General features: G+C 70.8%; 40 protein-coding genes, 1 tRNA gene and 3 pseudogenes (1 of these 44 running past the window's edge). 29 read left to right on the top strand and 15 right to left on the bottom strand.

Translation table 11 applies throughout. From position 1 onward, the window contains the following. From ABZS71_RS20155 to ABZS71_RS20140, 4 genes and pseudogenes are all read left to right on the top strand, one after another. A protein-coding gene (locus ABZS71_RS20155) for a type II secretion system F family protein (RefSeq protein ID WP_356211893.1) crosses the window boundary here: on the top strand, positions 1 to 354 show its final stretch. Its footprint begins 462 nt before the window's first position; the window shows 354 of its 816 coding nt (coding positions 463-816); its start codon lies off the left edge, out of view; the stop codon is at positions 352 to 354. 58 nt (positions 355 to 412) lie between these two features. After that, a complete protein-coding gene (locus ABZS71_RS20150) occupies positions 413 to 610 on the top strand; it encodes a DUF4244 domain-containing protein (protein ID WP_355841581.1) in 198 nt (65 codons plus the stop codon). Next, positions 597 to 1,106: a TadE family type IV pilus minor pilin gene (locus ABZS71_RS20145; RefSeq protein ID WP_356211890.1), complete on the top strand. Its 510-nt coding sequence runs from the start codon at positions 597 to 599 to the stop codon at positions 1,104 to 1,106. The genes ABZS71_RS20150 and ABZS71_RS20145 overlap by 14 nt, the downstream gene beginning before the upstream one ends. A gap of 29 nt (positions 1,107 to 1,135) precedes the next feature. Next, positions 1,136 to 1,369 (top strand): annotated as a pseudogene (locus ABZS71_RS20140) (Rv3654c family TadE-like protein); the annotation flags it as partial. A gap of 351 nt (positions 1,370 to 1,720) precedes the next feature. Here the strand turns inward: ABZS71_RS20140 and ABZS71_RS20135 are convergent. Further along, positions 1,721 to 4,177, bottom strand: a complete 2,457-nt coding sequence (locus ABZS71_RS20135) for a DEAD/DEAH box helicase (RefSeq protein WP_356211887.1) — start codon at positions 4,175 to 4,177, stop codon at positions 1,721 to 1,723. A gap of 54 nt (positions 4,178 to 4,231) precedes the next feature. Here ABZS71_RS20135 and bldG point away from each other — a divergent pair, with 54 nt between their 5' ends. The 11 genes from bldG to ABZS71_RS20080 all read left to right on the top strand — a co-directional run bounded on the left by bldG (position 4,232) and on the right by ABZS71_RS20080 (position 20,677). Next, positions 4,232 to 4,573, top strand: a complete 342-nt coding sequence (bldG, locus tag ABZS71_RS20130) for an anti-sigma factor antagonist BldG (RefSeq protein WP_014061729.1) — start codon at positions 4,232 to 4,234, stop codon at positions 4,571 to 4,573. Between the two features lie 90 nt (positions 4,574 to 4,663). Further along, positions 4,664 to 5,104 carry an ATP-binding protein gene (locus tag ABZS71_RS20125; protein WP_356211884.1) on the top strand — a complete coding sequence of 147 codons (441 nt, stop codon included), beginning with the start codon at positions 4,664 to 4,666 and terminating at the stop codon, positions 5,102 to 5,104. A gap of 454 nt (positions 5,105 to 5,558) precedes the next feature. Beyond that, the gene (locus ABZS71_RS20120; RefSeq protein ID WP_356211880.1) at positions 5,559 to 7,997 is read left to right on the top strand and encodes a sodium-translocating pyrophosphatase; all 2,439 of its coding nucleotides are present in this window, start codon (positions 5,559 to 5,561) and stop codon (positions 7,995 to 7,997) included. Between the two features lie 239 nt (positions 7,998 to 8,236). Continuing rightward, positions 8,237 to 8,815, top strand: coding sequence for a small secreted protein (locus ABZS71_RS20115; RefSeq protein ID WP_355841597.1), 579 nt, complete (start codon positions 8,237 to 8,239; stop codon positions 8,813 to 8,815). Between the two features lie 122 nt (positions 8,816 to 8,937). Then, positions 8,938 to 10,509 (top strand): class I SAM-dependent methyltransferase, encoded by a 1,572-nt coding sequence (locus tag ABZS71_RS20110; RefSeq protein ID WP_356211877.1) that lies wholly within the window; start codon positions 8,938 to 8,940, stop codon positions 10,507 to 10,509. Between the two features lie 280 nt (positions 10,510 to 10,789). Then, entirely contained in the window at positions 10,790 to 10,987 is a 198-nt protein-coding gene (locus ABZS71_RS20105; protein ID WP_355841603.1) for a hypothetical protein, read from the top strand. A gap of 208 nt (positions 10,988 to 11,195) precedes the next feature. Then, positions 11,196 to 14,042 (top strand): type I DNA topoisomerase, encoded by a 2,847-nt coding sequence (gene topA, locus ABZS71_RS20100; protein ID WP_356211874.1) that lies wholly within the window; start codon positions 11,196 to 11,198, stop codon positions 14,040 to 14,042. 112 nt (positions 14,043 to 14,154) lie between these two features. Further along, complete coding sequence (gene tmk, locus ABZS71_RS20095) at positions 14,155 to 17,415, top strand: dTMP kinase (protein WP_356211871.1); 3,261 nt, start codon at positions 14,155 to 14,157, stop codon at positions 17,413 to 17,415. A gap of 124 nt (positions 17,416 to 17,539) precedes the next feature. Beyond that, positions 17,540 to 18,790, top strand: coding sequence for a DNA polymerase III subunit delta' (locus tag ABZS71_RS20090; protein ID WP_356211868.1), 1,251 nt, complete (start codon positions 17,540 to 17,542; stop codon positions 18,788 to 18,790). 162 nt (positions 18,791 to 18,952) lie between these two features. Then, positions 18,953 to 20,497 carry an alpha/beta hydrolase gene (locus tag ABZS71_RS20085; protein ID WP_356211865.1) on the top strand — a complete coding sequence of 515 codons (1,545 nt, stop codon included), beginning with the start codon at positions 18,953 to 18,955 and terminating at the stop codon, positions 20,495 to 20,497. Positions 20,498 to 20,603: 106 nt separating this feature from the next. Beyond that, positions 20,604 to 20,677: transfer RNA gene (locus ABZS71_RS20080), tRNA-Thr, on the top strand. 418 nt (positions 20,678 to 21,095) lie between these two features. Here ABZS71_RS20080 and ABZS71_RS20075 read toward each other — a convergent pair. Both ABZS71_RS20075 and ABZS71_RS20070 read right to left on the bottom strand, forming a co-directional pair. Continuing rightward, a complete protein-coding gene (locus ABZS71_RS20075) occupies positions 21,096 to 21,824 on the bottom strand; it encodes an SDR family oxidoreductase (RefSeq protein WP_356211862.1) in 729 nt (242 codons plus the stop codon). Continuing rightward, the gene (locus ABZS71_RS20070; protein WP_356211859.1) at positions 21,821 to 22,207 is read right to left on the bottom strand and encodes a hypothetical protein; all 387 of its coding nucleotides are present in this window, start codon (positions 22,205 to 22,207) and stop codon (positions 21,821 to 21,823) included. Before ABZS71_RS20070 ends, ABZS71_RS20075 begins: the two co-directional genes overlap by 4 nt. A 137-nt stretch (positions 22,208 to 22,344) precedes the next feature. On the opposite strand from ABZS71_RS20070, the gene ABZS71_RS20065 reads away from it, so the two are divergent. Further along, positions 22,345 to 23,073: a hypothetical protein gene (locus ABZS71_RS20065; protein WP_356211856.1), complete on the top strand. Its 729-nt coding sequence runs from the start codon at positions 22,345 to 22,347 to the stop codon at positions 23,071 to 23,073. Between the two features lie 367 nt (positions 23,074 to 23,440). Here ABZS71_RS20065 and ABZS71_RS20060 read toward each other — a convergent pair whose 3' ends face one another. From ABZS71_RS20060 to ABZS71_RS20040, 5 genes are all read right to left on the bottom strand, one after another. Then, a complete protein-coding gene (locus tag ABZS71_RS20060; protein WP_356211853.1) occupies positions 23,441 to 26,815 on the bottom strand; it encodes an AAA family ATPase in 3,375 nt (1,124 codons plus the stop codon). An 89-nt stretch (positions 26,816 to 26,904) separates the two neighbouring features. Then, complete coding sequence (locus tag ABZS71_RS20055; protein WP_356211850.1) at positions 26,905 to 27,297, bottom strand: hypothetical protein; 393 nt, start codon at positions 27,295 to 27,297, stop codon at positions 26,905 to 26,907. After that, a complete protein-coding gene (locus ABZS71_RS20050) occupies positions 27,294 to 29,753 on the bottom strand; it encodes an AAA family ATPase (RefSeq protein ID WP_356211847.1) in 2,460 nt (819 codons plus the stop codon). Before ABZS71_RS20050 ends, ABZS71_RS20055 begins: the two co-directional genes overlap by 4 nt. Before the next feature lie 193 nt (positions 29,754 to 29,946). Further along, the gene (locus ABZS71_RS20045; RefSeq protein WP_356211844.1) at positions 29,947 to 30,576 is read right to left on the bottom strand and encodes a hypothetical protein; all 630 of its coding nucleotides are present in this window, start codon (positions 30,574 to 30,576) and stop codon (positions 29,947 to 29,949) included. A 175-nt stretch (positions 30,577 to 30,751) separates the two neighbouring features. Continuing rightward, entirely contained in the window at positions 30,752 to 31,399 is a 648-nt protein-coding gene (locus tag ABZS71_RS20040) for a hypothetical protein (RefSeq protein ID WP_356211841.1), read from the bottom strand. A gap of 234 nt (positions 31,400 to 31,633) precedes the next feature. On the opposite strand from ABZS71_RS20040, the gene ABZS71_RS20035 reads away from it, so the two are divergent. Genes ABZS71_RS20035 through ABZS71_RS20020 form a run of 4 tightly spaced genes read left to right on the top strand, consistent with a single transcriptional unit; the run spans position 31,634 to position 39,855 of the window. Further along, positions 31,634 to 33,775, top strand: coding sequence for a hypothetical protein (locus ABZS71_RS20035; protein WP_356211838.1), 2,142 nt, complete (start codon positions 31,634 to 31,636; stop codon positions 33,773 to 33,775). Positions 33,776 to 33,792: 17 nt separating this feature from the next. After that, positions 33,793 to 35,415, top strand: a complete 1,623-nt coding sequence (locus tag ABZS71_RS20030) for a class I SAM-dependent DNA methyltransferase (protein ID WP_356211835.1) — start codon at positions 33,793 to 33,795, stop codon at positions 35,413 to 35,415. Beyond that, a complete protein-coding gene (locus ABZS71_RS20025; protein WP_356211832.1) occupies positions 35,408 to 36,580 on the top strand; it encodes a restriction endonuclease subunit S in 1,173 nt (390 codons plus the stop codon). Before ABZS71_RS20030 ends, ABZS71_RS20025 begins: the two co-directional genes overlap by 8 nt. Then, complete coding sequence (locus tag ABZS71_RS20020; RefSeq protein ID WP_356211829.1) at positions 36,577 to 39,855, top strand: type I restriction endonuclease subunit R; 3,279 nt, start codon at positions 36,577 to 36,579, stop codon at positions 39,853 to 39,855. The genes ABZS71_RS20025 and ABZS71_RS20020 overlap by 4 nt, the downstream gene beginning before the upstream one ends. Before the next feature lie 597 nt (positions 39,856 to 40,452). Here the strand turns inward: ABZS71_RS20020 and ABZS71_RS20015 are convergent. Then, positions 40,453 to 41,517, bottom strand: coding sequence for a hypothetical protein (locus tag ABZS71_RS20015; RefSeq protein WP_356211826.1), 1,065 nt, complete (start codon positions 41,515 to 41,517; stop codon positions 40,453 to 40,455). A gap of 313 nt (positions 41,518 to 41,830) precedes the next feature. Here ABZS71_RS20015 and ABZS71_RS20010 point away from each other — a divergent pair, with 313 nt between their 5' ends. Further along, positions 41,831 to 42,127 carry a hypothetical protein gene (locus ABZS71_RS20010; protein WP_356211823.1) on the top strand — a complete coding sequence of 99 codons (297 nt, stop codon included), beginning with the start codon at positions 41,831 to 41,833 and terminating at the stop codon, positions 42,125 to 42,127. A gap of 77 nt (positions 42,128 to 42,204) precedes the next feature. On the opposite strand, the gene ABZS71_RS20005 is transcribed toward ABZS71_RS20010, so the two are convergent. From ABZS71_RS20005 to ABZS71_RS19995, 3 genes and pseudogenes are all read right to left on the bottom strand, one after another. Next, complete coding sequence (locus ABZS71_RS20005) at positions 42,205 to 42,627, bottom strand: VOC family protein (protein ID WP_356211820.1); 423 nt, start codon at positions 42,625 to 42,627, stop codon at positions 42,205 to 42,207. Positions 42,628 to 42,656: 29 nt separating this feature from the next. After that, positions 42,657 to 43,091 carry an SDR family oxidoreductase gene (locus ABZS71_RS20000; RefSeq protein ID WP_356211981.1) on the bottom strand — a complete coding sequence of 145 codons (435 nt, stop codon included), beginning with the start codon at positions 43,089 to 43,091 and terminating at the stop codon, positions 42,657 to 42,659. A gap of 500 nt (positions 43,092 to 43,591) precedes the next feature. After that, positions 43,592 to 43,867 (bottom strand): annotated as a pseudogene (locus ABZS71_RS19995) (transposase); the annotation flags it as partial. 554 nt (positions 43,868 to 44,421) lie between these two features. On the opposite strand from ABZS71_RS19995, the gene ABZS71_RS19990 reads away from it, so the two are divergent. The 5 genes from ABZS71_RS19990 to ABZS71_RS19970 all read left to right on the top strand — a co-directional run bounded on the left by ABZS71_RS19990 (position 44,422) and on the right by ABZS71_RS19970 (position 53,903). Further along, positions 44,422 to 45,945, top strand: a complete 1,524-nt coding sequence (locus ABZS71_RS19990) for a TIGR02677 family protein (protein WP_355841655.1) — start codon at positions 44,422 to 44,424, stop codon at positions 45,943 to 45,945. Next, a complete protein-coding gene (locus ABZS71_RS19985) occupies positions 45,942 to 47,366 on the top strand; it encodes a TIGR02678 family protein (RefSeq protein WP_356211817.1) in 1,425 nt (474 codons plus the stop codon). The genes ABZS71_RS19990 and ABZS71_RS19985 overlap by 4 nt, the downstream gene beginning before the upstream one ends. Continuing rightward, positions 47,363 to 51,442 (top strand): TIGR02680 family protein, encoded by a 4,080-nt coding sequence (locus ABZS71_RS19980; RefSeq protein WP_356211814.1) that lies wholly within the window; start codon positions 47,363 to 47,365, stop codon positions 51,440 to 51,442. Before ABZS71_RS19985 ends, ABZS71_RS19980 begins: the two co-directional genes overlap by 4 nt. After that, positions 51,432 to 52,673: a TIGR02679 family protein gene (locus ABZS71_RS19975; RefSeq protein ID WP_356211811.1), complete on the top strand. Its 1,242-nt coding sequence runs from the start codon at positions 51,432 to 51,434 to the stop codon at positions 52,671 to 52,673. The genes ABZS71_RS19980 and ABZS71_RS19975 overlap by 11 nt, the downstream gene beginning before the upstream one ends. A gap of 366 nt (positions 52,674 to 53,039) precedes the next feature. Next, positions 53,040 to 53,903 carry an RNA polymerase sigma factor SigF gene (locus tag ABZS71_RS19970; RefSeq protein WP_355841668.1) on the top strand — a complete coding sequence of 288 codons (864 nt, stop codon included), beginning with the start codon at positions 53,040 to 53,042 and terminating at the stop codon, positions 53,901 to 53,903. Between the two features lie 176 nt (positions 53,904 to 54,079). On the opposite strand, the pseudogene ABZS71_RS19965 reads toward ABZS71_RS19970, so the two are convergent. Further along, positions 54,080 to 55,035: pseudogene (locus ABZS71_RS19965) on the bottom strand (transposase). Positions 55,036 to 55,180: 145 nt separating this feature from the next. Beyond that, positions 55,181 to 55,351, bottom strand: coding sequence for a hydrophobic protein (locus ABZS71_RS19960; RefSeq protein ID WP_355841674.1), 171 nt, complete (start codon positions 55,349 to 55,351; stop codon positions 55,181 to 55,183). Between the two features lie 370 nt (positions 55,352 to 55,721). Here ABZS71_RS19960 and ABZS71_RS19955 point away from each other — a divergent pair, with 370 nt between their 5' ends. From ABZS71_RS19955 to ABZS71_RS19945, 3 genes are all read left to right on the top strand, one after another. Continuing rightward, entirely contained in the window at positions 55,722 to 56,078 is a 357-nt protein-coding gene (locus tag ABZS71_RS19955) for a PRC-barrel domain-containing protein (protein WP_356211808.1), read from the top strand. A gap of 60 nt (positions 56,079 to 56,138) precedes the next feature. Beyond that, positions 56,139 to 56,309 carry a hypothetical protein gene (locus tag ABZS71_RS19950; protein ID WP_355841680.1) on the top strand — a complete coding sequence of 57 codons (171 nt, stop codon included), beginning with the start codon at positions 56,139 to 56,141 and terminating at the stop codon, positions 56,307 to 56,309. A gap of 101 nt (positions 56,310 to 56,410) precedes the next feature. After that, entirely contained in the window at positions 56,411 to 56,584 is a 174-nt protein-coding gene (locus ABZS71_RS19945) for a hypothetical protein (protein WP_355841683.1), read from the top strand. Here ABZS71_RS19945 and ABZS71_RS19940 read toward each other — a convergent pair. Then, a complete protein-coding gene (locus tag ABZS71_RS19940; RefSeq protein ID WP_356211805.1) occupies positions 56,572 to 57,519 on the bottom strand; it encodes a polyprenyl synthetase family protein in 948 nt (315 codons plus the stop codon). The genes ABZS71_RS19945 and ABZS71_RS19940 overlap by 13 nt on opposite strands. Positions 57,520 to 57,671 lie beyond the last annotated feature (152 nt).

Below are 57,671 nucleotides of genomic sequence, written 5' to 3'. Positions count from 1 at the left end.
GGCCTGTCGCTCGGTGGGCCGGTCGGCGAGCGACTGGCACAGACCGCGGTGGAGCTGCGGCTGGGAGGCGAACCGGCCGCTGCCTGGGGGCGCGTGGGCGCCTTGCCAGGAGCGCGCGGGCTGGCGCGCGCGTTGGAGCGCGCCGGGACGACGGGCGCACCGGCGGTGGAGCCGGTGTCCCGGCTGGCGGCCGAATGCCGCGCCGAGCGGACGCGGGAGGCGATGAGACGGGCCGAGCGCACCGGTGCGCTGGCCAACGCCCCGCTGGGCGGCTGCTTCCTGCCCGCGTTCCTGCTGATCGGCCTGGCCCCCGTGATGATCGGGCTGGCCCACGGCCTGGCGAGCGGCACCTGAGCGCACGAGACACGGACCAGATGCGGTACGGCACAACAACAACCACAAGGGGGCCGACATGGGTAAGCAGTGGTGGGCACGGCGGTACGCGGCGGCGCGTGCGAGGGCCGAGGCGGGAATGGCCACCGCCGAGTACGCGATGGGGACGATCGCGGCGTGCGCCTTCGCCGCGGTGCTGTACAAGGTGGTGACGAGCGGGACCGTCAGCGGTGCGCTGGAATCGGTGATCGGGCGGGCGCTCGATGCGCAGTTCTGAGACGCCGGAAAGGGTCGGGCAGGCGGACCCGCGCGCCGCTCCCGGCGCGCGGGGCACCCCGAGGACGAGCGACTCGGGGCCGGACCGCGACCTGGGGTCGGACCGCGGCTTGGTGGCGGACCGCGGCTTTGTCACGGCGGAGGCGGCTGTCGCGCTGCCGGTGCTGGCGCTGTTCGCCTTGATGCTGATCTGGGGTCTGATGGCCGCGTCCGCGCAGCTGCAGTGCGTGGACGCGGCCGGGGCCGGGGCGCGGGCCGCGGCGCGCTCGGAGTCGCGGGCGGCCGCGGTGGCCGCCGCCCGGTCCGCCGCGCCGCGCGGAGCGCGGGTCGAGCTATGGCGGGAGGGGGACCTGGTGCGGGTGCGGGTCCGGACCCACGCGGCCGGTCCCGGCGCGCTGGCGGTGAGTCTGCGCGGCGAGGCGGCCGCGCTCGCCGAGGACAACCCGGTGGGCGAGCCGGCCGGCGCGGTGGGCACGGCACGGGAGGCGGTCCCGTGAGGCGGGCGGACGACCGCGGCTCGGCCACCATGTGGGCCGCGCTGGCCGCGACGGCCCTGTGCGCGGTGTTCGCGGTCGTGCTGGCGGCCGGGCAGGCCATGATGGCGCGCCATCGGGCGGGCGGGGCGGCCGACCTGGCGGCGCTCGCGGCGGCGGACCACGGCCTGGAGGGGCCTCGTGCGGCATGCGGCCTCGCCCGGCGGGTGGCCTCGGCCCAGGGGGCGCGCGTGGTGCGGTGCGCCCTGAGCGGCGAGATCGCGGATCTCACGGCCGAGGTGCGCGCCGGGCCGTTCGCCCTCCGGGCCCGGGCGCGAGCCGGCCCCGCCGACACGCCCGTCGCCGGCTGGGCCGACCGTCTGCCGGGTCCGGTCTGCCGGCCACCGGCGACGACGGCCGCCCTGGAGCGGTCACCCGGCGGAGGCTGGTCGCCCGGTGGGGGATGGTCACTCAGCCGGGGGCCAAGGCGGGGGCCGGCCACCCGGTGGGGGCTGGCCACCCGGCTGGGCCCAATCACTCAGCGGGGCCCAGTCACTCAGCGGGGGGCCACCCGGCGGGGTTGGCCACCCGGTGGGGGATGGCCGTCTGTCGGGGGATGGCCATCTGACAGGGGTCAGTCACTCGGCGGGGGACGGCTGGTCCGGGGCTCCGGCGAGAAGGGTCGTCAGCAGCCGGATGGCGGCCTTCTTGTCCAGCGGGTCGTTGCCGTTGCCGCACTTGGGCGACTGGATGCAGGAGGGACACCCCGCCTCGCACTCACAGACGGCGATCGCCTCGCGGGTGGCCGTCAGCCAGTCGGCGGCCGTGTGGAAGGCCCGCTCGGCGAAGCCCGCGCCGCCGGGATGCCCGTCGTACACGAAGACCGTCGGAAGGAGCGTATCGGGGTGCAGCGGGACGGACACCCCGCCGATGTCCCAGCGGTCGCAGGTCGCGAAGAGCGGCAGGATGCCGATGGAGGCGTGCTCGGCGGCGTGCAGGGCGCCGCCGAGGGCCTGGGGATGCACCCGGGCGTCATCGAGCTGGTCCTCGGTGACCGTCCACCACACGGCCCGGGTGCGCAGCGTGCGGGGCGGGAGGTCGAGCTTGGACTCGCCGAGGACCTCGCCGGTGATCAGCTTGCGGCGCAGAAAGGAGACGACCTGGTTGGTGACTTCGACCGAGCCGAAGCACAGCCGTGCGTCCCCCCACGGAATCTCGGTCGTGGTCTCCAGGATGGAGATCGCCGTGGTGTCGCGGGCCGTGGTGGAGTAGGGCGGACTGGCCTCCTCCACGAGGGCGACCGAGTCGTCGAGGTCGAGCTGTTTGACGAGGTAGCTCCGCCCCTGGTGGAGGTGGACGGCGCCCTCGTGGACGGTGGTGTGGGCGGCCGAGGCGTCCACGGTGCCCAGCAGCCGCCCGGTCGCCGCCTCCACGACCTGGACCGGGCTGCCGCCCTCCCCGCGGATGTCGGTGAGGTCGGCGGCGCGCTCGCGGCGGGTCCAGTGCCAGGCCCGCGCTCGGCGACGCAGCAGCTTGCGCTCCTCCAGCTGCGGCATCAGCTCCTCGGCGGCCGGGCCGAAGAGCTCCAGGTCCGCCTCGGTGAGCGGGAGCTCGGCCGCGGCCGCGCACAGATGCGGGGCGAGGACGTACGGGTTGTCCGGGTCGAGGACGGTGGACTCGACGGGCTGCCGGAAGAGGGCGTCCGGGTGGTGGACGAGATAGGTGTCCAGCGGATCGTCCCGGGCGACCAGGATGGCGAGGGCCCCCTGTCCCGCGCGCCCGGCCCGCCCCGCCTGCTGCCACAGGGAGGCGCGGGTGCCGGGATAGCCCGCCACGACGACGGCGTCCAGGCCGGCGATGTCCATCCCGAGTTCCAGGGCGGTGGTCGCGGCGAGTCCCAGGAGCTCGCCGGAGTGCAGGGCACGCTCCAGGGCCCGGCGCTCCTCAGGGAGATAGCCGCCGCGATAGGCGGCCACCCGGCCCGGCAGGGAGCGGTCCACCTCCGCGAGCCGCTCCTGGGCGATCAGGGCGATCAGCTCCGCGCCACGCCGGGAGCGTACGAAGGTGACCGTACGGACGCCCTGGACGGCCAGATCGGTGAGCAGGTCGGCGGACTCCGCGGTGGCGGTGCGGCGGACCGGGGCGCCCTGCTCACCGTGGAGCTCGGTCAGGGGCGGCTCCCAGAGGGCGAAGACGACCTCGCCGCGGGGCGAGGCGTCCTCGGTGATCTCCACGACCGGCAGCCCGGTCAGCCGGGTCGCGGCGACCGCCGGGTCGGCGGCGGTGGCCGAGGCGAGCAGGAAGACGGGCGAGGAGCCGTAGCGGGCGCAGACGCGGCGCAGTCGGCGCAGCACCTGGGCGACATGGGAGCCGAAGACGCCCCGGTAGGTGTGGCACTCGTCGATCACGACATAGCGCAGCGTTCGCAGGAAGGAGGACCACCTGGGGTGGCCGGGCAGGATGCCCCGGTGCAGCATGTCGGGGTTGGTGAGCACATAGTTCGCGTACTGGCGGACCCACTCGCGCTCCTCGACCGGCGTGTCGCCGTCGTAGACCGCCGCGCGGACGCCGGTGCCCAGCGGGGCGGCGATGTCGGCCACCGCGCGGCGCTGATCGGCGGCCAGTGCCTTGGTGGGCGAGAGATACAGGGCGGTCGCCCCCCGCCCGCTGGGCTCCTCCGAGCCGTCCAGCAGCGTGCTGAGGACGGGGGCGAGATAGGAGAGGGACTTGCCGGAGGCGGTGCCGGTGGCCACGACCACGGATTCCCCGCGCAGTGCGTGTTCGGCCGTGCGCGCCTGGTGCGCCCATGGCCGCTCGATTCCGGCGGCCCGGATGGCGTTGATCACCTCCGCCCGAATCGGGGAAGGCCAGTCGGCATGGCTCCCGAGACGCGGGGGCAAGTGCTCCGTATGAGTGATGCGCGTGCCTCGGCCCGCCCCGGTGCTGAGACGACCGAGGACAGCCCGGGGTGAGGGGCGTATGCCCGCCTGCCGCGGGAGTTGGTTGTGGGCCATCGACACCGAGTGTGTCACTGGTCTGACGGACAATGGGCTCAAGGCGTCGTGCACGCCTGCTGGTAAGTGATTGAATGCCATCGCGGCTGCCGATCCATGGGGGGCGACCGCTCGATGCAAGGTGCTGGAGGATCCGTGGACCTGTCCCTGTCGACTCGGACCGTCGACGACCGCACGGTCGTCGAGGTCGGTGGCGAGATTGATGTATACACCGCGCCCAAGCTGCGCGAGCAGCTGGTCGAGCTTGTCAACGACGGCAACTACCATCTCGTCGTCGACATGGAGGGCGTCGACTTTCTCGACTCCACCGGGCTCGGCGTGCTCGTCGGCGGGCTCAAGCGAGTGCGGGCCCATGAGGGCTCGCTGCGCCTGGTCTGCAACCAGGAGCGCATTCTCAAGATCTTCCGTATCACCGGCCTGACCAAGGTGTTCCCGATTCACACCTCGGTCGAGGACGCTGTCGCGGCGACTGACTGACTGGTCGCCGCCGGAAGACAAAGAAGGGGGTTCCGGGCGATCGTCGCCCGGCCCCCCGATATGCACGCCCATACGCCCGAGGGGGATGGCATGGCCACCGTCGAACTCCGCTTCAGCGCGCTGCCCGAGCATGTCAGGACCGCCCGTCTGGTTGCGGCGGCCGTGGCGCGCCGGGCGGGGGTGGACGAGGCCGTGCTCGACGAGGTGCGGCTCGCGGTCGGTGAAGCCTGTACGCGTGCGGTCGGGCTCCATCTGAGCAACGGGGTGGAAGCCCCGGTGCGGGTGGTGCTGACCGAGGAGGAGAAGAAGTTCTCCATCGAGGTCGGCGACGAGTCCCCGACCTCCGCGGGCCTGGCACCCGGCTCCCACCCGGATGTGGACGACGCGGGCGCCGCCGAGCCGGAGGGTGAGGACGAGATGGGTCTCGCCGTCATCAGCGGGCTCGTCGACGACGTGGAGGTGACGAGCAGCGAGACCGGTGGCGTGATCCGGATGAGCTGGCCGACCTCTCCCCAGACCCTCGTGCCGTAGCCCTCTCCCGGAGCGGGGCCCTCCGGCCCCGTCGTGGCTTTTCGCGACCACCGGTCCGGCCGTTTTTATGACTGCCGGGCCGGCCGTCGGCATACCCGCGGCCCGGGCCTCCGTACGGTCCCGATCACCCCTCGGCGCCCGCTGTCACGATCTGTGGCGCTCCTTCGCCGGACTGCTCTGAGCAGCGCTTTTCATAGTGCCCTGAGATCATTTATAGAGATCATTTGACACCCGTCAGTGGATTGTCGACCTTGCTTCTTTCGAAGGAATTCCCGGGGCCCAAACCTATTGATCTTCGCTGGTGCAGGCGAATTCCCGTTCCGGCGCCCTGTTTTGATCGTGTGACGCTCCCTACAATCCGTCCACATCTTGAGCTCAGGACGCCTGAGCGTGGCGGCTCTTCTGCGGTCGCAGAACTGCTGCGCGCCCATGTGCCAAACGTCAAGGAGGACGAATGGCGGGGCCTCTCACCCCTCATCAGCTGGACCTCACCTCAACCCTGGCCGCCGCAGAGCTGACCGACGACAACCGTGTGCTCGTGCTGGTGATCGCCGCCGTCGCGGTCGCGGCACTCGCGGTCGCGGTGGTCCTGGTACGACAAGTCCTCGCGGCCGACGAGGGCACGGACAGTATGAAGAAGATCGCCGCGGCGGTGCAGGAAGGCGCGAATGCCTATCTGGCCCGGCAGCTGCGTACCCTCGGCGCATTCGCCGTGGTGGTGTTCTTCCTGCTCATGCTGTTGCCGGCCGATGACTGGCCGCAGCGCATCGGGCGTTCGGTGTTCTTTCTGATCGGCGCGGGATTCTCGGCGGCCACCGGCTATATCGGGATGTGGCTCGCGGTGCGCAGCAATGTGCGCGTCGCCGCCGCCGCCCGGGAAGCCACCCCCGCGGCTCCCACCGCACCGGTCGACGGCGATTCCGCCTCGTCCGCGCCCGGTAAGCCGAGCGTGGATCTGACGGTGGTCTCGCACAAGGCGATGAAGATCGCTTTCCGTACGGGCGGTGTCGTCGGCATGTTCACCGTGGGCCTCGGCCTGCTGGGCGCCTCCTGTGTGGTGCTCGTATACGCGGCCGACGCGCCCAAGGTGCTGGAGGGCTTCGGCCTCGGCGCCGCACTGATCGCGATGTTCATGAGAGTCGGCGGCGGCATCTTCACCAAGGCCGCCGATGTCGGTGCCGACCTCGTCGGCAAGGTCGAGAAGGGCATCCCCGAGGACGACCCGCGCAACGCCGCCACCATCGCGGACAACGTGGGCGACAACGTCGGCGACTGCGCGGGTATGGCCGCCGACCTCTTCGAGTCCTACGCCGTGACCTTGGTGGCCGCGCTGATCCTCGGCAAGGCCGCCTTCGGCGACTCAGGCCTGGCCTTCCCGCTGCTCGTTCCGGCCATCGGTGTGATCACCGCCATGATCGGGATCTTCGCCGTGGCCCCGCGCCGCGCCGACCGCAGCGGGATGACCGCCATCAACCGTGGTTTCTTCATCTCCGCGGTGATCTCGATGGCGCTGGTGGCGGTCGCGGTCTTCGTCTATCTGCCGTCCAGCTACGCGGATCTGGACGGCGTCACCGCCCGCGAGATCCTCGGCCACCAGGGAGACCCGCGCGTGCTCGCGCTCGTCGCCGTCGCCATCGGCATCGTGCTCGCCGCGCTCATCCAGCAGCTCACGGGCTACTTCACCGAGACCAGCCGGCGCCCCGTACGGGACATCGGCAGGACCTCTCTGACCGGCCCGGCCACCGTGATCCTCTCCGGCATCTCGGTGGGCCTGGAGTCCGCGGTCTACTCGGCGGTGCTGATCGGGCTCAGCGTCTACGGCGCGTTTCTGCTCGGCGGCACCTCGATCATGCTGGCGCTGTTCGCGGTCGCGCTCGCCGGCACCGGTCTGCTGACCACCGTCGGCGTCATCGTCGCCATGGACACCTTCGGCCCGGTCTCCGACAACGCCCAGGGCATCGCCGAGATGTCCGGCGACATCAAGGGCGCGGGCGCGCAGGTGCTCACCGACCTCGACGCGGTCGGCAACACCACCAAGGCGATCACCAAGGGCATCGCGATCGCGACGGCGGTGCTCGCCGCGGCGGCGCTCTTCGGCTCGTACCGCGACGCCATCGCCGAGGCGATCAGGGAAGTGCACACGACCGTGGCCGGCGAGATGAATCTGAGCCTGGACATCTCGCAGCCCAACAATCTCGTCGGGCTCGTCCTCGGCGCCGCCGTCGTCTTCCTCTTCTCGGGGCTGGCGATCAACGCGGTGTCGCGGTCGGCGGGCGCGGTGGTCTTCGAGGTGCGGCGGCAGTTCCGTGAGAAGCCAGGGATCATGGACTACAGCGAGACGCCGGACTACGGGCGGGTCGTCGACATCTGCACCAAGGACGCGCTGCGCGAGCTGGCCACTCCGGGTCTGCTCGCCGTCCTGGCGCCGATCGCCGTCGGATTCACCTTCGGGGTCGGCGCGCTCGGCTCGTTCCTGGCGGGCGCGATCGGCACCGGCACCCTGATGGCCGTCTTCCTCGCGAACTCCGGCGGCGCCTGGGACAACGCGAAGAAGCTGGTCGAGGACGGGCACCACGGCGGCAAGGGAAGCGAGGCACACGCCGCGACGGTGATCGGCGACACGGTCGGCGACCCGTTCAAGGACACCGCGGGCCCCGCGATCAACCCGCTGCTGAAGGTCATGAACCTGGTGGCGCTGCTGATCGCCCCGGCGGTGGTGAAGTTCTCGTACGGGGACGACGCCAGCTCGGGGCTGCGCGCGGTCATCGCGGTGCTCGCCATCGTGATCATTGTGGCCGCCGTCTACGTCTCCAAGCGGCGCGGGATCGCCGTGGGTGACGAAGACAACTCCGAGCGCGTCGCGAAGTCAGCCGAATCGGCGGTGGTGTCCTAGCCCCCTGGGTCGGCCACGGGGCCGTGAGAGCCCCTGCGAACTGCGGGCGGGCGGTGTGCGAAGGCATACCGTCCGCCCGTTCGTGTGCCCGCGCCGTACCCTCCGCACAGTGAGGCCATCGGCACACCGAGCTTGGTTCAAATGGCTTTAAAAACATCCATACAGGATGCTCGTCGCACGGTTCCTGTCGGATGGGCGTGTATGTTCCGGGGCCGAGAGCCATGGAAGGGACCAATCCGGTGAACAAGAAGCTTGTGGCTGCACTGTCCGGCGGTGCGGCGCTCGTACTGGCGCTGACCGGCTGCGGGGGCGGCAACGATGGCGACAAGAAGGTCAACGACTGGGCAAAGTCGGTCTGTGACGAGGTGCAGCCGCAGCTGAAGAAGATTCAGGGAGCCAACGCCTCGATCCAGGCTGCCGCCGACGAGCAGGACTCCAAGAAGCTTCAGCAGACGGACTCCGCGGCGTTCCAGCAGATCTCCGAGTCGTACGCGGCGCTCGCCAAGGCGGTGAACAAGGCGGGCCCACCGCCCGTCGACAACGGCGAGCAGACCCAGAAGCAGGCCGTCAAGGAGCTCAACGCCACCTCCGCTGCGTACAAGAACCTGAGGACGACCGTCGACAAGCTCGAGACCTCGGACAAGTCGAAGTTCGCCGAGGGGCTCAAGGGCATCGCCGACGAGCTCGACAAGCTCAGCAAGTCGGGTGACAAGGCCCTGCAGAAGCTGCAGGAAGGAAAGGTCGGGACGGCGATGGCCAAGCAGCCCGGCTGCCAGAAGCCGAAGACGACGGGCGGCGCCACGGCCACGCAGTCCTAGCGGCGTAACCGGGGGCAAAGACTCCCGCCCCACGCCCCCCTTGTCGGTCCGTCACCTCAGGCCGGCTCCGGCGACGCACCCTGTCGTCGCCCGCTGTCGGTGGTTACCCCGACAATGGGGGCGTGAGTACGCACCAGCCCCCGTTCCGCCTCCCCGCCGCCGACCCCGAGCGCACCGCCCGCCTCCGCGAGGCGCTGCTGGCCGCCTCCTTCACCGCCGACGGCCTGCTGGATCTCCTCGGCGCGCCCGCCTACGCCGCCCTGGCGCGCAGCGAGACCGTCCCCGCGCTGCGCGCGACCCGGGGCGAGAGCCCGCTGGAGACCCTGGTGCGGCTCTTTTTGCTGCAGCGGCCCACGTCGTACGAGCGGGCCGCCGCCGCCCTGCCCGTCGAGGACTGCCTGGCCGACGGCTGGCTGGTGCGGGACGGCGCGGAGGTGCGCGCGAGCGTGGATGTGCGGCCGTACGGCGGTCCGGAGGGCCAGGACTGGTGGATCGTCTCCGATCTGGGCTGCGCGGTCGGCGGCGCGGGCGGGATCGGGGGGCCGGGCGGCGCGCGCGGCGGCGTGGACCGCTCCCAGCTCGTCCTCGGGGTCGGCGGCGCGTCCACCACGCTCGCCGGTCTCACCGTCCCGACCCCGGTGGACCGGGTCCTGGATCTCGGCACCGGCTCCGGCATCCAGGCGCTGCACGCGGGCCGGCACGCCGGCCGGGTCACCGCCACCGACCGCAATCCGCGCGCGCTGGGCATCGCCCGGCTCACCCTCGCCCTGTCCGGGGCGCCGGAGCCCGATCTGCGCGAAGGGTCGCTCTTCGAGCCGGTCGAGGGCGAGACGTACGACCTGATCGTGTCCAACCCGCCCTTTGTGATCTCCCCCCGCTCCCCGGAGGGCTCCGAGCTCGTCTACCGGGACGGCGGAATGGCCGCGGACGATCTGTGCCGCACCCTCGTCCAGCGGTCCGCCGCCCATCTCACCGACGGCGGCTGGTGCCAGCTGCTCGCCAACTGGCAGCACATCGAGGGGGAGGACTGGCGCGAGCGGCTCGCCTCCTGGGTGCCGTCCGGCTGCGACGCGTGGATCGTGCAGCGCGAGGTGCAGGACATCACGCAGTACGCCGAGCTGTGGCTGCGCGACGCGGGCGAGCATCTGGCCGGGCCCGACGTGTACGCGGCGCGCTACGAGGCGTGGCTGGAGGAGTTCGAGGCGCGGAAGACCAAGGCCATCGGCTTCGGCTGGATCACGCTGCGCAAGTCCGGCGCCGAGCGGCCGTCGGTGACCATGGAGGAATGGCCGCATCCGGTTGAGCAGCCGCTGGGGGACGAGGTCGCGGCCCACTTCGACCGGCAGGACTTTCTGCGTACGCACGACGACGCGGCGCTGCTGGCCTCGCGCTTCCGGCTGGCGGACGAGGTCGTACAGGAGCAGGTGGGTCTGCCGGGGGCCGAGGACCCCGAGCATGTGGTGCTCCGGCAGCACCGAGGGATGCGGCGGGCGACGAAGGTCGACACGGTCGGCGCGGGCTTTGCGGGCGTGTGCGACGGCACGCTCAGCGCGGGCCGGATTCTGGACGCGATCGCGCAGCTGCTCGGGGAGGACCCGGTGGTGCTCCGCGACCGCACCCCGGAGTCCATCCGGCTCCTGGTGGAGCAGGGCTTTCTGCGGCCGGTCGAGAACGGGGGCGACGGGGGCGTGTAGCGCGCGCTGGGCGTGCGCCGGGTGTGATCGCGCCGCGCCCCTGCCTCCGTATGGCAGGAAGATGTCGCGCCGGGGGCCAAGGGGGCTTACAGGAGCCTAAGGAGGGCTTACAGGGGCCTACGGGGCTTGTGGGGCGAGCGATGGCCAACGGGGCGTACGGGATGTGGCGGCGGGCGGGATGAGCCGTACGCTGGGCATATGAACATGGCCGGAAGCGCTGGTCGCGTGCCGTTCACCCCAGGTTCGCGCTCACGCCTCCCGTACGTGCCACGATCCCGCCATGGAGAGCGGACCTGCGATCTTCGCCGGAACGGCATTCGTGTTGTTCGGCGCCGCGCTGCTGCTGTGGACGGCGGCGCGTTTGAAGCTGCGTGTGCCGGTCGTGCACGGTGTGAGCCCCGTCGCTTCGGCGACGCTCTCCCTTCTCTTTGGCATCGCCGCACTCGGCGGCGGGATCTGGTGTCTGGGTTACGCCTGACAGGGCCTTCCGTGGTGCCTTGTGCCGGTCCGGGCGGCAGACAGGACGCTTGTCGGGTTACCGTTCGAGTGGCGTTGCGGGCTTTTTCCGTTTGACACGGGGGCGGGATGTACCGTCACACTCCGCAGCGTCACCGTAGAGGGGCGTGTGCGCGTTACCCGCGCGGCAGTGCCCGTTCACCGAGCGTCGACCGGAGAGAAGAGCCAAGTTGTCCCCGACCACCAGCGAGACCGCGCAGGGCGGCCGCCGACTCGTCATCGTCGAGTCGCCTGCCAAGGCGAAGACGATCAAGGGCTATCTCGGCCCGGGCTACGTGGTCGAGGCCAGCGTCGGGCACATCCGGGACCTGCCGAACGGTGCGGCCGAGGTACCCGATCAGTACACCGGTGAGGTCCGTCGCCTCGGGGTGGACGTCGAGCATGACTTCCAGCCCGTCTATGTCGTCAACGCGGATAAGAAGAGCCAGGTCAGGAAGCTCAAGGAGCTGCTCGCCGACTCCGACGAACTCTTCCTCGCCACCGATGAGGACCGCGAGGGCGAGGCCATCGCCTGGCACCTCCAGGAAGTCCTCAAGCCCAAGGTCCCGGTCCGCCGGATGGTCTTCCACGAGATCACCAAGGACGCGATCCGGGCCGCGGTGGCCAATCCGCGCGAGCTGAACCAGCGCCTCGTCGAGGCCCAGGAGACCCGCCGCATCCTCGACCGTCTCTACGGCTACGAGGTCTCGCCGGTCCTGTGGAAGAAGGTCATGCGGGGCCTGTCCGCGGGCCGTGTCCAGTCGGTGGCCACCCGTCTCGTCGTCGAGCGCGAGCGCGAGCGCATCGCCTTCCGCTCCGCCGAGTACTGGGACCTGACCGGCACCTTCGCGACCGGCCGGGCCGGTGACGTCAGCGATCCGGGCACCTTCGGCGCCCGGCTGACCGCGGTGGACGGCCGCCGGGTCGCCCAGGGCCGTGACTTCACCTCGCTCGGTCAGCTGAAGGAGGGCGCGAACGTCCTCCACCTGGACGAGGAAGGCGCCCGCACGCTGGCCGCTGCCCTCGCCGACACCGCCTTCGCGGTGCGCTCGGTCGAGTCCAAGCCGTACCGCCGCTCGCCGTACGCCCCGTTCCGTACGACCACCCTGCAGCAGGAGGCGAGCCGCAAGCTCGGCTTCGGCGCCAAGGCCACCATGCAGGTGGCGCAGAAGCTGTACGAGAACGGCTTCATCACCTATATGCGTACCGACTCCACCACCCTGTCGGACACGGCGGTGGCGGCGGCCCGGGCGCAGGTCACGCAGCTGTACGGCGCCGACTATCTGCCGGACAAGCCGCGCGTTTACACGGGCAAGGTCAAGAACGCCCAGGAGGCGCACGAGGCCGTCCGCCCCTCGGGAGACCGTTTCCGCACTCCGGCAGAGACCGGCCTCAAGGGCGACCAGTTCCGGCTCTACGAGCTGATCTGGAAGCGGACCGTCGCCTCCCAGATGAAGGACGCGGTCGGCAACTCGGTCACCGTCAAGATCGGCGGGCAGTCGAGCGACGGCCGGGACGCCGAGTTCTCCGCCTCCGGTAAGACGATCACCTTCCACGGCTTCATGAAGGCCTATGTGGAGGGCGCGGACGACCCGAACGCCGAGCTCGACGACCGTGAGCGGCGGCTGCCGCAGGTCGCCGAGGGCAACCGGCTCGCCGCCGAGGAGATCACCGCCGACGGCCACGCCACCAAGGCCCCGGCCCGCTACACCGAGGCATCGCTGGTCAAGGAGCTCGAAGAGCGCGAGATCGGCCGCCCCTCGACCTACGCCACGATCCTCGGCACCATCCTCGACCGCGGCTATGTCTTCAAGAAGGGCACGGCGCTCGTGCCGTCCTTCCTGAGCTTCGCCGTGGTCAACCTGCTGGAGAAGCACTTCGGCCGACTGGTCGACTACGACTTCACCGCCAAGATGGAGGACGACCTCGACCGCATCGCCCGCGGCGAGGCCCAGGCCGTGCCGTGGCTCAAGCGCTTCTACTTCGGCGAGAGCGCGAAGGGTAGCGAGGGCGCCGCGGCCGCGGCCGGAAACGGCGACGGCGACCATCTCGGCGGCCTCAAGGAGCTCGTCACCGATCTGGGCGCGATCGACGCCCGCGAGATCTCGTCCTTCCCGGTGGGCGACGGCATCATGCTGCGCGTCGGCCGCTACGGCCCGTATGTGGAGCGCCCGGCGGACGCCGAGGGCGGCACCGGACACCGCGCCGACGTCCCCGACGACCTGCCGCCGGACGAGCTGACCGTGGAGTACGCGAAGGAGCTGCTCGCCAAGCCGAGCGGCGAATTCGAGCTGGGCGTCGACCCCGAGACCGGCCGCACGATCGTCGCCAAGGACGGCCGCTACGGCCCGTACGTCACCGAGGTGCTGCCCGAGGGCACCCCGAAGAGCGGCAAGAACGCGGTCAAGCCGCGCACCGCCTCCCTCTTCAAGTCGATGTCCCTGGACACGGTCACCCTGGAGGACGCGCTCAAGCTGCTGTCGCTGCCGCGCGTCGTGGGCACCGACCCCGAGGGCGTCGAGATCACCGCGCAGAACGGCCGCTACGGCCCGTACCTGAAGAAGGGCACGGACTCGCGCTCGCTGGACAGCGAGGATCAGATCTTCACCATCACGCTCGAAGAGGCGCTGGCGATCTACGCCCAGCCCAAGCAGCGCGGCCGGGCCGCGGCCAAGCCGCCGCTGAAGGAGCTGGGCACCGACCCGGTCAGCGAGAAGCCGGTCGTGGTGAAGGACGGCCGCTTCGGCCCGTACGTCACGGACGGCGAGACCAACGCGACGCTGCGCCGGGACGACGACGTCGAGACGATCACGCCCGAGCGCGCCTATGAGCTGCTCGCGGAGAAGCGCGCCAAGAGCCCGGCCAAGAAGACCGCCAAGAAGGCCGCTGCCAAGAAGACGGCGGCGAAGAAGACCACCACCGCCAAGAAGACCACCGCCAAGACCGCCGCGAAGAAGACGGCCACGGCCAAGAAGACCGCCGCCAAGAAGACCACGGCGGCCAAGACGGCCAAGAAGCCCGCGGCCAACGCGGAGTGAGCCGGCGGCCAAAGCGGCATAAGGCGGGGTAATCTCCGCACCGTTCACGTCCCCCCGTCCGTTTGTTCGGCCGGGGGGACGTGGATTCATGTGATCCGGATAGGCTGGCGGGATGACGCGAGAGCAGCCAACGGACGTGCCCACCACTTCCGGCGCCCTTGCCGCGGACTCCCGCGAGCGTGCCGTACGAGCCCTGCTGCGCTATCCGCCCCTGCGACGGCTGTGGAGTGCCCAACTCGTCGGCGGCGCCGCCGACGCGCTCGGCGTGCTGGTGCTCATCCTTCTGTCGCTGCAGGCGTCGGTGGCCACGGGCTCCTTCGGCGGCGGATATCGCGGGGCGGCCTTCGCCGTCGCCGCCGTCCTGGGCGTGCGGTTCTTCGCGACGCTGCTGTTCGGCGCGGTGCTGCTCGGGCCGCTCTCCGCACTGATCGGTCCCTCCGGTCCGCTGGACCGGCGCTGGACCATGATCGGCGCGGATGTCCTGCGGCTCGTCCTGCTCCTCATCGCCCCGCTGTGGATCGACTGGACCCCGGACGACGCCGTCGCCTGGCTGCTCATCACCACCTTTGTCCTCGGCGTCGCCGAGCGCTTGTGGACCGTCGCCAAGGACGACGCGGCCCCCGGGCTGCTTCCGGCCCCGCCCGCCGAGGGCGCCGCCGTACGCCCGCTGCCCGACCACCTCGACGCGCTGCGCCGGCTCTCGCTCCGTACGAACTTCCTGACGCTGCCGATCGCCGCCGCCGGACTGCTCGTCGTCACCCTCATCGGCAGGCTGCTGGGCACCGGCATCGAGTGGTTCCACGGCCACCAGGCCGCCCTGGGCTCGTACGTCGGCGCCGGACTCTTCGCCGCCTCCGTCTCGATCCTCTACTTCGTCGAGCTGCCCAGCGCGCAGACGACCCGCACGCGCTCCCCCCTCGAAGGGCTGCGCCGCCCCCGGGCCGCGTCCGGCACCGGCACCGACAAGGGCCGCACCGGCGCAGTCCCGCTGCTGGTGCTCTCCTGCGCAGGGGTGGCGGCCGCGATCGCCGCAGCCGTCGGCGTCGCCGCGCTGCAGGCGGTCGACCTCGGCGGCGGTCCGGTCGGCTTCTCGCTGCTCGTCCTCGTCCTCAGCGGCGGCCCGGTCCTCGGCATCCGCTGGGCGCCGAAGGTCCTCCCGGGCCTGTCGCGACGCCGGCTGCTCGCGATGTCGGTCGCGCTGACGGGCCTCGCGCTGCTCGCGGTGGGCCTGGTGCACGACGCGACGACCGTAGTACTGATCGCACTGCTCGCGGGCCTGTCGGCCGGCGTCGCCGCCCACACCGGCCACGCCCTCCTCGACCAGGAGTCCGAGGAGTCCCGCCGGCCCCGGATGACCGAGCACCTCCACGCCGTCGTCCGCGTCTTCGTCGGGCTCGGCGCGGTCGCCGCCCCGCTGCTCGCCGCCGCCATCGGACCGCACCGGCTCGGCAGCGGCGACTTCGTCTTCGCCCACGGCGGCGCCGCCTTCACCCTCATGCTCGTCGGCGCGCTGCTGCTGCCCGTCGCGGCGCTCGTCCTCGGCAGGACCGACGACCGGCAGGGCGTACCGCTGCGGCGCGATCTGCGCGAGGCGCTGCGCGGCGGCGGCGCGGTGGAGGCCCCGGCCACCACCGGCTTCTTCATCGCCGTCGAGGGCGGCGACGGAGCGGGTAAGTCCACGCAGGTGGAGGCGCTGGCCGAATGGGTCAGGGCCAAGGGCCACGAGGTGGTGGTGACCCGTGAGCCGGGCGCGACCGCCATCGGCAAGCGGCTCCGCTCGATCCTGCTCGATGTCTCGTCCGCCGGGATCTCGCACCGCGCGGAGGCGCTGCTGTACGCGGCGGACCGCGCCGAGCACGTCGACTCCGTGGTCCGTCCGGCGCTGGAGCGCGGCGCGGTCGTCATCTCCGACCGCTATATCGACTCCTCCGTCGCCTACCAGGGCGCGGGGCGCGACCTCGCCGCGACCGAGATCGCCCGTATCTCGCGGTGGGCGACCAACGGCCTGGTGCCGCATCTGACGGTGCTGCTGGACGTCTCGCCGGAGACCGCGCGTGAGCGCTTTACGGAGGCCCCGGACCGGCTCGAGTCCGAGCCCGCCGAGTTCCACCAGCGCGTACGGGCCGGATTCCTGGCCCTCGCCGCCGCCGACCCGGCCCGCTATCTCGTCGTCGACGCCGGGCAGCTGCCGGAGGCGGTCACCTCCGTGGTGCGCCACCGCCTGGACCAGATGCTGCCGCTGTCGGAGGCGGAGGTGAAGGCCCAGGAGGAGGCCCGTAAGGCGGCCGAGGAGGAGTCCCGCCGCAGGGCCGAGGAAGAGGCCGCGCGCAAGGCGGAGGAGGAGCGGCTGGAGCGCGAGCGCCAGGAGGCGCTCGCCACGGCGCGCGCCGAGGAGGAGGAGCGCAAGCGCCGCGAGCTGGAGGAGGCGCGGCAGCGCGAGGCCGAACGGCAGGCGGAGTCGGCCCGTCAGCGGGCCGAGGACGCGCGCCGCAGGGCCGAGGAGGAGCGTAAGCGCATCGAGGCCGAGGACCGCGCCCGCGCCGCCGAGGAGGAGCGGCGCCGCCTCCAGACGGAGACGGAGACCCGGCAGCGGGCCGAGGCGGAGGCGCGCCGCCTGGACGAGCAGCGCAAGGCCGAGGAGGCGCTGCTGCGGGCGGAGCAGGCACGGCTGGCGGCGGACGCGAGGCCCTCGGCGTCCTCCGGGGCCGAGGCACCGACGGTGGAGACCGAGGCTGCGGCGCGGCCGGCCGAGGACGAGGGCCGGGACGGGCCCCAGGACACGGGCCGAGGCACGGGCCGGAACCAGACCGAGGGCGCGGATGTGGCGGAGACGGTCCGGACGCCGCGCTTCGACCCGCGGACCGGTGGTTCCCCCGCCGCCCCGGCGTCGAACGCGGCCGACGAGACCGCCGTGCTTCCGCCCGTACCTCCCCAGGACGCCCCGGACGTCGAGGAGACCGCCGTCCTCCCCCAGCCGCCCGTCGACGCCCCGGCCCCGAACGCGGCGGACGAGACGGCCGTACTACCGCCCGTACGGGACGAGCGTGCCGCCGACCCGACGGACCGGGTCCCGCCGTGGCTGTTCCGCCAGGAGCAGGAGCAGGAGCAGGGCCGGGAGCAGGGCCAGGGGCAGGGGCAGGGCCAGGGGCACCAGCAGGGGAACGAGCCCACGCGCGAGCTGCCGCAGTACGACCAGGGCCGGAGCCAGGGCCTGGGTCGTCCGCAGGGTGGGCCCCAGGGCGACGCCGAGTCGTCGCGCCGCCCCCGCCGCCGCCCGGAGTGGGCGGAGGAGACCCCGCTGGACGACCTGCCGACGCTGGCCGACGAGCTGCTCGGCCCGCACGACGACGAGGACGGCGGGCGCCGCCGCTGACCACGAGGACGGCGGGCGCCGCCGCTGACCACGGGGACGGTGGGCGCCGCCAGCGACCGTGGCGCCCACTGTCAGCGGGGTGGCCCACAATGGGATGCGTCCAGAACGAAGGGCGGAGGCAGCCATGGCGGTGTGGGACGACCTGGTCGGGCAGGACCGTGTTGCCGCCCAGCTGACGGCTGCCGCGCGGGACGCGGACACGCTGGTCACGGCCGCCGCCGCGGGTAGGACCCGCGCCAGGACCCGCGCCGCGGGTGACGCCCCCGCCGAGCCCCAGGCGGCGTCGAAGATGACACACGCCTGGCTATTCACCGGCCCGCCCGGCTCCGGGCGGGCCACCGCCGCCCGTGCCTTCGCCGCCGCGCTGCAGTGCGTCAGCCCCGACCGGGCGCTCGGCGCCGCCCCCGGCTGCGGCTTCTGCGACGGCTGCCACACCGCCCTCGTCGGCACGCACGCCGATGTGGAGGTGGTGCGTACGGACATGCTCAGCATCGGCGTCAAGGAGACCCGCGACCTCGTCCGCCGGGCCCAGCTGTCGCCCGCCGGCGGCCGCTGGCAGGTGATCGTCCTGGAGGACGCCGACCGGCTCACCGAGGGCGCGGGCAATGTCCTCCTCAAGGCCGTCGAGGAGCCCGCGCCGCGCACCGTATGGCTGCTGTGCGCGCCCTCCCTGGAGGATGTGCTGCCCACGATCCGCTCCCGCTGCCGCCTCCTCACCCTCCGTACGCCGCCGGTGGACGCCGTCGCGGATCTCCTCGTCCGCCGCGACGGCATCGACCCCGAGCTCGCCGCCTCCGCCGCCCGCGCGACCCAGGGCCATATCGGCCGCGCCCGCCGTCTGGCCACCGACGAGCGGGCGCGCGCCCGCCGCGCCGCGGTCATGAGGCTTCCGCTGCGCGTCGACGACGTGGGCGGCTGCCTCAAGGCGGCCCAGGAGCTGATCGACGCGGCGGCTGAGGACGCCAAGCAGGTGGCGGAGGAGGTCGACACCAAGGAGACCGAGGAGCTGCGCGCCGCGCTCGGCGCCGCCGCGGGCACGGGTGGACGGCTGCCGCGCGGCACTGCCGGGGCCATGAAGGATCTCCAGGACCGCCAGAAACGGCGCGCGACCCGCACCCAGCGCGACACCCTCGACCTCGCGCTCACCGATCTGACGGGCTTCTACCGGGATGTGCTGGCCCTTCAGCTGGGCTCTCGGGTCGCCCTCGCCAACACCGATGTGCGGGACGCGCTGGAGCGGGTGGCAGCCGGTTCGAAGCCGGAGCGGACGCTGCGCCGGATAGAGGCGGTCGCGGCGTGCCGGCAGGCGCTGGACCGCAATGTGGCGCCGCTGCTGGCGGTGGAGGCGATGACCATGGCGCTGCGCGCGGGCTGAGTCTCACTCGTACGGGTTCGCCCGAATGCGCATGGAGCGTGTTCAAATGGATACGCTCCGTTAGGGTCCGTGCCGGTCGTCTCCCCGTATCCCCGTGGGTCCCCCGCACCTGATCGACCGGAGCGAGCCCCGCGACTCGACCGCGAACCGAGGGATCCTCCGATGGACTTCAGACGCCGCCGCACGCTCTCCACCCGCGGCGCCGCGGCTGCGGCCGCCGCCGGGCTGCTGTTCACCGGCTGCTCGGCCGGCGCCTCGGACCCGAGCGCCGCGTCGATGCCCGCGAGGGCCGTTCCAGCGGCCCTCAAGCCGTACTACGAACAGACGTTGAGCTGGGGCGCCTGCGGTGACGCGGGCTTCGAATGCGCCACCCTCAAGGCCCCGCTCGACTACGCCAAGCCCGGCACCGGCCGGGACCTGCGGCTCGCGGTCTCCCGGAAGAAGGCGACCGGCACCGGCAGGCGGCTCGGCTCGCTGCTGGTCAACCCGGGCGGCCCGGGCGGCTCCGCGATCGGCTATCTGCAGAGCTACGCGGCCGTCGGCTACCCGGCGCGGGTGCGCGCCCGCTACGACATGGTGGCGATGGACCCGCGCGGCGTGGCCGGCAGCGAGCCCGTCACCTGTCTGAGCGACAAGCAGATGGACGCCTTCACCCAGACCGACCAGACGCCCGACGCCCCCGTCGAGACAGGCAGGCTCGTCGCCGCCTACAAGAAGTTCGCCCGCGGCTGCGCCACTCGCTCCGGCAAGATCCTCGGCCATGTCTCGACGGTCGAGTCGGCCCGCGACATGGACCTGCTGCGCGCCGCGCTCGGCGACAAGAGGCTCAGCTACGTCGGCGCCTCCTACGGCACCTTCCTCGGCGCGGCCTACGCCGACCTCTACCCCCGCCGCGTCGGCCGCCTCGTCCTCGACGGGGCCCTGGACCCGGCGCTGTCCGCCGAGCGCATGAACCGCGACCAGACCGCCGGCTTCGAAACCGCCTTCACCGCCTTCGCCAAGGACTGTGTGCGCCGCGACGGCTGCCCCCTGGGCACCCGCACCGTGGCCGCCGCCCGCGACCGGCTCGGCGCCTTCTTCGCTCGCCTGGACTCCCATCCGGTGCGCACCGGCGAGTCCCGCAAGCTGGGCGAGTCCCTCGCCACCATGGGCGTGATCGCCGCGATGTACGACGAAACCGCCTGGCCCCAGCTGCGCACCGCCCTCCGCTCCGCGATGCGCGGCGACGGCGGCGGCCTGCTGAACCTCGCCGACCTGTACTACGAGCGTGACACCGACGGCTCGTACGCCAACCTCATGTACGCCAACCCCGCCGTCAACTGCCTCGACCTCCCACCCGCCTTCCGCACCCCCGCCCAGGTCGAGAAGGCCGTCCCCGCCTTCGAAAAGGCATCCCCCGTCTTCGGCGAGACCCTCGCCTGGGCCGCCCTGAACTGCGCCTACTGGCCCGTCCCGCCGACCGGCAAACCCCACCCCCTCCACGCCAAGGGCGCCGCCCCCATCGTCGTCGTCGGCACCACCCGCGACCCCGCCACCCCCTACCCCTGGGCCCGCGCCCTCGCCACCCAGCTCTCCTCCGCCACCCTCCTCACCTACGAGGGCGACGGCCACACCGCCTACGGCCGAGGCAGCCGCTGCGTCGACACCGCGATCAACACCTACCTCCTGACCGGCCGCCCTCCCGCCCGCCACAAGCGCTGCCCCTGACCAGCCCGAACCCCAGGCCCTGGCCCCCGTCCCACCCCGTACGGAGCACACCTCGAAACTGTGTAGACTTGGCGGCGCTGCTGCTGCCCACCCGGCTCCGCAGCATGCCGCCTTAGCTCAGTTGGCCAGAGCGACGCACTCGTAATGCGTAGGTCAAGGGTTCGATTCCCTTAGGCGGCTCCGAGAAACCCCAGGTCACATATTCCTTGACCTGGGGTTTTCTGTTGCTCGGGGCACGGCGCGTCACACGGCCGAGGTGCCGCGACTTTGCTTGCGTGAGCGATGCGTGAGCGGTGGGGGCTTCGGCCCTACTTCTTGGGCTACTTCCGCCGGGCCTTCTTCTTGCCCTCGGCCTGGGCCTTCTTGGCGCGCTTGGCCTTCTTCCGGGCCTTCTTCGCCTTGCGTGCGGCCTCTTCGGCCTCCGCCTTGCGCTGAAGCGGAACGAGCTTGGCCGTGGCCTCGGCGGCGCTCTTGCCGACGTGGGGCAGGACGCTTAATGGTGACGTCGGGTATTGGAACTGTCCGGATGCCTCCGATCCGGAGCCCCCCGGTGTGCGGCCTGGGAGCCGACGTCAGCCTTGCTTGAGTATGCGAGCGCTCAGACCTGTTCGAAGTGGAATGCCTTGATGAAGCAGTCACGGGGCTGGGCGACTGCGAAGAGGATGCACTCCACAAGCGACTGTGCGGTGAGGGCATCCTTGGCCTCCCGTGGCGTGGACTTCCACTCCTCAGAGAGCGGGTCGGTGTTGTCGAAGTCGGGCGGGTAGAGCGATATCACTCGAATCCCCTGGGGCCGGAGGCGCTTGGAGAGGATCTCGGTGAACCCGGCCTGTGCGCTCTTGGCTGCATAGAAGGCGTCGTGTGCGTCCGAGCGGTGATGTCCAGCCGTTCCGCAGGCGGAGATCATCGTCACCACATCGGGCTTGTCCGAGTTGAGCAGGAGAGGGAGGAAGTTCTTCACGGTCAGGACCGTGCCCGTGGCGCCGGATGCGATGGTGTCGACGATATCGGCGTCGGAGGCTGACTGGAGATCCGGCCCTTCGAGGTAGCGCGAGCCGTTGTTGATCAGGATGTCGACGCGGTCGGTGTGCTGGGTGACGCTGGAAGCGAAGCTGCGGATTGAGGCGGGATCCGTCAGGTTGCAGGCATAGGCGTGGACCCGCTGATGGCCTCGGTCTCGGATCTCGTCGCGGACACGCTCAGCGGCAGCGAGGCTGCGTGCGGACAGGAAGACCTCGGCGCCGAGGTCTGCGAGCCGGATCGCCAGAGTTCGCCCGAAGTCGCGCCCGGCAGCAGTGATGACGACGCGGTGGTTGTCGAATCTCATGATTTTGCTCCTTGTTCGTGGACCGGCTGTTGTTGCGAAGTACTGCGGCTGACCTCGGCTGCGTAGTGGGCCCAGTCGCCCGCTGAGAGTCGTTGCCAGGCGACGGCGACGTCGGTGTGGATGCCCAGGGTGCGGGCGAGGATCGCGGCGGGGATCTCGGTGGCGAGTTGGAAGAGCGCGGTGCTGCGGGCCTGATTGGGCCGGATCCCGAGCTGGTTCAGGCGCTGAGTCAGCTGCGTGGTGCTGATCGGCCGTCCGGGCCGGCCGCCAGGGAAGAGCCATGGAGACGGGGCCAAGGCCTCGATGGTCGCGTGGCCCTTGCGGTTCGCGGCGACCACGCGGGCCAGTTCGGTGACGGGCTCCGGCAATTTGGACGGGTGCATCGCCGAGGGGGAGACGTACTTCGTGGGCGCCGACCTCGACGTCCTCGGTGGTCAACCGGTGGATCGCCGACGGACCTTGGGCATAGAGGAGGAGAAGGAGCCCCCGCGGGGCGGTCTTCGGGCTTGAGGGTGTCGTCGTGCAGGAGCTGGCGTGCGACGTTCCAGCGGTGTTCGTCGTCGAGTGGCTGAGTGGGGCCGTTCCAGCGGACGGCGGGGACGTGGACAGTGATGAGCTTGTTGGTGCGAGCCCAGCGGATGAAGTGCCCGGCCGTCTGGCGGTAAGTGGCGGAGTCGTCGGTGAGCCACTGGTCGAGGTCGGCCTGCCGGCAGGTCTCCAGAGCGAGGTCGTGGGCCGTCAGCCACTTCAGGAAGGCGACGCCCGCGTGGGTGCGTTGACGTGCGGACATGAACTGCTGCGGGGTAAGCGGGCGGCCATTGTTGCGTCGGCGAAGCCGCCGGACCAGATGCCAGATCGCGTACCGGTGCAGGACCTTGCGTTGTTCGGGGTCCTGCTGGGATGCGAGGAGACCGGTGAGGAAGCGTTCGAGGCGGACCATGTACTCATCGTGCTCGAGCAGGGCACCGACGCCGACGAGCACTTGGCGGAGGTGAGCGAGGGGCGGGCTGTCGGGCAGCTCGTCGAGGGCCTCGTGGGTAGGGCTCCTCGGCCGGCCGCGAGGTCGGACAGGACCGGGGAGACGGACGGCTTGTTCAGCCACCGCCTGGCGGTGATGGGGTGCTCGGTGGTGGCGATGTTGTGCCGGAGGGCTTCGAGGCCAGGATGGAGGGCATCGGCCGGAGGGCCCAGAAGTTCGTTGAGGCGCCGGTTAATAAGGCAGCGAGCGCACTGGCCGGGGTGCGGGTAGTCGGGATCGGTGCAGGTGAGACAGGTGTGCCAGACCTCAGGGGCAGTGCAGTCCGCGCAAAGGGGCTGGTCGAGGGTGCCAGGGAGGACTTCCGCGACGCTTCCTCAGGCTGAGCACGAAGCTGAGCGGCGCTGACAGTCCGGGCACCACGGTCGGCCCGTGGTCCGGGAAGTGCCGCAGGACTTCTCCTCGCCGCAGATGCTGCAGGCCATGGTGGGGAGGCAGGGGCAACTCGGGCAGAGCGGGCCGTCCGGCGTACGAGTGTTCACGACCTTTCGTCTGCCACAGCTGATGCAGGTCTCCAGGTTCGTTCGAAGATGGCGAAGGCTCAAAGGAGCGGGCCTCACCGTGCTGCCATGGAAAGGGCCTACGACCGGTCCGAGCCCAGGGCGGTATCCGTGTCCCGGCCGCCCCAGCCGTCGCGGGTGCGCCAGAGGAGATGGACGCCGTAGACGTCGAGCAGGGCCTTGGCGGACCAATCCTCGGCCGGCGGCTCGGAGAGGACCAGGTAGAGGCGATCGGCGGGGGTGGGCAGGGTGTGGTTGATCTCCAGGAGGCGGGCGGCACCCGAGCGGAGGTCGGCGTAGGCGGAGTGGCCGGCGCCGAGGATTTCGTAAAGGAAGTGGCCGTCCTCGGCCGTGCGGCTGACGTCTATGACCGGGGATGCCGTCGCTTGTACGTCGGCTTCGAACAGGACCGCCATCAGGGCGTGGCGCACGGCTTCGTGCTTCATGCATGTGCGGTCGGCGGCCGCGGTGGTCTCCAGCGCGTGCGGAAGGTTCGTCGTGGAAGGTGTCGTTGCGGCGGACGTGTCCTCGGCGGATGCCATGGGCTTGGCTACTTCCTGCTCGGGCTGCTGTGCGGCGGACGCGGGTGCAGTCTGGGCCGCCGGTTCGGTCGAGGGGGTCATGCGGTGCTGGAGCGTCTCTCGGGCCTGGGCCAGGGACTGGGACCAAGCCGTGCGCGCCAGGTCCTCCCGGAGGCGACTCACGTCCAGGCTGTCGTTCTTGAACGCGCGGTTGGTTTCGGCGGCGAGGTCACGCAGGAGATTCAGGCGATGTCTGTCGGGGGATCCGAGTACTCGTCGTACGTCCACCCAGTCCGCCTGATCGCGGCGGAGTACGCGGTTGGCCATGCCCTTGAGTTCGGAGAGTCGTTCGCGGACGTTCTCCGGTGCGGCGACGTCATCGTCGGTCAGCTCGGCGAACACGCCGAGTGCCGCCAGGTACCGTTCGGCCATTCTCGGAGAGATGGGCCGGCGCCCGCGCTGGTCCGTCGTGAGCAGGCAGTGGGCCTTCTCTTGTGCGAAGACCCAGCAGTCCAGCTTCTCGCCGGGGCGGGGAGGAGTCGATCCGTGGCGGACGGTCAGGATCAGAGGGACCTTGACCGCCGGTGAAAGAGCTTTGACCTTGTAGCGGCCGCCCGTACCCCGGTCGAGGACGCGGACACGGATGTCGGTGCCGATCTCGGGGACGTCGCTGCCCGCCATCGCCGGTCCGGTGTCGGTGGTGCCCGGCCCGGGGGCGCCGGTGGTGTCCGTGAGGGCATCCGGGAGCGGGGAGGTGTGCAGGACGGTCAGGCTCTGGGCGCTTCGGGTGAGAGCGACGTAGAGCTGGCGCAGTCCGGCCGGCCCGCGGCCGGCGATGGTGGCGGGTTCGACGACGAGGACGTGGTCGTACTCCATGCCCTTCGCCTGGGCGGTGGCGAGAACCGACACGGCCGCGCGGCGCTCTTCGGTGAGGCCTGCGGTCTGATCCAGATGACGGTTGATCTCGTCGAGCCAGCCGGAGTCGTCGGGGACGATGACGGCCACGGAGCGCAGAGTGTGCCCGTCGCTGGTGCCGATGAGCCGGGTCGTCTGGGTGACGGTGTCATCGAGCAGTGTCCACGGTTCGACTGCCATCGTCCGGACGCTGTCGGCACCGGCTTCGCGTACGGCCTGCGGGTAGGGAAGCGAGGGGGCGATCGTGCGGGCCAGGGGTGCGACGAAGTCCATGATTTCCGCCGGCACGCGGTAGCTGGTGTTCAGTTCAGTGACGTGCCAGTCGCCGTGGTCGGACAGCAGAGTGCCGAGGCGGTCCCAGTCGGTATAGGTGTGCGGGCCCGTGGCCTGGGCGAGATCGCCGAGTACGGTCATGGAACCGTTGACCGCGGTGCGTCGCCGCAGTGAGCGTGCCTGCATGGGGGTCAGGTCCTGGGCCTCGTCGATGACGATGTGCCCGTAGCGCTGTGGAGTCTCCCCGGTGATGAGGTATCGCAGTTCTTCTAGACAGACATGGTCGTCGAGGGTCCAGGGATCGGCATCCGCCTTGTCTGCCCTGGGGCGGTGGAGGGCCGCTTGCTCCTCGGCGTCGAGGATGCCGTCGGCGCAGGTGTGCAGGAGTTCGGGGGAGTCGTAGAGACTTCGGAGGGCCTCCCGGGCGCCCGGCGACTGCCAGACGCGTTCGATCAGGCGCTCAACCTGGCGGTTACGTTCCAGGTCGCGGCGGATGCCTTGGCTGCGACGCGGAGCGAGAGCGACGAGTTCCTGCAGCAGGCGGTCTACCAGCAGACTGCGGAAGCGGTTACGGCGCTCACGGTAGGAGCCGTCACCCTCGCGTGCCTCCTGGAGAAGTGCGAGAACCTCAGAGCGCGGGATGCGGAGGGTGGTGCTGCCGGCGGTGACGGCGAGTTCGGGCTTGGCGTCCTTGTACGTGGGAGTGGTGGTGAACTCGTCGATCGCCTCGGGGCGGCATTCGTGCTCGACGCGCTGACGCAGGACGGCGGCTATGCGGTCGTCGGACTTGACCAGCCGCGCACGCGATGTGTCGGTACCGAGGATCTCGCCGTCCCAAAGGCGGCTCATCTGAACCGCGTTGACGTCCCGGGTGCCGAGGGTCGGGAGGACCTGGCCGACGTATTCGAGGAAACGCTCGTGAGGGCCGACGACGAGGATGTCCTGCGCCTTGAAGTGGCCGTTGTTGACGAGCCACGTCACGCGGTGCAGGCCGACTGCGGATTTTCCTGTTCCCGGGCCGCCCTGCACGACGAGGATGTCCGCGGGAGAACCGGTGACGAGGTCCATCTGGTCGCGACGGATGGTCTCGACGATGTCCCGCATCCCGCCGCTGCGGGAGCGCTGGAGCTCTCGCAGAAGGAAGTCGTCGAGCGGCTGATGCTTTCGACGATGGAGCCGGGCGACATCGGACGGAGTGAGGACCGGCGGCAGTACCGGTCCCGGCTGCGGCACGGTGCGGAAGGAGTCTTGCACCGCGGCCGCGGGATCGGCGTCGCCCATGGCCGGCGGTGGAGCGGGGGCGGCGACGGAGATCTCATCGACGTACTCTTCGACTACGCGCTGCGCGCAACGCAGCCGCCGCCGTAGGAGCACCTCACCCGGGGCGTCGGGCAGGGCCTTGGACCACTTCTCCGCCAGCGGGGTGGTCCACAGCACCACGACCGTGTCGCGGGTTTCCACATCGGATACGGCACGACGGCCGACGTACCAGGTATCCGACTTCCCGTCGGGCCCGTCCTGCACGTCTACGCGGCTGACGACCAGCGAGGCGTCACCGAGGCCGGCGTAAGCCGCGGCCTTCTCCTCGGTGTCCTTCCGGTTGGCGACGCTGTCCTTGCCGCTTGCGGAGGCTGAGGCGACCGAGCCGCCACTCAGTTCGGCCAGCCGCTTCTCGTAGCAGTCGTAGGCGCGATCCACCGCCTTCTGCTCCTCGGCGATGATCTCGTCGCGTGTGGTGGTGCTCATGTACGTCCCCTCCCCCTGCAGCGCCCCGCGAGGCGCCGCGCGCCGGGCATATGCCCGGCCCCCGGCAAAAGACTTATCAGACACATGGGTCAGCTGTTAATACCTGGTCGATGGGGCAATTCCTGTACCAGTTCGACGACTTCCGCCCGCCACGCGCGGACCTGGTCACGGGTGGGGCCTATCTCGTACTGGTGGTAGTGGCACCCGAGGCAGAGGTGCGACCAGACGGCGTTGGCCCGGCGGGCGGTCGTAGCGGCGGTGTAGCAGCGCAGGCAGAGCATCTTGGCCCGCGTGGTGATGCCGACGAGTCCCGGCATCGCTGCGTCGAGCGTGCGGTCGACGGCGATCTCCAGGGCCGTCCGCAGCGCGAGGGAGGCTCCGCGGTGACGGCCGGCCGCCGTCGCCCCGACGCTGGGGTCGGAAAGCAGCCGGTCGGCCGTCAGCAGCAGCTCTTCGATGGAAGTGCCCGGAGTGCTCGTCACTTGGTCACCTCCGCCTTACGCACCTTCTGCGCAAGGTCGTTGATCTCATCCACGAAGCGGTGAGGGTCGGCGATCCGGGCCCCCGTGGCGTGGGCGCCGCTCTGGCACTGCTTGAGGAGGTCCACCGAACGCGGTCCGCAGCGGGTGCGAAGTTCCCGATACACATCGCTGCTGCGGCCGATGTCGCCGAAGAAGGCCAGCGCGGCCATCTCCATGAGCTTGTCCGCGTCGGCCACGGCGGACTGAAGATCGCGTTCGGAACCTCCTGAGCGGTGGTGCTGGACCCAGGCCGCCTCGACGAAGGCGTTCTCCAGGGCGATCCGGCACAGGCTGGGCAGCACGTGGGTGCGTGCTGCCTCCGGCAGGTGCTCGGTGCTGGCAAGGGCTCTGGCGTCCCCTATCGCCTGGCGGACCGGGTCAATCACCGGCTTGACGTGCACCTTGGACGACTTGCCCCGCTCGACCTCGAACACCGTGACCGGCAGCTCCTGGGTCGTGAAGGCGCGCTGGAGCCGCGTGTCGTGGGTGAACACGATCACCTGCCGGTGCTCGCCGAGCTCGTGCAGAACCTGGGCGAGCCCGTTGACCTTGGCCGGGTCCATGGACTGCACGGGGTCGTCGATGACGATGAAGCCGAACGGGCTGTCGGCGGTGGCGGCCCGCGGCAGGAACAGGGACAGCGCGAGAGAGTGCTGCTCTCCCTGGCTCATGACGCTCAGTGCCGAAGCCTCCTCGCCGTCGACGGTGACGTCCATGACGAGCTTGCGGACGGTGGCCTTCTCGCTGCCCTGAAGACTCACCGACTGGAGGTCGATGTCGCTCTCCTGGCGAAGCTTCTCCCAGATTCGCTGAGAGTGACCGGTGAAGCCCTCCATGCGCTTCTCCCGCAGCTCGGCGGCGAGAGCCTTGACCCAGGCGCGGCCCTTCTTGACGTGACGCAGCCGGGGTTCGCCCTCCGCCGCGGCGCGGGCCTTCCGCGTCCAGCTCGCCAGGCGCGTGACGAGCTGACGCCACCGCTCGTCCCGCTTCTCCAGCTCTCTGGCGGCGTTGTCCTTCACCGCGGCGCAGGCGTCGGCCAGGGACAAGGCAGTGTCGTGGACGCGCTGGGCGAGCTCACTCGGGTCGCTGACCGTCCGGCAGGCGAGCCAGGCGTTCCACGGATCGGTCAGGGCGGCCGGGATCCGCTGGGGCGTCTGGACGAGGTTCTGTGCCGCCCGTGCCGCCGACCGCAGTTCGCTGCGGGCGTCCTCGGCGGTCTTCGCCTCCTGGCGGAGCATGGCGATCTGAGCACTGGCGCCGGCGGCCCACGCCACGTCGAGGACTTGCTCCGTGCCGCAAACAGGGCACGACTCCTCGTCGGGATGCCGGTTGTTATGGGCCAGGGCCTTCTCCAGGAGGTTGGCGCGCTGCAGCGCGTCCTCGGCGCCGGTCGAGCGCACGTCCTCGACTCCGGCGAGCGCCTCGCGCAGCCGGTCCACCGCGGTCCCGACCTGCTCCAGGTCGGGTCCCCGCATGTCAACCGCGGCGCGCAGTTCGGCGAGGAGGCCGTCGTCGGCGGCGGGCAGGCCCGCCACCAGCCCCTCAAGAGCCTCGAAGTCGGGCCGGCCCTTCGTCTCAATGGCTACGAGCGCCTGGACCGCACGTTCGTCGTCCTGCAGTGCGTACAGCGCGTCCTTGAGCTCCGGCACCTCGTTCTTCGCCGCCTTGACGGCGTCGCCCAGCGCCTTCTCCTGCTGCCCGAGGCGGTTGTACGCGGCGTTGATGTGCCCCAGTCCGAGGATCGTGGCGATGGAGTCGTACATCTGGGCGGGCTTGCCGCTGATCATGCGGCCGAGATCGACGTACGACAGGAAGGGGCGGTAGTCCGTCAGGGCCTGCTTCCAGTCCACCTGGTCGAGGGGGACCGTGCCGTGTCCGGGCCGCCGGAACGTGCCCGCGCAGGCGCCGACGTCGTTGCCGGTCCAGGTGCGGGTGAGCGTGCTCCGGCCGGTGTCGCCCTCGATGGCGAGCTTGACCCCGACCTCCGTCTTGGCTCCGTCGTGAAGGTTGCGCCAGTTGCTGGTGCGCGTCGCGTCCTGTCCCAGCCAGCGCATGTTCGTGCCGGTGAAGGCCGTCTCGATGGCCTCGGCGATGCTGGACTTGCCGGAGCCGTTGCGGCCCACGACGAGGGTGACACCCGGCAGGGGGCTGAGGTTGAGCCAGGCGCGGGGACCGATGCCACGGAACCCTTCCACGGAGACGGAGTCGAGGTAGATCCGGCCCATGGGTGAGGTCCCCTGGATTTCCGCGTCGCCGAGTGCCTCCGCCAGGAGCGCCTTCACGGGTTCGCCGAGGTCTGCCGCAGCCAGACGTGCCTCCACCAGATCGGCGAGCGGTACGGACTGGCCGGCCGGGGCCTTCACGGCAGTGCTCATGGAAAGGTGTGCGTCCGGCTTGGTCTGTTCTGAACTGGTCATGGGAGCCTCCCTGGATCCGGTGCTGGTTCGGAAGGGGTGGGACATCGACGGGCGCTGGAGACGTGGGTGTCTGCCGCGCCGGTTGCCGATGAGCCGGAACTTCGGAGACGACGGAGCCGGCAGGGCCCCGATCTGTCGCCGGTGAGGCGCACGCGATGTACGCGCGCCGATGTGCGTTTCTTTGCTCCGGCGGTCAGCCGCCGAGCGTGAACTCGAGCCCGCCTGCCCGCAGGGCGGCCTCCGTCTGCGTGAGACCGCCGCGATGGGACACCTCGACGGTGTAGAACTTCGAGCCCGGGGCGATGTCGTCGACCGAGAACGAAAAGACGCACCCGGCCTCGGCCTTCTCGCCCAGGCCGAGAGAGCCGGTGGCGACCAAGGTCCCGTCCGCGTCGGTGATGTTGACCTGGGTGCCGAAGTCGATGTCGGAGTAGCCGCCGGTTCCGGAGCACGGCTCCCCGGTCTCGAGTCCCGCGCCGACATCGGCGAGGGTGAGCGTGCCGTCCGTTTCGAACGGTGCCGGCGCCCGACTCGCTCCGGACGTGGCGGAGCTCGAACGGCTGCCGCTGTTCTTCGCCGGGGTCTCGTCGCCGCCGAGCAGGGACAGCGAAGCCCAGCAGATGCCTACGGCCGTTGCTCCGGTGCCGATGCCAAGAAACAGGACCGCGGTTCGCGACAGGCGGGCCCAGCGGGAACCGCTCGGTGCCACCGTGGCTTCCGCCGAATGGCCTGCCGGCGCGAACGCGGGCAGCGGCGGAACCGGGGTGGTGGGCGGGAGCGGGGCCGGAGCGGGAACGTCAGTGGGCTGCTCGGGCTCGGACATCGTGGTGCTTCCCCTCATGGAGTGGTCGGGAGCGGAACGGAACTGGGGTACGCGGCGGAAGCAGGCTGCGGGTAAGGACGGCCGTGAGGAGGGACCGAGCAGCGGCCGGTTGAAGTGGGCGCGGGGCCCCGGCACCGTTGGTCGAGGCGAGCCAGGGAAGGAAACCCCCTGGACGTCAGCCGACCTTCTGCCAGTCCTGGCAGCCGCTGGTCTTGAAGTACTCGCCCTTGTTGACCGTGACGCGGCCCTGCCCCTGGATGTTGTCGTTGGCGATGATCGCGTCGAACTCGCCGGAGGCGTTCTTCAGGCGTGCCCAGTAGCAGTTGGGGATGACGCTGTCCTTGTCCGCCCCAGTGGTCCGGTAGGTGCCGGCCTGGATGTCCTCGCCCACGAGGTACTGCCCCTCGCCCGAGAAGCTGCTCGGAGGACCGGACTTCTTCGCCGGCTTCGGCTTCGCCGGCTTCGGCTTGGCCGTGACAGTCGCCTTGACCGTCTCGGTGACGGTCACCGCCGGCTTCGGCGCGCCCGCGGCGGCCTTGGTGACCGTGGCGGCCGGGGCGGCGCCCGAGGAGCCCGCCGTACCGCCGGACTCTCCACCGCCACCGATCGCGGCACCGAAGATCAGCGCGACGAGCGCCGTCGCGCCGTGGGTGAGCCAGATCTTGCGCCGCGACGGCGTGCGCCCGGTGGGCGGCAGGCCCGGCACGAACGGCTGTGTGAACGTGTGCGGCGTCGGCTGTGGAGGCACCGCCCCCCAGCTGGCGCCTCCACCCGTGCCTTCCGACGGCTGGGGGGCGGGCGGCATCGAGGACATGTCAGTCATGGGGAGACCTCCGGATCGTGTCTGCGGTGAGCACCGGGTGTCGGTGCGCCGAACGAGCACCAGAGTGGGACCGACAGGCTCCGAAAACCTTTGGAGAAGCTGATAACCGGGGTTATCAGCTTCTCTCTCTTTCCGCTTTCCCCTTCGCTGTAGGGTTCTGCCTGCTGCGAGCCCATCGAGGGCTGCCGGGGCCGTGGACGTCCGACCGGGGCCAGTACAGAGGGGGCGAGGCGAGTGACCAGCACACGCGAAGAGGCCGTGTCGCCCATCGTGCCCGAGCTGCCGTCCTGGCGGATCACGTATGCGGAAATCGCCACCCTTGCCCAGGTGCGTCGGCCCGTCCCCACCACCTGGAGCCGCAGGCACCCGGACTTTCCCGCTCCCGTCGCCCACGAGGAAGGGCGGCCCCTGTTCGACGCACGCGCGGTCGTCGACTGGCTCACGACGACGGGTCGAGGCAATGCGGATCCCTGTCGCCTGCGGGCCGAACTGGCCCTGTACACCCTTGCCGCCTGGCGGACGCCGGCCCTTTCCGCTTCCGTCCTGGTGGGGGCGCTGACCGCGCTGATCTGCCTGCGCCGGCAACTCGACGTCCCCCTCTCGGGTCAGAGCTGGGACGCGGTCCTCACTCAGGCCGACGAGCTTGATCCCGAGGACACGTTCCTGTTGGCCGAGTTGAATGCCGTACCGGAGCCGGACCGCATCGGCCCCGAGCTGGCCGCGTTGGCCGACGAGCTGACCGAGGCCGCTTACACCCCTGCCGAGGCTTTCGACTGGGTCCTGGAGGCCCGCCGCCGCCTCGGCTCCCACGACCTGGCCGCCGACGAGCCCACCCCGGCGGTGATACGCGCCCTCGCGGCTCTGTCCGGCGTCGACACCCTCGACGAGGGCTCCGTCGTCGCCACCCCGCACGCACGCTCCGGCGACCTCATCGCCGCCCTGCACGCCCGGGCCGCCGAGGACTCCGGCCACACCTACCTCGCCGCCGACCTCGACCCGGTGCGGGCCCGCCTGGTCCGCCGCCGAATGCTCGTCCGAGGAGTGAACGAGTTCGACCTCGGCGTCACCGAGGGGGAGGGCCTGCCCGTCGACGACTGGGGATACCCCGATCTGCTGGTCTGTGTCCTCCCCTATGAATCGGCGGAGAACCGCAGCCCGCACGTCGTGCTGGAGCAGGTGCAGGCGCTCACCGACTACCTCGACGAAGGCTCAACAGCTGTCGTCCTCGGCCCCGCCGAGGTGCTCGTCCGCCCGATCCCCCGGTACAGCGAGGCCGACCGTCTGCGCCGGTCCTTCCTCCGGGACGGTTTACTCAGGGCTGCGGTAAGCCTCCCCGACGGCGCGTTCCCCTACCGTCCCGGCTACCGCACCGCCCTCTGGGTACTGGCCCGCACCCCGGCGGAACACCGCACGGGCCTGGTCCTCCTCGCCGATTACTCCGCGCAGCCGCTCACCGACACGGCCCTCGACGCGCTCGCCGAAGACATCGCGATCTGGCGCGCATCCCTCTGGCGCGGCGACCGCCGCCACGAACCCCGCCACGCGGTGATCGTTCCAGCAAAGGATCTCGACGACCGGCCGGGCGCCGCCTTCACCACCCAGCACCGCCCGACCGTGGCCCGCTACACCCGGGGCGTCATCGAGCGTCCGGTCCGCATCAGCGCCCTGGAGCAGCGCCTGACGGAGCTGCACGAGCGGGCCCGGCAGCGCGCCGACCTGCGCACGGCACTGCGCGCCCAGGCCGTGCTGCGTCCCGACGACCAGCCGGTACGGCGCACCACCGTCCGTCGGCTCCTCGACGAACGGCGCCTGCGCCGACGCCCCGGACACCGCATCGCCGACGAACACCTCACGGCAGACGGTCACTACACGGTGCTCACCCCCGACGAGGTTCTCGGCATCACGCGCCCGGGCGGGCGCCGCATCGACCGCGGAGTGCTCCTCACCGGCTACGAACACGCCCTGTTCACCGAGCCGGGCGACATCGTCGTCACCACGAGCCCCCGCTTCGGCACCTACGTCGACCAGGCGGGCCTGTCCCTGGTGGCAGCCCCGGCCCGCATCCTCCGCGTCCACCCCGACGCAGACCCGCCGGTGCTGCCACGGGTGCTCGCGGCACTGCTGCGGGCGGCCGCCGCCGAGTACGCGCGCACCAGCGGCGCGGTGCGGGCCTCGCGAGGCATCGAAGACCTCCTCATCCCCGACCTGAGCAGGCGCGAGGCCGAGCGCTTCGACGCCGTGCTCGCGGAGATCGAGACCCGCACGCACCTCCTGCGAGAGCAGACCGCCGCTCTCGACGACATGGTCCGCCTCACCGCCGCCGGTATCGCCGACGGCACGCTCACCCTCCAGAACCTCCCCGGAACCGACGACTGAAGGAGACGGTCTGCCCGATGGCTACCGCTGCGAAGAAGCCCACCGAACAGGCGGAGTTGTTCAGCGCCTCCACCGCCAAGGAGATCCAGGCGATCCTGTGGAAGGCCGCTGACAAGCTGCGCGGCTCCATCGACGCCGCGCAGTACAAGGAGTTCGTCCTTGGCCTGATCTTCCTGAAGTACGTCTCCGACGCCTTCGACGAGCGCCGCTCCGAGCTGGCCGAGGAACTCGCCGATGACGGCATCACCGAGGACCGGATGGACGACTTCCTGGAGGACCGGGACGAGTACACCGGCGCCCACGTTTTCTGGGTTCCGGAGACCGCCCGTTGGACGTGGATCGCCACCCACGCCAAGAGCCAGGGCGTCGGCAAGCTGCTCGACGACGCGATGGACGCGGTCATGCGCGAGAACGCTTCGCTCACGGGTGTCCTGCCGAAGATCTTCAACCGCGACAACGTCGACCAGAAGCGTCTCGGTGAACTCGTCGACCTCATCAGCGACGCACGCTTCGGCGGCAGCGGGGACAAGCCCGCGCAGGACGTACTGGGCGAGGTGTACGAGTACTTCCTCGGCAACTTCGCGCGGGCCGAGGGCAAGCGGGGCGGCGAGTTCTACACGCCCCAGTCCGTCGTCCGGCTGATCGTGGAGATCCTGGAGCCGTACGAGGGACGGGTCTACGACCCGGCGTGCGGCTCGGGCGGCATGTTCGTCCAGGCGGCCAAGTTCATTGAGGCACACCAGGGGCGCGGCCACAAGGCGGACATCGCCGTCTACGGCCAGGAACTCAACGAGCGTACCTGGCGCCTGGGCAAGATGAACCTCGCCATCCACGGCATCGACGGCAACCTCGCCCCCCGCTGGGGCGACACCTTCGCCGACGACAAGCACCCCGACCTCAAGGCCGACTTCGTCATGGCCAACCCCCCGTTCAACATCAAGGACTGGGCGAGGGACGAGGGCGACCCGAGGTGGAAGTACGGGGTGCCGCCGAAGGGCAACGCCAACTATGCCTGGCTCCAGCACATGATCTCCAAGCTGGGCGAGCGGGGCACGGCCGGCATCGTCCTGGCCAACGGCTCCATGAGCTCCCAGCAGAGCGGCGAGGGTGAGATCCGCCAGGCGCTGGTGGAGGCCGACCTGGTGGCCTGCATGGTCGCCATGCCCGCCCAGCTGTTCCGCACGACGCAGATCCCGGCCTGCCTGTGGTTCCTGGCCAAGGACAAGACCCCGCAGGGCGCGAAGCGCCTGGACGACCGGCGCGGCGAGATCCTGTTCATCGACGCCCGGAACATGGGCGAGATGGTGGACCGGACGGAGCGTGTGCTGACGGAGGCGGACCTCGCGAAGATTGCCGGCGTCTATCACGCGTGGCGGGGTACGGCGTCGGCCCGTGAGGCGGGGCTGACGTACGCGGATGAGGCTGGGTTCTGCTTCTCGGCCGAACTCGCGACGGTCCGGGAGCACGGATACGTGCTGACGCCGGGGCGGTACGTGGGGGCTGTGGAGGCAGAGGAAGAGGGGGCGGAGGCGGTGGCGGAACGGATCGCCTCGCTGACGGAGGAGTTGTACGGGCTGTTCGACAGGTCGGCGGAGCTGGAGAAGACGGTTCGGGAGCAGCTGGGGAGGGTCGATGTCTGAGTGGCAGAAACACAAGCTCGGAGAACTGTGCACGCGCATCACGGTTGGCCACGTGGGGTCGATGGCATCTCGTTACACGGAAAATGGAATTCCATTTCTTCGGTCGCTGAACGTCAAACGTGGACGAATTGACCTGTCGGCCGTAAAATACATCAACAAGGGATTCCACGGCCAGCTTGCAAAGTCCCAGCTAAGGCCGGGTGATCTTGTGATTGTACGCACAGGAGATCCGGGGGTTACGGCTCTCATTCCTGACGGATTGGGACCACTCAACTGCTCGGACGTTGTCATCGCCACGCCACGGTCAGACGTTGATGCACGATTTCTCTGTTACGCTATCAATGAAACGGCGCAGGAATTTGTTAAAGCTCACACGGTGGGTGCCGTGCAGCAGCACTTCAATGTTAAATCTGCTAAAGAATTGACACTCCATGTGCCGGAACTGGCACATCAGCAAGCCGTAAGTGGTCTACTCGGTGCGCTGGATGACAAGATCGCCGTCAATGAGCGCATCGCGGCCACCGCTGACGAACTCATGCGGGCGCTCTATCAAGAAGCATGTGCCAATGCCGCCGAATCAATCACCATTGGCGAACTTGGCAGGCTTATCCGTGATGGGGTATCCGCCTCTTCCCTAAACGGCGGCGAGCACTACATTGGCCTAGAGCATATGCCGCGAAGGAATGTGTGGCTCTCCGCCTGGGAAGAAAGCGCTGAGCTGGCAAGCGGGAAGTCTGCCTTCCGTTCGAACGACGTACTCTTTGGGAAGCTACGTCCATATTTTCACAAGGTGGGTCTGGCGCTAACGTCTGGGGTCTGTTCCACAGATATTCTTGTGGTCCGCCCCGCGGAGCCGGACCGCCTCGGCTGGCTTCTGCTTGCGCTTTCAAGCGATGAAGTCGTGGCGCATGCCTCAGCAGTCGGTGATGGGACGCGGATGCCCCGGGCAAAGTGGAGGGATCTCGAGCCGCTTGTTGTCCCCTGGCCTGGAAATGAAGAGGCAGCTCGGCTCGATCAAGTCGTCCGTTCGATGGCCGCTCGGGTTCAGGCTTCGGTTACAGAGTCCCGCACCCTTGCCACCCTCCGCGACACCCTCCTCCCCCAGCTCATGTCCGGTCGGCTTCGCGTCAAGGACGCCGAGAAGATTGTCGAGGACCACGCATGACGCACGACGACGAGAGCGCGAGTGGAACAAACCAGAACCACCGCCCCCTGGAAGCCGATTGGGAGCTGCTCGCCCTAGACGAACTCGCCGAGTTGGCCTGGCTGCCCGCCTCCGGCAATGAGTTCGCCCCCGGCTCCGGGCATCGTAAGTCCTGGGACGACCTGATCCTCTACCCCGACCTCCGTGAGGCGATCGAGCGGCTCAACCCCGAGCTGCCCCCGGACGCCGTCCGCGACGCCGTCGGTGTCGCGGCGACCCCGGAGTCGCAGGACACCTACGAGGAGAACCGCACCGCCCACGGTTACCTGACGACCGGCATACGCTCCGTCGTCTACACCGACGCCTTCGGCGCCGAGCACAACCCGACCGTCCGCCTCGTCGACCTGGCAGACCCGGACGGGAACACGTACCGCGCGCTGAACCAGGTCACCGTCGTCGACGGCGAGAAGCGGCGCCGCTTCGACATCGTTCTGTACGTCAACGGACTCCCGCTCGCCGTGCTGGAGTTGAAGCGCGCCGGCGACGAGAGCGCTACGCTCCAGGACGCGCACTCCCAGGTCGCACGGTACGTGAAGGAGTTCCCGACCGCCTTCCGCTACAACGCGGTGGTGCTGCTCTCCGACGGCATCACGGCGAAATACGGCACGCCCTTCACCCCGTACGAGCACTTCGCGCCGTGGAACACGGACGAGTCCGGGGCCCGCGTGGCCCCGTTCACCGCGGACGGCGACGGGGTGGCCGACTCGGGCCAGAACCTGGCGCTGCACGGGCTGTTCACCCAGCCCCGGTTCCTTTCCCTGTGCCGGTCCTTCATTAACTTTGTTCCGTCCAAGCGGATGAAGCGCATCGCGAAGCCGCACCAGTACTTCGCGGTGACCCGGGCTGCAGAGAAGGTGCGGGAGGCGGCGGCCGGTGACGGGAAGGCCGGTGTCGTCTGGCACACGCAGGGCTCGGGTAAGTCCGAGGAGATGGTGCTCACCACGGCGATGGTGATGAGCGACCCCGCCCTGCTGAACCCGACCGTCGTCGTCATCACCGACCGCAACGACCTCGACGACCAGCTGTACTCCACCTTCCTGGAGAGCGAGATCCTCCCGGGCACACCTCTCCAGGTCGCGACCCGGGCCAAACTGCGGGAGGAGCTCGCGGCCAAGCGGACCGGCGGCATCCTCTTCACCACCCTGCAGAAGTTCGGCAAGACCAAGGAGGAGAAGGAGTCGGGGGCCGACCACCCGCTGCTCTCCGACCGGCGCAACATCGTGGTCGTCGTCGACGAGGCCCACCGCAGCCACTACGACAACCTCGACGGCTACGCCCGCCACCTCCGCGATGCCCTCCCGCACGCCACGCTCCTCGCCTTCACCGGGACACCGATCTCCGAGGCCGACCGCAACACCCGCCAGGTCTTCGGCCGTTACATCGATATCTACGACCTCAAGAGGGCCGCCGACGACGGCGCGACGGTCAAGGTCTTCCACGAGGGCCGCGTCATCAAGCTCGTCCTCGGCAAGGACGTCGACCCGACGAAGATCGATGAGGAGGCCGACCGCATCACCGACGGCCTCGACGACACCGAGCGCCGCCGGGTCGAGCAGGCCGTCGCGACGATGAACGCCATGTACGGCGCGCCGGCCCGTGTCAGGGATCTCGCCGAGGACCTGGTGGCGCACTGGGAGGAGCGGCGCGAGCGGATGTGGCCGTTCGTCGGCGTCTCCGAGAAGAGTGGGGCGACGGGCAAGGCGATGGTCGTCTGCGCGACCCGGGAGATCTGCGTCCGCGTCTACGACGCCCTGCGCGAGTTGCGGCCGGACTGGCACAGCGACGAGCCCGCCAAGGGCACGATGAAGATCGTCTTCTCCTCGAACTCCCGCAAGGACGAAGACCACCTGCTCGTCCACGCGCTGCCCGACGGCCAGCGCAAGGCGGTCATCAACCGGGCCAAGGACCCCGACGACGAGCTGGAGCTGCTCATCGTCAACAACATGCTGCTGACCGGCTTCGACGCCCCGCCGGTCCACACCATGTACCTGGACCGTCCGCTCAAGGGCGCCAACCTGATGCAGGCCCTCGCCCGGGTCAACCGCCGCTTCCGCGGCAAGGAGGACGGTCTGCTCGTTGGCTATGCGCCGCTGACGGAGAACCTGCAGAAGGCGATCGCCGAGTACACGGACGCAGATCAGGAGGACCGCACTCTCGGCCAGGACCTCGACCGGGCGCTGGACGAGCTGCGGAACGAGTACGACATCCTCAGCGACATCCTGCGCGGCTTCAACTGGCGAGCGCGTCTTGAGCAGCCGACCACGAAGGCGTTCGTCAACGCCGCCGGCGGAGCCGCCGAGTACCTTCGGAACCCGCGTACCCCAGGCAACGAACCGGACAAGCTCGACGACCCCCGCCAGACCGTCGGCCGGCGATTCCGCGACCACTCCCACCGTCTGGAGCGCTTCTACGCGCTGTCCGCCAGTGCCACGAACATCGGCGAGCGTTTCCCGGACCATCCGACCTGGCGCCGGGACATCCAGTTCTTCGTCGAGGTCCGCGCCTACATGGCCAAGCTCGACGCGCTGGAACGCGAGGCCCGCGGCCTGCCCGTCGCCCGCGATGTCGAGCTGTACCTCGCCCAGCTGACCTCGTCCGTGGTCGAGACCGGCGGGATATCGGACCTGTTCGCCGAAGCCGGCCTGGAGATGGCCGACCTGACGCACCTCAACGACGCGCTCGTCGCCAAGCTCCAGGGCAGCGAGACCCCGCACCTCGCGGCAGAGGCGCTGCGGCGGCTCATCGAGCAGAAGATGCGCGAGGTCACGCGTCACAACATCGTCCGCCGCACGGCGTTCTCCGACCGTCTGCAGGACCTCATGATCCGGTACACCCGGCAGCAGTACACGAGTGCCGAACTCATCGCCAAGCTTGTCGAGATGGCCAAGGAAGTGGTCGAAGACGCCAGGCGCGGCGAGAAGTTCGACCCACCGCTGAACTGGCGCGAGCTCGCCTTCTACGACGCTGTAGCCAACCACGGCACGGCGCAGAAACTCATGGGCGACGAGGTCCTGGCCGGCATCGCGCGTGATCTGGTCGCTGAGGTCCAGAAGAAGCTCAAGCCGGACTGGATCGCCCGTGAACCGGTCCGCGCTGGCCTCCGCAGTGCCATCAAGCGTCTGCTGGCCCGACACGACTACCCGCCGGACCGGCGTGCGGAGGCGGTCGACCTGGTCCTGAAGCAGATGGAGCACTTTGCCAACGAGTGGTCCACCACCGGTATGCCGGACAACTGATGCAGCCTTTGTCGGCGTCGCATCAGGTGGACCACACGTTCGACCTTGGGCTGGGTGGTCCTGTTGGCTCCCGCCGCACCGGGTTTGCGGCGGGAAGGGTGCTATTTGTCTACCGTGCCCAATAGGGCGGTGGTGACGTAGACGGGTCTACACGATCGAATCGGTGCTTACTTGATGCGACGCCGAACAACAGCTCTTCAGCTACATCGAAGGGTTCTACACCCCCTGGCGCCGCCACTCGGCGAACGGCCAGCTCAGCCCAGCCCAGCCGAGCACGAGCGCCGACACACACCACAAGCATCAGCTAACCTCGCCTACGCTGCCGCGTAGAACGCAAGCCCGTCCGTGTCTACCGGACCGGAGCAACTCCACCTGCGGGCGTCGAAGCGGCACATGGACTCCTGGCTGTGATGCGCCAGTCCCGGCGCGAGAGGGCCGGGGCAGCGTCCGGCCCTCTCGCATCGGACGGGTCATGCGTTGAAGAGCAGCGGCTGGCTCCCTGTCCGGGGTGGGGCGCTGGACGGGGTGGGTCAGGGGCGGCTGTCCGATGTCGGTTCGCGCGGAGTGCCAAGCCGGCGGTGTCGGATCGCCTCCAGGTCAGGCGATGGCGCCCGTTCGCTGATTGGCGCGGGTGACGATCGTCTGGCGCTGCCGGTGACGCTGTTCATAGTCCTGGACGCGCTGGGCCAGTGCGGGATCGGCGGTTCGCAGCCCGTCGGTGATCTGGTCGGTGCTCATGGTGTCGTAGTCGGGCCAGGGCTCGAGGCCGCGCAGCTGCTCGATGGCGTTCAGGACCCCTGAACGGTTCGCGTGGGCGCGCTCGTAGCCCTCGATGACGGTCAGGTCGGACTGGGAGAGAGCGCGCAGCTGCTGGGTGATATCGGTGACGGTGAGCCGGCCGTACTCGCAGATCGGGAGATCCTCGTCTCGGGTGACGGCGCCTTGCACCTGCTCGGCCATGCGGGTCGCGTTCGGCATCTCCCGGGCCGCGCCGACGGCCGTGCGACGGGTCTGTTCCCCGCCGGTCTGGGCGGCTTCGCGCAGACGGTCGATGGCGGTGCGTACCACCCGGACTGTCGCACCGGTAAAGCCGTCGGCGGGCTGGCCTTGGCGGCTGGTGTCGGCCCTAGCTGCTGCCAGGGTTCGGGCCTGTTCGTCGATTGTTTGCTCCATCGCCTGCAGCAGCCGCTCGTCCTGGCGGCGTAGTGAGGCGAGTAGGGCGGCGGCTTCCTGGTCGCCGACGAGGGTGGCGATGGTTTCTCCAGCCCGGCAGGCCGCCAGGGCCCGGGCGGCGGCCGCGTACTCGTCCTTGGCGTTCGCCAGCAACTGCCGCTCGGTGGCCTGGTGTCCGCCACGCAGGATCCCACCCGCGATCAGCGTACCGATCTCCAGGGGCAGCCGTGTCGCGCGGAGGGCGCCGTCGGCCAGGCTCCCGGCCATCTCGGCGGTATCCCGCAGCGGGCGGCGTGGACGGATTGCGCGGACATGGTGTTGGAGGCGGGCGATGTGGTCCTGTGCGTCGGCGATGTGGCGTTCCAGTGTCTGCTGGTGCAGGCCAGCGGGGGTGACGGTCATGTCGGCCCGGAACCGCTCGATGACTGCGGCGTGGGCCTCCCGCGCGTCTTCCAGCGCGGGGATGAGCGCATCGGTCGTCACTGTCATGCCTTTGTGCTCCCTTGAACTATCGGGGCCGGGGGAGGCCGTTCTGCCTGCGAGGCGGCTGCCCGGCTTAGTCGGGCACCACCTACCAGGGTCAGGGAAGCGACTCAAGATCGCCGGGTGAGGGCATCCCGGCGTTTAGCGTTGGGCCGGGCTGGCACCGGTACCCCGGCCGCAGACGGGCCCTGCGCTGTCGGCCCTGCCGGGCGCGCGGGACTCGTCCGTCTGGGTGACCGCAGGGTCGGAAGCCAGGTTCTCTGCCTGCAGCTGCGCGGTTGCACTCGGTGGCGGCCTGCGGGCGCCGTAGCCGGGAGGGGTGGGAGACCCGTTCCGTCGGGGAAGGCTCGCGCCTGGCGTCATCTGCCGGAGTTCCCTCGCCGCCCGTTACAAGCGGCTGACCGCACGCCGCGGCCCGCTCAGGGCACTGGTCGCCGTCGAGCACTCGATCATTACCGCGATCTGGCACATGCTGAGCGATCACGCCGGCTACCAGGAACTCGGCGGCTCCTACTTCACCCAACGCGATCCTGAACGCGCCACCCGCCGGGCCATCACCCAGCTCAACCAGCTCGGCTACACCGTCACCCTCAACCCGAGGGAGAACGCAGCCTGACCGGCAGACCCGGACACCCGGCAGCCCTCAACGGCCACCGGGCACCCCGTCCTGCCCACACCCACCCTGACCTCCTGCTATTTACGCGTCAGAGGGCCGTGTAAGCGTTGGCGACTGTCCGTGCGGTGCCCTGACGCGATCGGCGGCGAGCCGACGCTGTGACGAATACCCGACATGTAGACCGAGGAGTGTGCGTCCCCGCGCAACGATGCTCTGCAGCGCCCCGTGCCGAGGGGCGTGCAGCGGTAGGTGGGGCGGGGGCACGATGGGCTGATGAGGTCGAGGTGCAGCCGGTTCTTCACCGATTTCGGCTCGGGGACCTGGTGGAAGCTCAGCCGCGGGGTGGCCCTGTCCGGGTCGAGTGTGGCGAATTCGGGGCTCGCGCCTGAGGCGACTTCCGGGCCGAGTATCCCGGCCCGGAAGTGGGCGAGTTTCTCGGCGTCGGCGGTGTCGGCGGCGTCGGCGGCGTCGACGCTCAGGCCGTACACGGTGGTGCTCATGAGGGTTTTTCCTCTCAGAGCAGGCGGGTTCAGATGGCGGTGCGGCCGCCGTCGACGGCGATGGTCGCGCCGGTGATGTAGCCGGCCTTCGGCGAGACAAGGAATGCGACGACCTCGGCGACCTCGGCGGGCTCGGCCGCGCGCTTCATCGCGGTGGTTTCGGCGAGCGTGTCGAACAGGTCGCGGGCCTCGGGCTGGGTGTAGACCGGGCCGGGAGCGACGGTGTTGAAGCGGACGCCGCGGCTGCTGTACTCGGCCGTCCAGCCTCGCGTCAGGGACGCCAGTGCGGCCTTGGTCGCGCCGTAGGAGGCGCCGGTGGCCAGGCCGAGGCTGCCGGCCATGCTGCCGAGCTTGATGACGCTGCCCGATCCCTTCGCCGCCATCGCCGGGGCGAACGCCGCCACGAGGAAGAACGGTGCGCGGACGTTGCTGGCGAACATCGCGTCGGTCGCCGCGTCGAGGATCCGCTCTCTGGCGCCTCAAGGCGTGAAGCCCCTACCGCGGCGCCCGGCTCTCACCGATCGGGCGGGCCGCGGAACCTCGGCCAGCTCGAAAGCTACCTCGGCGCGCTCGACGTCGCGCTCACCCCGGAGCGGTTCACCCGCCTCGACGAGGTCAGCGCCGTACCGCTCGGAGTGCCCCAGAAACGTTCGCCGACGTGCGCGACCAGGCACGGGGATGAGACGCCGGCCTGGTGACCGCGCCCGCCGCGCCGGTGCCCTGATCCGGCCAGTGCATGCCGCAGTTCATGTGAACAGCCTTGCTTTCTCCTGGGGTTCCTGCCGCAGTGACAGCGTCAGTGCCTGCCCATCAGCCCCCTCGCGCCCCAGGTCCCCGCCCGCGAACGCGACGAGCAGACAGCGGCAGTCGGCGACGCCCCCCACGAAGGCGGGACCCCCATGAAGCACGGCAGACCCGGGAAGCACGGCAGACCCGGCATCGGCACTGCCCTCTTAGGCACTGGTCACAGCCACTCGTTGATGGCCGCGACGAGGACGGTCGCTTCGTAGCGGACGGCAAGTTTCTCGTAGCGGGTGGCCACCGCCCGGAGCCTCTTGACGCGGTTAATGCCGCACTCGACCACATGGCGCTCGCGGTAGTCCGCCTTGTCGAACTTCGGCGGGCGGCCGCCGCGAGAGCCGAGTTTCTTGCGGTTGCGGATGTGGTCGGCCTTGTCCGGGATGGTGCAGCGGATCCCGCGCCTGGGCCAGGACGCCCCGGTCGCTGAGGTCGTCCAGGATGGGGGCGACGGAGGGGTGACCCCAGCGCGCGTGACCGGGGAAATCGATCCGGGCGGCGCGGATCGCGAGCCCGTCGCCGACCGAGCGCACCTCTTCGACGCGGTCGGCCGGCTGGAGACGCGCCTGTCGGTTCGCACGAGTACGACGCACTGCTCTGCGACATGCCCAAACGGAGCTGGGCGGCGAAGCAGGAATCCAGTGCGCTGCCGTGTTCCCCTGCGGGGCCATGCGTGGCCTCCCGCTGGTGGCGTATCGGAGCTCGAGGGCGTGGCCCTTATGCTGTCGCGAATGCCACCGGGCAGGGTGGTCACGCTGGGGCGTGAGATGGTCGCCGTTGCCCCGTTACGGCGGCCGGTGGCTGATCCGGGAGGGGGAGCCCGTCCGACCGCGCTGGTCGCCGCGATGTACGGGGTGTGAGGAGGGCGGAGGCTAGCACAGGTGGCGTGGCCTGGAGAGTGGCTTTCCTGCACCGGTTCGGGTGCGGCAGACTGGTGCGGATCCGGCTGTGTCCAGCCGAACGTGTGCAGCCGAATCAAGGGAAGCCTCCAGATCCGTGAGTGACGAGCCCGACGCCCCGGAGCCCGTCGACGAGGGCGCGTTCGGCATCGACGCGTTCTCCCTCGACGACCGCCTGCGGCTGTTCCACTTCGCCGCCGCCGAGAAGCGCCATGAATACCTGTGGCTGCTGCGCGCCTTCGACCGCGGGCGCGCCAACTACCAGGTGCTGCTGCACGCTTCGGACGCGGTGGAACTGCTTGAGCGGCTCGCCGCCGACCATCCTGCCGCGGGCGCCGTCGGCGACGTCCAGCCGCTGCTCGACGCGCTCGCGGACTGGCAGATCCTGGACCGGTCGTACGACGGGACGCGCGCCGCGAACCTCGCCGAGTACCGCAACCGCCACTACGTGTACCAGTTCACCCAGGCCGGATACCGGGCGTACCGGGCTGTGGAGGACGTACTCGGCGCGCGCCTTGAGGATGCCCAGCTCTCCCGCCTGGTCTTCCCCGACATCCTCGGCGACCTGCACGCGCTGGCCGAGGCCAACGCCGCGGGCGATGCCGAGGAGGTGTACCGCAAGCTCGGCCGTCTCGACTCCGTGCTCAACGAGATGGCGCAGCGCGCCGCCCGCTTCTACCTCATGCTGGGAGACCTGGCGCGCACCAACGACACCCGGCCCGAGGTGTTCCTCGCCCGCAAGGACACGCTGCTGGCGCACATGCGGGAGTTCACCGCCGAACTCGGCCGCTACGCTCCACTGCTCGCCGAGGCCGTCGAGAAGGCCGCGGCCACTGGTGTGGAACGCATGATCGAGTACGCGGCCGAGGCCGACGAGCGGCTCTTCCGCAGCCCCGCCGACCGCCTGGCGGACTGGCGGCACCGGTGGGACGGCATCGTCCACTGGTTCGCGGAGCGCGAGCATGGCGAGGCCGAGCGGCTGCAGGACGCCACCGTCACCGCGATCCGCTCCGTCCTCGCTCTGCTGCGCCGCGTCACCGAGGCGCGCCGTGGCGGGGTGAGCCGGGAGAGCCAACTGCGCCACCTGGCCCAGTGGTTCACCTCCTGTGAGAGCGACGAGGACGCGCACGCCCTTTTCCAGGCGGTCTTCGGGCTCGGCGCGCCCCGTCATATCGCCGTCCCGTACGCCGATCCCGAACAGATCCCGGGGCGTACGTCCTGGTGGGAGGCCGAACCGGTCGAGCTGGCCCGCACCCTGGTCCAGTCCGGCCGCACCCCTGCCCTGCACGGCCCCGGCCGCATCGAGCGCAACGACGCCCAGCGGGCCCGGCTCCGTGCCGGGCAGCTGCAGGAGCAGGCCGAGCGCCGCAGTGCTGCGAACGCTCTCGCATCGGACGGCGTCTACGGCCGGACGCTCGACGAGCCCGAAACGCGGGCACTGCTCGCCCTGCTGGACGTGGCGCTCGCCGCCCGGGTGCCCGCCAGCCGCTCCGTCACCGCCGCCTCCGGATCCGCCCACGGGGTACGTCTCACCCTCACCCCCGCCGAGGGCTCCACCACCGTCGACACCGTGCGTGGCCGCCTCCACCTCGACGGACTGCGCCTGGAGGTCACTGCATGAGCCGCGTCGCCGAGAGCGTCTCCCCGCTCGAACTCGCCGACTACCAGAAAGCGGTACGGCTCGTACTGCGGCATCCGCTGGTCACGCCCGGGTATCCGGACAAGGCGGCGCTGGCGACCGTGCGCCGCTGGGCCGAGCAACTGCGCACCGATCTGATGGAGGTGCTCGGCTACCGGCTCGTCACCACCGCCGAGACCGCCCGGCTGCAGCGCGCCCAGGACGGCCTGGACGCCACCCGCCCGGCCCGCACCCGCGCGGGCCGCCCCTTCGACCGCCGCCGCTATGCCTACCTCGTCCTCACCCTCGCGGCCCTGGGCCGCCACGGCGCGCAGGTGGCGCTGGGCGAGTTGGCCGACGCGGTCGCCGCCGACGCCGTACGCATCGACGGACTGGGGCTCGACACCGCCCGCAAGGCCGACCGGGACGCCTTCGTCGACGCCGTCACCTGGCTCACCGAACGCGGCGCGCTCACCCTCGCCGACGGCTCCGCCACCGCCTGGGCCGGCGATCCCGAGCGCGCCGAGGCCCTGTACGACATCGACCGCGAGATCCTCACCGCCGTCCACCACCCGACCCGCGTCCTGCAGCACCTGACCTCAGTCACCGCGCTCCTCGACTCCTCCAGCGCGCTGGGCATGTCCGCCGGCCGCGCCGCCCAGCGCCGCGACCAGGCCCGCCGCGCCCGCCGCCTGGTACTGGAGAACCCGGTCGCGTACTACGCCGACGCCGACGCCGAACTCCTCGGCCAGCTGCGGGCCCCCGCCCTCGCCGAGGACCTTGAGCGCCTGACCGGGCTGACGGCGGAGCGGCGAGCCGAGGGCGTCGCGCTCGTCGACACCTCCGGCAGGCTGTCCGACATCCGCTTCCCCGGCGGCGGCACGGTCGCACAGGCCGCGTTGCTGTTGGCCGCCCGGATCAGTGCGGCCGTGCAGCGCACCGGGCGCCACGCCCTCGAACTGCTGCCCGCGCCGACCGCCGCCGAACGCCTCGCGGCCCGCGCTCAGCGTATCGACGGCGCTCTCCCGGTGCGCTCCGTGAGCACCGAGTTCGCCGAGCGGGACGAGGAGCCGGCGTACGAGACGTATGAGACTCGCGACAAGGCGGGGGAGGAGCGGGGTGAGATCCGGTATCCCTTCGTCACGGACTCCTGGCTTCGGGGCAGGCTCAAGGAGATCACCGGCGAGTACGGTGCGGGCTTCGCCGCCGAGCTGCGCGGCGACCCGGACCGGCTGCTCGACCAGGCTCTCGACCTGCTGGCCGCCATGTCGCTGATCGCCCGTGTCGACGGCGGAGCCCTCGCACTCCCGCTGCTCGCCCGCTACCGCGGGGTCACCGCCCGCGTGAAGTCCCGTACGCCCGAGCGGTCATCGGCCCGGACCGCCCTGTTCGCCGACGACACCCTGAAGGACCCGACGCCGTGAGTACCCCCGCTCCCTCCCCGGCCCCCCGCTATGTCCCGACCCGCGCCGGGATCATCAACCTGTGGGACTACCGGGACGAGGAGTTCTCCTTCGCCGGCGGCTGGCTGGTGCTGCGCGGACCCAACGGATCGGGCAAGACCAAGGCCCTCGAAGTCCTCTTCCCGTTCGTCCTCGACGGCCGCATCGACCCCAAGCGGCTCAACCCGTTCGCCGCCGAAGACCGCACCATGAAGTCCAACCTGCTCTTCCGCGGCCAGGACAGCGCGCTCGGCTACGTCTGGATCGAGTTCACCCACCGGGATACCGGCGAGGCCGTCACCTGCGGCATCGGACTGCACGCCCAGCGACACCGCGACACACCGGCTCGTTGGCACTTCGTCGCCGAAGGCCGCGTCGGCGAGGACTTCTCCCTCCTGACGAGCGACGACCGGCCGATGACGAAGAAGCAGCTCGCCGCCGAGCTCGGACGCGAGCTGATCGCCTCCACGGCCGACTACCGCGCCGCCGTCGACCAGCGCCTGTTCGGCCTCGGCAGGGAGCGGTACGAGCAGTTGCTCACCCTGATCCTCACGTTGCGCCGCCCGCAGCTCGCCAAGAACCTCGACCCGGCCAAGCTCTCCGACACCCTTACCGCGGGCCTGCGCCCGCTCGACGACGACCTGATCGCCGAGGCGGCCCGCTCCTTCGACGACATGGAGTCCGTGCAGCGCACCCTGGAGGGGCTGGCCGCCGCCGACGACGCCACCCGTGCCTTCCTCGCGAGCTACTCCACCTATCTGCGTGTCCACGCCCGCGCAGCGGCGGACAAGCTCACTGCCCGCCGCGGCGAAACCGCCGAGCGCGCGGCCGCGCTGCGCACCGCCGCCGCGGACCTGGAGGCGGCCCGCGAACAGCAGGCAGCCGCCGAGACGCGCGCCGAGCGAGCCGACGCCGCGCTGGCCGCCCAGCGCGCCCGCCTCGACCAGCTGCGCTCGTCCGCCGCCTACCAGGCCGTCGAGCAACTGGCCGACCTGGAACGCCTGGTGCGCACCTGCGAGCACACCGCCCGGCAGGCGAGTGCCGAACGAGAACGCCGCACCGCCGCCACCGGCCGCGCCCGCGCCGAAGCCGAACGCGCCACTCAGCTCGCCGCCGAACTCGACGCCGCCGTCTCCCGCGACGCCGCCACCGTCGCCGACCACGCCCACACCGCCGGCCTCCCCTGGACCCCGGCCGATGCCGAGCCCGCCCGCCTCGCCGAGCGCTCCGCCGTGCTCGCCGCCGCCCGGCAGGAGGGTGTCCGGGCATTGCGAGCCGCCCAGCAGGCGGCACGCGGTGGCGAGCGGACCCGCGACCTCGCCCGGGTCTCCCTCGACCGCGCCCAGGAAGCCGTCGCCGCAGCCGAAACCGCCGAAACGGCTGCCGAGTCGGCCCTGGAATCCGCCCGCGAACAGGCCCGTACGGCGCTCGGCCAGTGGACGGGGGCACACGGCGCGCTCCTCCCCGAAGCGGGTGCCGGCCGACTCGCCGAAGCCCTCGGCCTTACCGGCGAGGCCGAGGGGGTCACGCTCGCCGACGTCTTCGCCGAACTCACCGCCCCCGCCGTGCAGGAGCTGCGCGACACGCTCGCCTCCTTGCGCGCCCAGCGCGCCGGCGTCGAGCGCCGCCGCGCCGAGACCGAAGCCGAACGCGACCGGATCGCCGCCGAACACGACGACGCCCCGCCCCCGGCCCGCGGCCGCACCGCCGAGCGGGCACCCGGCGACGGCATGCCGCTGTGGCAACTCGTCGATTTCGGCAGTTGGCTGACCGATCATCAGCGGGCCGGTCTTGAAGCGGCCCTGGAGGCATCGGGGCTCCTCGACGCCCTCCTCACCGCCGAGGACACCCCCGTGACAGCCGGGCACAGCGAGGGCTACCTCCGCGCCGGTGCCCCGGTGAGCGGACCGAGCCTCGCCGATCTCCTGCGGCCCGAGGAGAACGCCGCGATCCCGGCCGCGCGGATCACCGCGGTGCTGCGCTCCGTCGCCGTCACCGGTGACCTCGACACCGGGACCCCGCAGATCAGCCCCGACGGCCGGTACGCGGCCGGTGTCCTGGCCGGCGCCCACACCAAAGAACACGCCGAGTACGTCGGCGCCACCGCCCGCCATCGCCGCCGCGCCGCCCGTATCGCCGCCTGCGAGACGCTGCTGGCCGAACTCGCCGCCCAACTCGGCGAGTTGGCGCGCGCACAGGCCCGTACAGACGTCGCCCTTGAGGCGTACGTCGCCGCCCGAGCCGCCCTGCCCCGCACCACCGGCATCACACAGGCGCTGCGTGAACTCGACAAGGCCGCAGCGAGGCTGCGCGCCACCCGCGACGCCGCCGACGCCGCTCAGGCGTCCTACGACGAGACCGTGGCCGCCTGCTCGGTCGCCGAGCGCGCCCTGCGCCGCACCGCGGCCGAGCACGCCATCGAGATCGAGCGCGTCGACGCTGTCGAGACCGCTACCCGCGCCTTCGAGACGGCGGTACGCGAACTCACCGCCCGCCGCCGCGAACACGCCCGCCAGCTTCAGGCCGCCCAGGCGGCGGCCGACCGGCTCACCGCCGCAGCCGAAGACGAGGAAGCGGCCCTGGGCGCCGAGCGCGCCGCGCGCCGCCGGCACACCGAGGAGGCCGCAGGGCTCGCCGCCCTCCAGGAGGCCGTCGGGGCCGACGCGCAGGATGTGATGCGCCAGGTGCAGAAGGCCGAGGACGGGATCGACGCTCTGGCCCGGGAGGCCGAGGCGGCTCGCGTGGCCCAGCACACCGCGATCGCGGACACCGCAGCCGCCGAGGCCCGCCGCACGGCCGCCGCCGAGGCCCGGTCGGTCGCCGCCGCGGAGGAGAAGGACACTGCCCGCGGCCTTCGCCCGTACGCCGCCCGTGAACTCCTCGACATCCTGCGCTGCCCGCCGGGCCTCGCCTGGCCCGCGCGGGAGGCCGACTGGGCGGACGGCGAACTGCCGCCCGCCGCGGTCGCCGTGCACGAGGCGATCCTCGCCGCCACCCGGGACCTGACCCCCACCGAGACCAGCATCAAGCAGTCGGCCACCCGTCTCACCAAGGCCCTGGACGACCTGCAGGCGCAGCTCGCCGCCGCCGGACAGGACTACCGGCCCGAATGGGACGGCTCCGACGGGGTCATCCTCGTACGCGTCGCCGAGGAGGAAGGCCCGCTGCCCGTCGCCACCTTCGCCGGGAAGATCGCGGCACACCGCCGCGACCAGGCCGAACTGCTCTCCGAATCCGAGCAGCGCATCCTGGAGGACGCACTGCTCACCCGGCTCGCCCAGCAGATCCACGACCGCACCGTCGACGCCCGCGACCTGATCAGGCGGATGAACACCGACATGCGCAAGCGCACGATGTCATCGGGGACGACGGTCGGCGTGAGCTGGCTGCTCGCCGACCATCTCGACGACGAGCAGCGCGCTGTCTGCGCCCTCCTCGACGCCGACGCCGCCCGCCTCGGCCCCGACGGCCTCGCTCGGGTGCGCACCCACTTCGCCGCGCAGATCAAGACCGCCCGCGCCCGCCACCGCGACCAGCCCTACCGCGAACTCCTCGCCGAGGTGCTTGACTACCGGCGCTGGCGGCAGTTCGCGTTCCAGCTGGTACGCCCCGACAAGACCGAGGAGAAGCTCACCCGCGCCCGGCACAGCCGCCTGTCGGGCGGTGAGCAGTCCGTGTCGCTGCACCTGCCGCTGTTCGCCGCCGCACACGCCATGCTCAACTCCGCCGATCCGCACGCCCCGCGGCTGCTCGCCCTCGACGAGGCCTTCGCGGGCGTGGACGACACCGGGCGCGGCGAACTCATGTCGCTGGCGGCCCAGTTCGACCTCGACCTGTTCATGACCGGATACGACCTGTGGGCCGCCCACGCCTCCGTCCCCGCCGCCGCCCATTACGACCTCGCTCACACGGCCGTCGACCACACCGTCTCCGCGCTGCTGCTCGTCTGGGACGGCCACCGGCTCCTCGCCGACGACACCGGCGACCTCACCGCCGCCCTCGGCTCGCCCGGCACCCGGCGCGTCCCGACGCCCGAGGAGGCCGCGGTTGTCTACTGAGAGGCGTGAGTACGACGAGTTGCAAGGCGAGGAATGGACCCGGCTACTCGCCGCCGCCCGCCGCAAGCTGGAGCGCACCAGCGGCGTGCTCGACGGCGACATCGGGCTCACGGGGCCCAGCGAGGCCGAACGCCGTACCGTCATCGGCATCACCGGCCACTACCGGCCCGAGACCGCCAAACGCCTCGCCATACCCCTCCGCGACCTGGACGGATATCTGCACGACCGCTACGGCACCGGTCTCCTCCAGACCCTCGGCCGGCTCCACGGCCCGCTGCGTGACCGGCCGGCCGAACGGGCTGACGAGGACGCGCGCCGCGAACAGGCCCTGAAATCCGCCCACTCCAGCCGACTCGCCAGGCAAGGATGGTTCGCGGCCTGGCTGGAGCGGATCGCCGCCGACGGCACCCTCACCCGTCTCGTGCGCCGCGGGGACGCACCCCTCCTCGACGCGGCGGTGCGCGTCCTGGAAAGGCTTTCCCATGATCAGGTTGGCATCGTGCCGCTTCCGGTCCTCGCCGAGTGGGCGGTCGGCGACACCAAGGCCCTCGTTCCCGGCACCCCGCTCGAACAACTCGTCCTGCGCGCCCTCGCCCAGCGCACCGGCGGCGACCTCCCGAGCGAGAGGGCCGGGCGGCGCGCCCTGTGGGAGAGCGCCGGAGCCATTGCCGACGATCTCGCCAGCCAAGTACTCGTCCTCAACATCGGAGCCATGGGCGACACCGTGGTCTGCGACTGGCTGCGCGACGCCGCCGACTTCGGCATCCCCTTCCGGCTCACCCTCCACCAGCTCGCCACCGGCCCCGTCGTTCCCGCCGCCCGCTCCATCTTCATCTGCGAGAACCCGGCCGTACTGCGCGCCGCAGCCGGCGAACTCCAAGGATCCAGCGCGGCCCTCGTCTGCACCGAGGGAGTCCCGTCCGCCGCCTGCCACAAACTGCTCGGCGACGCCGTAGGCGCGGGAGCCCGGCTGCACTGGCGCGCCGACTTCGACTGGGCCGGCCTGCGCATCACCGCGGGCGCCTTGGCCCGCCACGGTGCCCGCCCGTGGCGGATGACCGCCGCCGACTACACGGCGGCCCTCAGCATGGGCGAGTCCACACCGCTCGCGGGACCGCCCGCGGCCAGCCCCTGGGACCCCGACCTGGCCCGTGCCATGAACGAGTCGGGCAGCACGGTCATGGAGGAACGCCTCCTGCCCGCACTCCTGTCCGACCTCACCCGCACCTGATCCGGCGGTCCTGCGCGGATACGGGACAGCGTGTCCTGGCTCGCCGGACCAGGCCGCCGAGCGGAACGGGCCGGCGGAGCAGCCCAAGGCGACGCGGCGCACCCGGGCGCCCAAGCCGCCCCGCCCCACTCCTGTGCGGCCTACGCCCACGCGCCCGACGCCGCGCTGCCCGGGCGCTGGTGTCGTTGTAGGGCCGCGCCGTACGCCGCGATGTGCCCGGCCGCCGCGCGGGTCGGGCCCGTCTCCCGGCGGCGGCGGCGATGGTGCGAGGTGTGGGGGGTGGGAACCTGGGTAGACGCGTCTTCAATCCGCCCATGTACGCAGCCGAGATACAGGGAGTGCAACGTGAACGGCACGGCACCCGTGATGACGTCAGAGCTGACAGCGGCCGAGGCTGAGCTGGTAAGTGAAGTCGAGGTTGCCGGCCTGCCCAGCGTGGACGACCCGACGAAGGTGGCGCCCAAGGACGCGCGGGCACTGACGAAGACTTTCCTGGACGGGCTGACGGAGCTCGAGGAGGGGACGCATGAGTACCAGTACGTGCGGAACACCCTGATCGAGCTCAACCTGTCGCTGGTCCGGTATGCCGCCCGGCGGTTCCGTAACCGCTCGGTGGAGATGGAAGACATCATTCAGGTCGGCACCATTGGGCTGATCAAGGCGATCGACCGGTTCGATCTGAGCCGTGAGGTGGAGTTCACCACCTTCGCGGTTCCGTACATCGTCGGCGAGATCAAGCGGTTCTTCCGGGACACGAGTTGGGCGGTGCACGTTCCGCGTCGTCTGCAGGAGCTGCGGATCGACCTGGCGAAGGCCAACGAGGAGCTCTTCCAGCGGTTCGACCGGTCGCCGACCACCACCGAGCTCGCGGAGCATCTGAAGCTGAGCGAGGAAGAGGTCGTCGAAGGGCTGGTGGCCAGCAATGGCTATCTGACCACCTCCTTGGACGCGCCCGCCGACCATGAGGCGGGCGGGGCGAGCCGGGTGACGACGTACGCAGACCGGTTCGGTGACGTCGACCCGGCGATGGAGATCGTGGAGAACCTCCACGCCCTCAAGCCGCTGGTGGGGGAGCTCGATGAGCGGGACCGCCGGATTCTGCAGATGCGGTTCGGCGAAGAGTTGACGCAGTCCGAGATCGGCGCCGAGCTCGGCGTGTCGCAAATGCATGTCTCCCGGCTGCTCACGAAGTCGCTCACCCGGTTGCGGCGGGGGCTGCTCGCCGAGTAGGCCGACTGCCTAGTAGGCCGACTGCCGAGTAGGCCGACTGCCTAGTAGGGCCGATGGGGGCCGACTCAGTCACCAAGGCCGTCAAGTAGCGGCGGTCGTCGCTACGTCGTGGGGCCCGGCCGGAGATTGTCGACGCCGCTGTTGGTTAATTCGGGTCTGGTTGCTTCGCCCCGTCGCTATGCGGCGGGGCGAAGTGCCGCCAGGGGGCTGGTGCGGGTGCGGGCGTGAGGTTTGCCGGTGAGCCAGGCGTCGATGCGGATGAGGTTGACGGCGGCGCCGGCGAGCTGATGCTGAAGGCTGGTCTTGGCCAAGCCTCGGTAGCGGGATCTGCGCAGGTCGCAGGCTTGCACTGCTTGAGAGATGGTGCCTTCGACACCGGCGGTCTGACGCAGGGTCTCGACCGGTGGCAGTGCCCGCAACTGCGGGGGCGCGTCATCCGCCCGGAGCATCCGCAGCAGACGCATGCCGTCCGCGCCGATCCGGCGCCCCACTTCGGCGCGCTTGGACTGGGCCCTGGGGAAACGGGAGTCCTCGATGCGGGTCGCGTCATGCGTGAACCGGTCCGGCAGAGCGTGCGCGCCGAGCCAGTCCGGCTCGTCCCGGGCCACCGCGCTCAGTGCCGCCCGCGACGTTTCCCCGACCAGTTCCGGCCAGTTCAGTTCACGCGCTGAGGACAGCGCAGCACATGCGTGGAGTCGGTCCGCGCCCTCCCGCCGCAGCTGAGCAGGTCCTTCTCCCGGGCCGCGGCCAGGACGCCGTCCAGGACTCCCCGTCCGCCGTCCGCGCTGACCAGGAGGTCCCTGAACTCCGACAGCACCGAGAAGTCGAAGCCCTGATCGGTCAGCTCCAGTCCCAGCGCGAATCTCCAGTCGATCCGGGCCCGTACCGCCTCCGCGGCCTGCCGGTCGGTCAGCCCTTCCACGAACTGCGACACCACCACCATCGCCAGCCGTCCCGGTGACCAGGCGGGCTTGCCCCGTGAGGGAAACAGACCAGCGAACTGCTCGTCGGTGAACAGGGGCCCCAGCTCATCCCGGACCCGGATCGCCAGTCTTCCCCTCGGGAACGCCGCCCGCGCCACCCGCACCGTCTCCACCGGGATCTCTCCCGGCCCCTTCGGCCGCAACGACACCGACACCCTCCCCATACGACAACGTCGGTTCCCCAGACCCAACCAGGTCTGGGGAACCGAGGTCACGCACGGGCCCGAATCAACCAACAGCGTCGAGATTCTCCGGCCGGGCCCCAGGTGCGTCTGTTGCGTCTGTCCGTGTGTTCTACCAGCGGTACCACCGGCCCCGGCGGCCTCCGGGGGCCGTCGGCCGGACGATGAAGCCCAGCAGCCAGACCGCGAGCACGATGACGGCGATCCACCACAGGGCCTTCAGGGCGAACCCGGCACCGAAGAGCAGCAGGGCGAGAAGAAGAACGACGATCAGGGGAACCATGGTTATCAACCTCCGAGCCGCGAGTACCCCTCAGCGAATAAGGCATGCCTGATCATTTCGGGCGGATCGCGAGCTCCGCGCCGAAGTGGCCGAGTCGCACGGGCAGTTGTCGTCCATGCCGAGCGCCGAAGAAGACCTGGGTCCAGCAGGTGCCGATGGCGAAGCCGGCCGGCGCGCCGACTCCGGGACGCCGCCGCGCGGCGTTACGCGGACCACGGCGATGACCGCGCTGCCGGCCGGGCACCGGCGCCGGCCGCGTACCGGGGCTCCTGGAGTCCGGCGTCCGCGTACCCCCGGTGGGGTGGATGGCGTGGCGTCCCGGGAGAAGCCGGGGCAGGCTGGAGGGGTAGAGGTCAGAGGGTGATACGTGATGATCCAGCCAGCCGATATCCGTGAGTGGCGCGACCGCGATGTCGTCGATGAGCAGGGCCGCAAGATCGGCGTGCTCGAGGCGGTCTATGTGGCCACGACCACCGACGAGCCCGCCATGGCCACGGTCCGCACCGGCCTGCCCACCCGTCACCGCCTGGTGTTCGTCCCCGTCGACGACGCGATCGTCGGACCGGACTACGTCAAGGTCCCGTACGCGCGGGGTCTGGTGAGGAAGGCCCCCTCGATAGGCATGGACGATGTGCTGCCCGCCGAGCGGGAGGGGGCGATCTTCGAGCACTACGGGAAGACCTACCAGCCGGGCGCGGGTGGCGAACGGCAGCTCGCACGCCGCTGAGGCGCCCCGCACGCCGCTGAGGCGCCCCGTACGCCGCTGAGGAAAGGAGACCGTCGGGCCATGGCTCTCTTCCTGTTCCTCGTGATCGTGGCCATCGCGCTCGGCATCGTCGGCACGGTGGTGCACGGGCTCGGCTATCTGCTGGTCATCGCCGCGGTGCTGTTCGTGGCCGATGTCGTCTTCGCCGTCATGCGCTGGATGCGGGGGGCCAGGCGGCGCCGGGTCCGATGACGGCATCCTCCGGTACGTCCTCGCGCACCCCTCCGCCAACAACCTCCGGGATTTCCGGGACCCGCTGGAATAGCGCCCCGCGCTCGGGGGTTCCCCTCGCTGTGAGGCGACGAAGGGCCCGTCCCGCCGACCCCGGTGGCTGCCGTTGTGAGGCCGGGGCGCTGGGAGAGATCCGGCGGGCGCTGGTGCGGCGTCGGGAGGCGTTGGATCCCGACGCGCTGTCGCGGCTGCGCCGCTACGGGGAGGCGTTGGTGCGGGGCGATCAGCGGTCGTGAGCGAGGGCCCGGTGGGTCACCGTCTCGCACAGGGATTCCAGGGCCGCCCTGGCCGGGCAGTCGGGCAGCCCGGAGAGGGCGGCGCGGGCCTCGGCGGCCTGGTGTGCGGTCTCCTGGCGGGCCTGCTCCAGGGCCGGGTGGGCGCGCAGCCGCGCCACCGCTTCCGCGTACTGCCCCTGATCGGCGGAGCCCCCGGTGAGCCGGTGGTACAGCTCCCGGTCCGCCGGTTCCCCCCGCAGCAGCAGGAGTACGGGCAGCGTCGGGCGGCGCGCCGCGACCGCCTCCACCTCGTCGGCGAGATGGCTCGCGACGCCCAGCCGTTCGCCGTACCGGGCAAGGGCGTCGGCGACGCTCGCGTCCGCGCCCGAGGTCATCGCGCCGAGCCGGCCGGAGACGGCGGTCAGCGAGCCGGTGCGGCTCGCCAGGACTTCCAGGTGGTGCTCGACGGGGTCGCGGCCGTCGGTCGGGCCGGTCGTCTCCAGGATCTGGCCGGTGACCAGCCTTTTGAACGCGTCGGCCTGGATCCGTACGGCCTGGGGCCCGAGGTCGGCCAGGATGTGCGAGGCCCGCGCGAAGAGGAAGTCGCCGATGAGTACCGCGACCGAGTTGTCCCAGTTCACGTCCGAGCCCGGGGCGCGGCGGCGCCATGCGTCCGTCTCGTCGATCACATCGTCGTGGTAGTGCGTCGCCAGATGGGTCAGCTCGACGACGACGGCCGCGGGCACCACCCCCGACGCCGAGGGATCGCCGAACCGCGCGGCCAGCAGCACCAGCAGCGGCCGGAGCCGCCGCCCGGCTGTGCGCATCAACTCCCGCGCGGCCTCGGTGATGAACGGAACGTCGCTCTTCGTGGCCTCCAACAGGCCCTTTTCGACCGCCGCTTGTCCGGCCTTGAGGCCGTCCGCCAGCGCGCGGTCCCGCACGGTGGGCTGCATGGAGGCAAATGTCTCATATCCGGTCAAGGGGCGTGGTCAAGGGAAGCGGTCTAGAGGCAACGCCGTTCAGTTAGGCGTGGGGACTGTTCGTCAAGGCTGGTGAACGAGGCAGCGGAGCTGCTGTAGAAGAGGTTTGTCCTCCAAGACATCCT

This window comes from Streptomyces sp. NPDC005393 (genome assembly GCF_040606675.1).
Classification (GTDB): Bacteria; Actinomycetota; Actinomycetes; order Streptomycetales; family Streptomycetaceae; genus Streptomyces.
Note: the sequence above shows the minus strand (reverse complement) of the source record. Positions and strands in the feature narration are given on the sequence as shown.

Excerpts from the sequence above, each read along its gene's own strand:
- ABZS71_RS19985 (WP_356211817.1), top strand. The coding sequence starts at position 45,942 with ATGAGCCGCGTCGCCGAGAGCGTCTCCCCGCTCGAACTCGCCGACTAC.
- ABZS71_RS20015 (WP_356211826.1), bottom strand. The coding sequence starts at position 41,517 with ATGACAGTGACGACCGATGCGCTCATCCCCGCGCTGGAAGACGCGCGG.
- ABZS71_RS20120 (WP_356211880.1), top strand. The coding sequence starts at position 5,559 with ATGGCGGGGCCTCTCACCCCTCATCAGCTGGACCTCACCTCAACCCTG.
- ABZS71_RS20070 (WP_356211859.1), bottom strand. The coding sequence starts at position 22,207 with ATGCACCCGTCCAAATTGCCGGAGCCCGTCACCGAACTGGCCCGCGTG.
- ABZS71_RS20150 (WP_355841581.1), top strand. The coding sequence starts at position 413 with ATGGGTAAGCAGTGGTGGGCACGGCGGTACGCGGCGGCGCGTGCGAGG.
- ABZS71_RS20125 (WP_356211884.1), top strand. The coding sequence starts at position 4,664 with ATGGCCACCGTCGAACTCCGCTTCAGCGCGCTGCCCGAGCATGTCAGG.
- ABZS71_RS20005 (WP_356211820.1), bottom strand. The coding sequence starts at position 42,627 with ATGAGCACCACCGTGTACGGCCTGAGCGTCGACGCCGCCGACGCCGCC.
- ABZS71_RS19970 (WP_355841668.1), top strand. The coding sequence starts at position 53,040 with ATGACGTCAGAGCTGACAGCGGCCGAGGCTGAGCTGGTAAGTGAAGTC.
- ABZS71_RS20085 (WP_356211865.1), top strand. The coding sequence starts at position 18,953 with ATGGACTTCAGACGCCGCCGCACGCTCTCCACCCGCGGCGCCGCGGCT.
- ABZS71_RS20135 (WP_356211887.1), bottom strand. The coding sequence starts at position 4,177 with ATGGCATTCAATCACTTACCAGCAGGCGTGCACGACGCCTTGAGCCCA.
- ABZS71_RS20050 (WP_356211847.1), bottom strand. The coding sequence starts at position 29,753 with ATGACCAGTTCAGAACAGACCAAGCCGGACGCACACCTTTCCATGAGC.
- ABZS71_RS20025 (WP_356211832.1), top strand. The coding sequence starts at position 35,408 with ATGTCTGAGTGGCAGAAACACAAGCTCGGAGAACTGTGCACGCGCATC.
- tmk (WP_356211871.1), top strand. The coding sequence starts at position 14,155 with ATGACGCGAGAGCAGCCAACGGACGTGCCCACCACTTCCGGCGCCCTT.
- ABZS71_RS19955 (WP_356211808.1), top strand. The coding sequence starts at position 55,722 with ATGATCCAGCCAGCCGATATCCGTGAGTGGCGCGACCGCGATGTCGTC.
- ABZS71_RS20060 (WP_356211853.1), bottom strand. The coding sequence starts at position 26,815 with ATGAGCACCACCACACGCGACGAGATCATCGCCGAGGAGCAGAAGGCG.
- ABZS71_RS20045 (WP_356211844.1), bottom strand. The coding sequence starts at position 30,576 with ATGTCCGAGCCCGAGCAGCCCACTGACGTTCCCGCTCCGGCCCCGCTC.
- ABZS71_RS20030 (WP_356211835.1), top strand. The coding sequence starts at position 33,793 with ATGGCTACCGCTGCGAAGAAGCCCACCGAACAGGCGGAGTTGTTCAGC.
- ABZS71_RS19960 (WP_355841674.1), bottom strand. The coding sequence starts at position 55,351 with ATGGTTCCCCTGATCGTCGTTCTTCTTCTCGCCCTGCTGCTCTTCGGT.
- ABZS71_RS19950 (WP_355841680.1), top strand. The coding sequence starts at position 56,139 with ATGGCTCTCTTCCTGTTCCTCGTGATCGTGGCCATCGCGCTCGGCATC.
- ABZS71_RS19940 (WP_356211805.1), bottom strand. The coding sequence starts at position 57,519 with ATGCAGCCCACCGTGCGGGACCGCGCGCTGGCGGACGGCCTCAAGGCC.
- ABZS71_RS20040 (WP_356211841.1), bottom strand. The coding sequence starts at position 31,399 with ATGACTGACATGTCCTCGATGCCGCCCGCCCCCCAGCCGTCGGAAGGC.
- ABZS71_RS20145 (WP_356211890.1), top strand. The coding sequence starts at position 597 with ATGCGCAGTTCTGAGACGCCGGAAAGGGTCGGGCAGGCGGACCCGCGC.
- ABZS71_RS20075 (WP_356211862.1), bottom strand. The coding sequence starts at position 21,824 with ATGAGATTCGACAACCACCGCGTCGTCATCACTGCTGCCGGGCGCGAC.
- ABZS71_RS20090 (WP_356211868.1), top strand. The coding sequence starts at position 17,540 with ATGGCGGTGTGGGACGACCTGGTCGGGCAGGACCGTGTTGCCGCCCAG.
- ABZS71_RS20020 (WP_356211829.1), top strand. The coding sequence starts at position 36,577 with ATGACGCACGACGACGAGAGCGCGAGTGGAACAAACCAGAACCACCGC.
- ABZS71_RS20105 (WP_355841603.1), top strand. The coding sequence starts at position 10,790 with ATGGAGAGCGGACCTGCGATCTTCGCCGGAACGGCATTCGTGTTGTTC.